61 protein-coding genes and 2 tRNA genes (1 of these 63 cut by a window edge) are annotated in these 53,785 nt (G+C 68.0%); 26 read left to right on the top strand and 37 right to left on the bottom strand.

What is annotated here, in order from left to right; genetic code table 11:
- On the top strand, positions 1 to 227 hold the final stretch of the coding sequence (urtD, locus tag Q8R27_RS01180; protein ID WP_305597482.1) for an urea ABC transporter ATP-binding protein UrtD. It extends 535 nt beyond the left edge of the window; 227 of the gene's 762 nt are visible here — the last part of the coding sequence; its start codon lies off the left edge, out of view; it ends in the stop codon at positions 225 to 227.
- The gene (gene urtE / locus Q8R27_RS01175) at positions 224 to 940 is read left to right on the top strand and encodes an urea ABC transporter ATP-binding subunit UrtE (RefSeq protein ID WP_305697285.1); all 717 of its coding nucleotides are present in this window, start codon (positions 224 to 226) and stop codon (positions 938 to 940) included. Before urtD ends, urtE begins: the two co-directional genes overlap by 4 nt.
- A gap of 6 nt (positions 941 to 946) precedes the next feature.
- Here urtE and Q8R27_RS01170 read toward each other — a convergent pair whose 3' ends face one another.
- From Q8R27_RS01170 to Q8R27_RS01160, 3 genes are all read right to left on the bottom strand, one after another.
- Positions 947 to 1,720, bottom strand: a complete 774-nt coding sequence (locus Q8R27_RS01170; protein ID WP_305697284.1) for an enoyl-CoA hydratase/isomerase family protein — start codon at positions 1,718 to 1,720, stop codon at positions 947 to 949.
- Positions 1,721 to 1,790: 70 nt separating this feature from the next.
- Positions 1,791 to 1,994, bottom strand: a complete 204-nt coding sequence (locus Q8R27_RS01165; protein ID WP_305697283.1) for a hypothetical protein — start codon at positions 1,992 to 1,994, stop codon at positions 1,791 to 1,793.
- Positions 1,995 to 2,060: 66 nt separating this feature from the next.
- The gene (locus Q8R27_RS01160) at positions 2,061 to 3,053 is read right to left on the bottom strand and encodes a YafY family protein (RefSeq protein ID WP_305697282.1); all 993 of its coding nucleotides are present in this window, start codon (positions 3,051 to 3,053) and stop codon (positions 2,061 to 2,063) included.
- A gap of 76 nt (positions 3,054 to 3,129) precedes the next feature.
- On the opposite strand from Q8R27_RS01160, the gene Q8R27_RS01155 reads away from it, so the two are divergent.
- Positions 3,130 to 3,423 (top strand): hypothetical protein, encoded by a 294-nt coding sequence (locus tag Q8R27_RS01155; protein ID WP_305697281.1) that lies wholly within the window; start codon positions 3,130 to 3,132, stop codon positions 3,421 to 3,423.
- A 184-nt stretch (positions 3,424 to 3,607) separates the two neighbouring features.
- Here Q8R27_RS01155 and Q8R27_RS01150 read toward each other — a convergent pair whose 3' ends face one another.
- From Q8R27_RS01150 to Q8R27_RS01140, 3 genes are all read right to left on the bottom strand, one after another.
- Complete coding sequence (locus Q8R27_RS01150) at positions 3,608 to 4,831, bottom strand: MFS transporter (RefSeq protein WP_305697280.1); 1,224 nt, start codon at positions 4,829 to 4,831, stop codon at positions 3,608 to 3,610.
- Positions 4,832 to 4,986: 155 nt separating this feature from the next.
- Positions 4,987 to 5,631: a superoxide dismutase gene (locus Q8R27_RS01145; RefSeq protein ID WP_305697279.1), complete on the bottom strand. Its 645-nt coding sequence runs from the start codon at positions 5,629 to 5,631 to the stop codon at positions 4,987 to 4,989.
- A gap of 114 nt (positions 5,632 to 5,745) precedes the next feature.
- Positions 5,746 to 7,116, bottom strand: coding sequence for a PLP-dependent aminotransferase family protein (locus Q8R27_RS01140; RefSeq protein ID WP_305697278.1), 1,371 nt, complete (start codon positions 7,114 to 7,116; stop codon positions 5,746 to 5,748).
- Between the two features lie 121 nt (positions 7,117 to 7,237).
- Between Q8R27_RS01140 and Q8R27_RS01135 the strand changes: the two genes are divergently transcribed.
- Genes Q8R27_RS01135 through Q8R27_RS01120 form a run of 4 tightly spaced genes read left to right on the top strand, consistent with a single transcriptional unit; the run spans position 7,238 to position 10,200 of the window.
- Positions 7,238 to 7,633, top strand: a complete 396-nt coding sequence (locus Q8R27_RS01135) for a DUF983 domain-containing protein (protein WP_305697277.1) — start codon at positions 7,238 to 7,240, stop codon at positions 7,631 to 7,633.
- Positions 7,634 to 7,661: 28 nt separating this feature from the next.
- Positions 7,662 to 9,089, top strand: coding sequence for a cytochrome ubiquinol oxidase subunit I (locus Q8R27_RS01130; RefSeq protein WP_305697276.1), 1,428 nt, complete (start codon positions 7,662 to 7,664; stop codon positions 9,087 to 9,089).
- Positions 9,086 to 10,090, top strand: coding sequence for a cytochrome d ubiquinol oxidase subunit II (gene cydB / locus Q8R27_RS01125; protein WP_305697275.1), 1,005 nt, complete (start codon positions 9,086 to 9,088; stop codon positions 10,088 to 10,090). The genes Q8R27_RS01130 and cydB overlap by 4 nt, the downstream gene beginning before the upstream one ends.
- Positions 10,090 to 10,200 (top strand): DUF2474 family protein, encoded by a 111-nt coding sequence (locus Q8R27_RS01120; protein WP_305697274.1) that lies wholly within the window; start codon positions 10,090 to 10,092, stop codon positions 10,198 to 10,200. Before cydB ends, Q8R27_RS01120 begins: the two co-directional genes overlap by 1 nt.
- Before the next feature lie 7 nt (positions 10,201 to 10,207).
- Here Q8R27_RS01120 and Q8R27_RS01115 read toward each other — a convergent pair whose 3' ends face one another.
- The 5 genes from Q8R27_RS01115 to Q8R27_RS01095 form a co-directional block, all read right to left on the bottom strand.
- A complete protein-coding gene (locus Q8R27_RS01115) occupies positions 10,208 to 12,286 on the bottom strand; it encodes a TonB-dependent receptor (protein WP_305697273.1) in 2,079 nt (692 codons plus the stop codon).
- 72 nt (positions 12,287 to 12,358) lie between these two features.
- Complete coding sequence (locus Q8R27_RS01110) at positions 12,359 to 13,093, bottom strand: SDR family NAD(P)-dependent oxidoreductase (protein ID WP_305697272.1); 735 nt, start codon at positions 13,091 to 13,093, stop codon at positions 12,359 to 12,361.
- Positions 13,094 to 13,177: 84 nt separating this feature from the next.
- Positions 13,178 to 13,918: a TetR/AcrR family transcriptional regulator gene (locus Q8R27_RS01105; RefSeq protein ID WP_305697271.1), complete on the bottom strand. Its 741-nt coding sequence runs from the start codon at positions 13,916 to 13,918 to the stop codon at positions 13,178 to 13,180.
- 149 nt (positions 13,919 to 14,067) lie between these two features.
- Positions 14,068 to 15,192 carry an acyl-CoA dehydrogenase family protein gene (locus Q8R27_RS01100; protein ID WP_305697270.1) on the bottom strand — a complete coding sequence of 375 codons (1,125 nt, stop codon included), beginning with the start codon at positions 15,190 to 15,192 and terminating at the stop codon, positions 14,068 to 14,070.
- 26 nt (positions 15,193 to 15,218) lie between these two features.
- Complete coding sequence (locus Q8R27_RS01095) at positions 15,219 to 16,421, bottom strand: acyl-CoA dehydrogenase family protein (protein ID WP_305697269.1); 1,203 nt, start codon at positions 16,419 to 16,421, stop codon at positions 15,219 to 15,221.
- Positions 16,422 to 16,726: 305 nt separating this feature from the next.
- Between Q8R27_RS01095 and Q8R27_RS01090 the strand changes: the two genes are divergently transcribed.
- Complete coding sequence (locus Q8R27_RS01090; protein WP_305697268.1) at positions 16,727 to 17,485, top strand: FadR/GntR family transcriptional regulator; 759 nt, start codon at positions 16,727 to 16,729, stop codon at positions 17,483 to 17,485.
- A gap of 64 nt (positions 17,486 to 17,549) precedes the next feature.
- Here the strand turns inward: Q8R27_RS01090 and Q8R27_RS01085 are convergent, their stop codons facing one another.
- Genes Q8R27_RS01085 through Q8R27_RS01070 form a run of 4 tightly spaced genes read right to left on the bottom strand, consistent with a single transcriptional unit; the run spans position 17,550 to position 21,349 of the window.
- The gene (locus Q8R27_RS01085) at positions 17,550 to 18,569 is read right to left on the bottom strand and encodes an amidohydrolase family protein (protein ID WP_305697267.1); all 1,020 of its coding nucleotides are present in this window, start codon (positions 18,567 to 18,569) and stop codon (positions 17,550 to 17,552) included.
- Positions 18,570 to 18,594: 25 nt separating this feature from the next.
- Positions 18,595 to 19,629 (bottom strand): 4-hydroxy-2-oxovalerate aldolase, encoded by a 1,035-nt coding sequence (gene dmpG / locus Q8R27_RS01080; protein ID WP_305697266.1) that lies wholly within the window; start codon positions 19,627 to 19,629, stop codon positions 18,595 to 18,597.
- Positions 19,629 to 20,561 carry an acetaldehyde dehydrogenase (acetylating) gene (locus Q8R27_RS01075; RefSeq protein WP_305697295.1) on the bottom strand — a complete coding sequence of 311 codons (933 nt, stop codon included), beginning with the start codon at positions 20,559 to 20,561 and terminating at the stop codon, positions 19,629 to 19,631. The genes dmpG and Q8R27_RS01075 overlap by 1 nt, the downstream gene beginning before the upstream one ends.
- A 2-nt stretch (positions 20,562 to 20,563) precedes the next feature.
- Positions 20,564 to 21,349: a 2-keto-4-pentenoate hydratase gene (locus Q8R27_RS01070; protein ID WP_305697265.1), complete on the bottom strand. Its 786-nt coding sequence runs from the start codon at positions 21,347 to 21,349 to the stop codon at positions 20,564 to 20,566.
- A 569-nt stretch (positions 21,350 to 21,918) separates the two neighbouring features.
- On the opposite strand from Q8R27_RS01070, the gene Q8R27_RS01065 reads away from it, so the two are divergent.
- Entirely contained in the window at positions 21,919 to 23,433 is a 1,515-nt protein-coding gene (locus tag Q8R27_RS01065) for an MFS transporter (protein WP_305697264.1), read from the top strand.
- On the opposite strand, the gene Q8R27_RS01060 is transcribed toward Q8R27_RS01065, so the two are convergent.
- A complete protein-coding gene (locus tag Q8R27_RS01060; protein ID WP_305697263.1) occupies positions 23,423 to 24,763 on the bottom strand; it encodes a nucleotide sugar dehydrogenase in 1,341 nt (446 codons plus the stop codon). The genes Q8R27_RS01065 and Q8R27_RS01060 overlap by 11 nt on opposite strands.
- A gap of 165 nt (positions 24,764 to 24,928) precedes the next feature.
- Here Q8R27_RS01060 and Q8R27_RS01055 point away from each other — a divergent pair, with 165 nt between their 5' ends.
- Complete coding sequence (locus Q8R27_RS01055; RefSeq protein WP_305697262.1) at positions 24,929 to 25,114, top strand: DUF3606 domain-containing protein; 186 nt, start codon at positions 24,929 to 24,931, stop codon at positions 25,112 to 25,114.
- A gap of 68 nt (positions 25,115 to 25,182) precedes the next feature.
- Here Q8R27_RS01055 and Q8R27_RS01050 read toward each other — a convergent pair whose 3' ends face one another.
- Positions 25,183 to 25,449, bottom strand: a complete 267-nt coding sequence (locus Q8R27_RS01050) for an SWIB/MDM2 domain-containing protein (RefSeq protein ID WP_305598003.1) — start codon at positions 25,447 to 25,449, stop codon at positions 25,183 to 25,185.
- Positions 25,450 to 25,783: 334 nt separating this feature from the next.
- Between Q8R27_RS01050 and Q8R27_RS01045 the strand changes: the two genes are divergently transcribed.
- Entirely contained in the window at positions 25,784 to 25,951 is a 168-nt protein-coding gene (locus Q8R27_RS01045) for a hypothetical protein (RefSeq protein ID WP_305598004.1), read from the top strand.
- Between the two features lie 16 nt (positions 25,952 to 25,967).
- On the opposite strand, the gene Q8R27_RS01040 is transcribed toward Q8R27_RS01045, so the two are convergent.
- From Q8R27_RS01040 to Q8R27_RS01005, 8 genes are all read right to left on the bottom strand, one after another.
- A complete protein-coding gene (locus Q8R27_RS01040; RefSeq protein WP_305697261.1) occupies positions 25,968 to 26,543 on the bottom strand; it encodes a hypothetical protein in 576 nt (191 codons plus the stop codon).
- Positions 26,544 to 26,682: 139 nt separating this feature from the next.
- A complete protein-coding gene (locus Q8R27_RS01035) occupies positions 26,683 to 27,579 on the bottom strand; it encodes an alpha/beta fold hydrolase (protein WP_305697260.1) in 897 nt (298 codons plus the stop codon).
- A 67-nt stretch (positions 27,580 to 27,646) separates the two neighbouring features.
- A complete protein-coding gene (locus tag Q8R27_RS01030; protein ID WP_305697259.1) occupies positions 27,647 to 28,216 on the bottom strand; it encodes a DUF4304 domain-containing protein in 570 nt (189 codons plus the stop codon).
- Positions 28,217 to 28,221: 5 nt separating this feature from the next.
- Positions 28,222 to 28,908, bottom strand: a complete 687-nt coding sequence (locus Q8R27_RS01025; RefSeq protein WP_305697258.1) for a hypothetical protein — start codon at positions 28,906 to 28,908, stop codon at positions 28,222 to 28,224.
- 171 nt (positions 28,909 to 29,079) lie between these two features.
- Positions 29,080 to 29,164 (bottom strand) — tRNA-Leu (locus tag Q8R27_RS01020).
- A gap of 46 nt (positions 29,165 to 29,210) precedes the next feature.
- A complete protein-coding gene (locus Q8R27_RS01015) occupies positions 29,211 to 29,651 on the bottom strand; it encodes a DUF805 domain-containing protein (protein ID WP_305697257.1) in 441 nt (146 codons plus the stop codon).
- 22 nt (positions 29,652 to 29,673) lie between these two features.
- Entirely contained in the window at positions 29,674 to 30,351 is a 678-nt protein-coding gene (locus Q8R27_RS01010; protein WP_305697256.1) for a hypothetical protein, read from the bottom strand.
- A 75-nt stretch (positions 30,352 to 30,426) separates the two neighbouring features.
- Positions 30,427 to 30,511, bottom strand: a tRNA-Leu gene (locus tag Q8R27_RS01005).
- Positions 30,512 to 30,657: 146 nt separating this feature from the next.
- Between Q8R27_RS01005 and Q8R27_RS01000 the strand changes: the two genes are divergently transcribed.
- The 3 genes from Q8R27_RS01000 (at position 30,658) to Q8R27_RS00990 (ending at position 33,335) form a co-directional block, all read left to right on the top strand.
- Positions 30,658 to 30,987: a FeoA family protein gene (locus Q8R27_RS01000; RefSeq protein WP_305598008.1), complete on the top strand. Its 330-nt coding sequence runs from the start codon at positions 30,658 to 30,660 to the stop codon at positions 30,985 to 30,987.
- On the top strand, positions 30,984 to 32,885 hold the full coding sequence (locus Q8R27_RS00995; RefSeq protein WP_305697255.1) for a ferrous iron transporter B: 1,902 nt from the start codon (positions 30,984 to 30,986) through the stop codon (positions 32,883 to 32,885). The genes Q8R27_RS01000 and Q8R27_RS00995 overlap by 4 nt, the downstream gene beginning before the upstream one ends.
- A gap of 117 nt (positions 32,886 to 33,002) precedes the next feature.
- The gene (locus tag Q8R27_RS00990) at positions 33,003 to 33,335 is read left to right on the top strand and encodes a hypothetical protein (protein WP_305697254.1); all 333 of its coding nucleotides are present in this window, start codon (positions 33,003 to 33,005) and stop codon (positions 33,333 to 33,335) included.
- Here the strand turns inward: Q8R27_RS00990 and Q8R27_RS00985 are convergent.
- From Q8R27_RS00985 to Q8R27_RS00975, 3 genes are all read right to left on the bottom strand, one after another.
- Complete coding sequence (locus tag Q8R27_RS00985) at positions 33,301 to 33,822, bottom strand: MarR family winged helix-turn-helix transcriptional regulator (RefSeq protein ID WP_305697253.1); 522 nt, start codon at positions 33,820 to 33,822, stop codon at positions 33,301 to 33,303. The two genes, Q8R27_RS00990 and Q8R27_RS00985, sit on opposite strands and share 35 nt — an antisense overlap.
- Complete coding sequence (locus tag Q8R27_RS00980; protein ID WP_305697252.1) at positions 33,819 to 34,727, bottom strand: fumarylacetoacetate hydrolase family protein; 909 nt, start codon at positions 34,725 to 34,727, stop codon at positions 33,819 to 33,821. Before Q8R27_RS00980 ends, Q8R27_RS00985 begins: the two co-directional genes overlap by 4 nt.
- A gap of 76 nt (positions 34,728 to 34,803) precedes the next feature.
- Positions 34,804 to 35,187 carry a hypothetical protein gene (locus Q8R27_RS00975; RefSeq protein WP_305697251.1) on the bottom strand — a complete coding sequence of 128 codons (384 nt, stop codon included), beginning with the start codon at positions 35,185 to 35,187 and terminating at the stop codon, positions 34,804 to 34,806.
- A gap of 169 nt (positions 35,188 to 35,356) precedes the next feature.
- On the opposite strand from Q8R27_RS00975, the gene Q8R27_RS00970 reads away from it, so the two are divergent.
- From Q8R27_RS00970 to Q8R27_RS00950, 5 genes are all read left to right on the top strand, one after another.
- Entirely contained in the window at positions 35,357 to 35,935 is a 579-nt protein-coding gene (locus tag Q8R27_RS00970) for a YqaA family protein (protein WP_305697250.1), read from the top strand.
- A gap of 40 nt (positions 35,936 to 35,975) precedes the next feature.
- Positions 35,976 to 36,491 (top strand): disulfide bond formation protein B, encoded by a 516-nt coding sequence (locus tag Q8R27_RS00965; RefSeq protein WP_305697249.1) that lies wholly within the window; start codon positions 35,976 to 35,978, stop codon positions 36,489 to 36,491.
- On the top strand, positions 36,488 to 37,066 hold the full coding sequence (locus tag Q8R27_RS00960) for a demethoxyubiquinone hydroxylase family protein (protein WP_305697248.1): 579 nt from the start codon (positions 36,488 to 36,490) through the stop codon (positions 37,064 to 37,066). The genes Q8R27_RS00965 and Q8R27_RS00960 overlap by 4 nt, the downstream gene beginning before the upstream one ends.
- Positions 37,067 to 37,127: 61 nt before the next feature.
- Positions 37,128 to 37,652: a hypothetical protein gene (locus Q8R27_RS00955; protein ID WP_305697247.1), complete on the top strand. Its 525-nt coding sequence runs from the start codon at positions 37,128 to 37,130 to the stop codon at positions 37,650 to 37,652.
- A gap of 86 nt (positions 37,653 to 37,738) precedes the next feature.
- Entirely contained in the window at positions 37,739 to 38,473 is a 735-nt protein-coding gene (locus Q8R27_RS00950; protein ID WP_305697246.1) for a dienelactone hydrolase family protein, read from the top strand.
- Between the two features lie 9 nt (positions 38,474 to 38,482).
- On the opposite strand, the gene Q8R27_RS00945 is transcribed toward Q8R27_RS00950, so the two are convergent.
- A complete protein-coding gene (locus Q8R27_RS00945; RefSeq protein WP_305697245.1) occupies positions 38,483 to 39,460 on the bottom strand; it encodes a zinc-binding dehydrogenase in 978 nt (325 codons plus the stop codon).
- Between the two features lie 188 nt (positions 39,461 to 39,648).
- On the opposite strand from Q8R27_RS00945, the gene Q8R27_RS00940 reads away from it, so the two are divergent.
- Positions 39,649 to 40,017: a hypothetical protein gene (locus tag Q8R27_RS00940; RefSeq protein ID WP_305697244.1), complete on the top strand. Its 369-nt coding sequence runs from the start codon at positions 39,649 to 39,651 to the stop codon at positions 40,015 to 40,017.
- Here the strand turns inward: Q8R27_RS00940 and Q8R27_RS00935 are convergent.
- From Q8R27_RS00935 to Q8R27_RS00920, 4 genes are all read right to left on the bottom strand, one after another.
- On the bottom strand, positions 40,014 to 40,877 hold the full coding sequence (locus Q8R27_RS00935) for a fumarylacetoacetate hydrolase family protein (protein ID WP_305697243.1): 864 nt from the start codon (positions 40,875 to 40,877) through the stop codon (positions 40,014 to 40,016). The two genes, Q8R27_RS00940 and Q8R27_RS00935, sit on opposite strands and share 4 nt — an antisense overlap.
- Positions 40,878 to 41,062: 185 nt before the next feature.
- Positions 41,063 to 41,191, bottom strand: a complete 129-nt coding sequence (locus tag Q8R27_RS00930; protein ID WP_305697242.1) for a hypothetical protein — start codon at positions 41,189 to 41,191, stop codon at positions 41,063 to 41,065.
- Between the two features lie 49 nt (positions 41,192 to 41,240).
- Entirely contained in the window at positions 41,241 to 41,432 is a 192-nt protein-coding gene (locus Q8R27_RS00925; RefSeq protein ID WP_305697241.1) for a hypothetical protein, read from the bottom strand.
- A gap of 90 nt (positions 41,433 to 41,522) precedes the next feature.
- Positions 41,523 to 42,083: an HNH endonuclease gene (locus Q8R27_RS00920; RefSeq protein WP_305697240.1), complete on the bottom strand. Its 561-nt coding sequence runs from the start codon at positions 42,081 to 42,083 to the stop codon at positions 41,523 to 41,525.
- Positions 42,084 to 42,787: 704 nt separating this feature from the next.
- Between Q8R27_RS00920 and Q8R27_RS00915 the strand changes: the two genes are divergently transcribed.
- From Q8R27_RS00915 to Q8R27_RS00905, 3 genes are read left to right on the top strand one after another with little or no spacing between them, the layout of a single operon-like run.
- Entirely contained in the window at positions 42,788 to 43,411 is a 624-nt protein-coding gene (locus tag Q8R27_RS00915; protein ID WP_305697239.1) for a TetR/AcrR family transcriptional regulator, read from the top strand.
- Positions 43,412 to 43,420: 9 nt separating this feature from the next.
- Complete coding sequence (gluQRS, locus tag Q8R27_RS00910) at positions 43,421 to 44,275, top strand: tRNA glutamyl-Q(34) synthetase GluQRS (protein WP_305697238.1); 855 nt, start codon at positions 43,421 to 43,423, stop codon at positions 44,273 to 44,275.
- Positions 44,268 to 45,185 carry a DMT family transporter gene (locus Q8R27_RS00905; RefSeq protein ID WP_305697237.1) on the top strand — a complete coding sequence of 306 codons (918 nt, stop codon included), beginning with the start codon at positions 44,268 to 44,270 and terminating at the stop codon, positions 45,183 to 45,185. Before gluQRS ends, Q8R27_RS00905 begins: the two co-directional genes overlap by 8 nt.
- Before the next feature lie 9 nt (positions 45,186 to 45,194).
- Here the strand turns inward: Q8R27_RS00905 and Q8R27_RS00900 are convergent, their stop codons facing one another.
- Positions 45,195 to 46,613: a protein adenylyltransferase SelO gene (locus Q8R27_RS00900; protein ID WP_305697236.1), complete on the bottom strand. Its 1,419-nt coding sequence runs from the start codon at positions 46,611 to 46,613 to the stop codon at positions 45,195 to 45,197.
- Between the two features lie 50 nt (positions 46,614 to 46,663).
- Here Q8R27_RS00900 and nhaA point away from each other — a divergent pair, with 50 nt between their 5' ends.
- Both nhaA and Q8R27_RS00890 read left to right on the top strand, forming a co-directional pair.
- The gene (nhaA, locus tag Q8R27_RS00895) at positions 46,664 to 47,848 is read left to right on the top strand and encodes a Na+/H+ antiporter NhaA (protein ID WP_305697235.1); all 1,185 of its coding nucleotides are present in this window, start codon (positions 46,664 to 46,666) and stop codon (positions 47,846 to 47,848) included.
- Between the two features lie 180 nt (positions 47,849 to 48,028).
- Positions 48,029 to 50,500 (top strand): TonB-dependent receptor, encoded by a 2,472-nt coding sequence (locus Q8R27_RS00890; RefSeq protein WP_305697234.1) that lies wholly within the window; start codon positions 48,029 to 48,031, stop codon positions 50,498 to 50,500.
- On the opposite strand, the gene bioD is transcribed toward Q8R27_RS00890, so the two are convergent.
- Complete coding sequence (gene bioD, locus Q8R27_RS00885; protein ID WP_305697233.1) at positions 50,478 to 51,164, bottom strand: dethiobiotin synthase; 687 nt, start codon at positions 51,162 to 51,164, stop codon at positions 50,478 to 50,480. The two genes, Q8R27_RS00890 and bioD, sit on opposite strands and share 23 nt — an antisense overlap.
- A 4-nt stretch (positions 51,165 to 51,168) precedes the next feature.
- The gene (gene bioF / locus Q8R27_RS00880; RefSeq protein ID WP_305697294.1) at positions 51,169 to 52,323 is read right to left on the bottom strand and encodes an 8-amino-7-oxononanoate synthase; all 1,155 of its coding nucleotides are present in this window, start codon (positions 52,321 to 52,323) and stop codon (positions 51,169 to 51,171) included.
- A gap of 64 nt (positions 52,324 to 52,387) precedes the next feature.
- Here bioF and Q8R27_RS00875 point away from each other — a divergent pair, with 64 nt between their 5' ends.
- Entirely contained in the window at positions 52,388 to 53,656 is a 1,269-nt protein-coding gene (locus tag Q8R27_RS00875; protein ID WP_305697232.1) for an adenosylmethionine--8-amino-7-oxononanoate transaminase, read from the top strand.
- Between the two features lie 7 nt (positions 53,657 to 53,663).
- On the opposite strand, the gene Q8R27_RS00870 is transcribed toward Q8R27_RS00875, so the two are convergent.
- A partial coding sequence (locus Q8R27_RS00870; protein WP_305697293.1) for an aldehyde dehydrogenase family protein occupies positions 53,664 to 53,785 on the bottom strand: 122 nt, incomplete at its 5' end.

Genomic DNA, 53,785 nt, shown 5'->3' with positions numbered 1-53,785 from the left:
CCGCCGGCATGGGCGCGGCGGAATCCACCCGCACCGCCGAGATCGTCCGCAGCCTGGTGGGCCGTCACGCGGTGCTGGTCATCGACCACGACATCGATTTCGTCGAGCAACTGGGCGGGCACGTGGCCGTGCTCCATCAGGGCTCGCTGTTCAAGGAAGGCTCGCTCGCCGAAGTGCGCAGCGATCCCGACGTGGCCTCGATCTACCTGGGACGGCCCAAGACATGAGCGACCTGCTGAACCTGCGCGCCATTGACACCGCCTATGGCAAGAGCCAGGTGCTGTGGAACGTGGCCCTGGACCTGAAGGCCGGTTCGTCCGGCGCGATCCTGGGGCGCAACGGCGTCGGCAAGACGACCCTGCTGAAGGCCATCGTCGGCCAGCTTCGGCTCACCAAGGGCCAGATCTTCCTGAACAGCGAGGATCTCACGGGCCTCGCGGCGCACGAGCGCGCGCGGGCCGGCATCGGCTTCGTGCCGCAGGGCCGGCATGTGTTTCCGCATCTGACCGTCGAAGAGAACCTGAGCGTCGGCCTGTCGGCGCTGGCCGGACGCAAGGACAAACCGGACAAGGTCGTCCCCGACTACATCTTCGACCTGTTCCCCAAGTTGAAGGACATCTCCCAGCGCAAGGCCGGCGTGCTCAGCGGCGGCGAACAGCAGCAGTTGGCCATCGGCCGCGCCCTGGCCGGGCGCCCGCAACTGTTGCTGCTGGACGAACCCACCGAGGGCATCCAGCCCAACATCGTTCAGCAGATCGAGCAGGCGCTCGCCACCATCCGGCGTGAGCTGGGCGTGGCCATCCTGATCGTCGAACAGAACCTGGACTTCGCCTGGGCCTTCGCCGAGCACTACTTCGTCATGCAGCGCGGGAGGCTGGTGCGCGAGGGGCGGACCGCCGACGAGACCCCCGCCGACGTCGCCCATCTGATCCACGTCTGATGCGGTTCAGCGGCCGCTGAACACCGCCTTGCGCTTTTCCAGGAAAGCCGCGACCCCTTCACGGGCGTCGTCGCTGACGCCGACACGGCGCACTTCCTGGCTCTCCAGCTTCAGGCCCGCCTCCTCGACCGTCGAGCCGGAGGCCTCCACACAATGGCGGATGCCGTCGATGGCCACCGGGCTGAACTGGGTGATGGTGCGCGCGTAGTCGAGCGCCTGGTCGACCAGCGGCGTGGCGGCGTCGGCGATCTTGTTGACCAGACCCCAAGCCAAGCCCTCTTCGGCGCCGATCGGCCGGCCGCTGAGCATCAGGTCCAGCGCTCGCGCGCGCCCCACCAGGGCGGGCAGGAACTGCGTCCCGCCATAGGCCGGCAGCACCCCCAGCTTCACCTCTGGCAGCGACAGCCGCACGTGCGGCGCAGCGATGCGGAAGGTGCAAGCCATGGCGATCTCCAGCCCGCCGCCGTAGGCCAGGCCGTTGATCGCCGCAACGCTGATCAGCTTCGAGCGGGACAGGCGCACCAGTAGCGCGCGAACCCGATCGCCCTTGGCGAAGCTGGCGTCGCGGGTCATCGCCGCCGATTCCGCAAGGTCGGTGCCGGCGCAGAACGCCTTGTCGCCCTCGCCGGTGAGGATCAGCAGCCGCGCGCCGCGCGCCTCCAGCGCATTCATGCACGCCTCAAGGCCGTTCCAGATCTCCAGCGTGCCGGCGTTCAGCTTCTGCGGCCGCGTGAGGGTGAACACCGCTCCATCAGCGAGTTCGTCGATCCTGTAGTCCATCTGGGCACCCTCTCGACGTTCGGTCCGTCCCAACATCCGGCCCCAGTCATGCGGGATGGGCCGGGCCGTTTCAACCGTGCGTGCGGGTCCGCCTGCGCAACGGCGAGTCGGGACGGCGCTCGCGGAAGATCGACCAGGCCAGCTTAGGCCGCACCAGCGCCAGGCCGGCCCAGACGGCGAGCACCAGGGCGTAGCGGGACGCCGCTACGACGGTTTCTCCCGCGCCCATTCCCAATCGCGCCGGCGCTTCGACTTCCACAGTTGCGGCCCACATCGTCTGCCCTCCTCGTCTGAACGTTGGGCAGACCGTGAAGCGCGGGTGCGACAGGTTCGGTCGTAGTCAGATCACGGCCGGCCTTTCGTGGACGCCGCGCGCCAGCTCCAGTTGCTCGACCATCACCGCGCGCAGGGTCTCAGGCTGCAGGATCTCCAGCTTGTCGCCCCAGGTGAACAGGTGCCAGGCCAGCTCCAGCATGCCGCTGGCGCGGAACGACACGCGGACCGAGCCGTCCGCCAGCGGTTCGACCATCTGATTGGCGTGGAAGCGCCACCCCAGCGCATCCTCCGCCCCGTGCGGGCGGACGTGCAGCACCACATCCTCGACCGCGTCATGATAGATGCCGAAGCTCTCGTCGGCGAAGTCCTGCAGCGAGAAGCCGGCGGGTCGCGCGCCCGGACGCTCCAGCACCTCGATGTCGTGCAGCCGGTCAAGCCGCCAGGTGCGCGGCTCGTCCTCGCCGGCCTCCGCGGCGACCAGGTAGTTGCTGCGGCCGAACAGCAGGCCCAGCGGCGTCACCTCGCGCGTCCGCCCTGGCGTCGAGCCCCCTTCGTAGCGGAAGGCGATCATCCGCATCGACTTCACCGCCTCACGGATCGCGGCCAGGGCCAGTTCGTCCTCGAACGGGCGGGGGCCGGCCTGTACGGCGATAGTCTCCGCCTGCAGCAGGGCCTCCAGATCCGGAGCCAGACGGCGGCGCGCGGGCGCGCGGGTCGCCGACAGGATCTTCTGCTCGAGCACCCGTAGGCTGGCCGCGCGAGCCTGGGCGCCGGAGGCCGCAAGCGCGTCGGCGGCAGTGCGCAACGCCACCAGCTCGTCGGCGCTGGGCGCCTGGTAGAGGCCGTCCAGGCCGGCGGCGATACGGAAGCGGCGCGTCGGCGGATCCTCGATCTCCTCGAGCTGCGGGAACAGCTCTCGCACAGCGTCACGCATGCGCTCCGCCGTGCGCCGCCCGACGCCCATCCGCTCGGCCATCTCGTCGAGGGTCAGGCCCTCGGCGGTGCCGGACAGCAGGCGCGCCAGTTCCAGAACCTGGGTCGCCTTTTCATGTCGCATGGGAGCTTGCGTCCGATTCTGTCGTGGAGGTCGATCAAACCTGAGGGCTAGGTCAACCGCAACCGGGAACCAGCCCATGTTCAAGCCCGCCCGCCGCCGCACCAAGGCCCCCGCCGCCCGCCCGCCGGTGCGCCTCCGCCCGCTGTCCGGCGCGGTGATCGACGCCGTACTGCGCTACTCCGACGTCCAGCAGGATTTGGGTGGCGGACGCACGCTGATGCGCATCAGCGACGCGCGTCTGCACGAGGCGGAAGTGCGCGACAGCCTCGGCGAGACGGCCGCTCGGGCGGCCACGGTCAGCATTCTGTGGAATGAGCGCGAAGGACAGATTATTCAGGTGCTCGACTCCGCGCGCCGACTCGCGGCTTAAGGTCGACGTTAGGAGCTTCCCAGATGCGACGCAGACGCGCGCCCATGGCTGTCGACCTCGCAGGCATGCGACCCCCGACGGCCGATTCTCCCCGTGAAGCGATCCGGCTGCGGCCGTGGATGGCGCCGGCCGCCCTCGCGGGCCTGGTGGCGCTATGGCTGCTTGGTCGCGTCCTGCATTTGGCCTAGAGGCGCGGCTCCGGCATCGAATTCGTCTTCGCGCGCCAGATCAGCCACAGCGCCGGCAACATGCCGGCTGAGGCGAACATGATCGGCGCGTGCGATCCGATGGTGGAGAACAGCACGCCGGCGGCGACCGGGCCGATCACCCTGGCGAAGGCGCCGGCCGCATTGATCGCTCCCAGCGTCGCGCCTTGTCCTTCCTGGGGCGCCGCGTGCGACACCAGCGAGGTCAGCGCCGGCATCGCCACAGCATGGCACATCACCGCCGCGACGACGCAGGCGACGGCCAGGGCGACGGGGCCAGCCACCGACTGCAGCGCCATGACGACAGAACAGGCGCCCAGCCCCAGCACCACCGTCACCCGCGCGCCGATCCGCCGCACCAGATAGCCGGAGAGGAATCCCTGGCACAGCGCGCCGCCCACGCCGGTCATCGCCATCACCACACCGATGTCGCGCGGCTCCCAGTCGAAGCGGTCGCGGCCCCAAAGCCCTACGGTCGACCACATGGCCGAGAAGGCGGCGAACAGCACGAAGGTGGCCATCACCAGACGCCGCAGCACCGGATCGCCAAGGGCGTGCTTCAGCGCACTCGCCGGCCCGACACTGCGCTGACGGTGCGCGCCTTCGCGCAGGCTTTCCGGCACGAACATCATGATGAAGATGCCGGCCAGCACGCAGAGCACGCCTGCCACCAGCAGCGGAGGACGCAGGCCCGCGGCCCCCAGGTCCGGGTTCGCCAGCAGGCCGCCCAGCGAAGGGCCGACGACGAAGCCCACGCTGAACGCTGCGCCGATCATGCCGAGTCGCCCGGCCAGGCGCTCCTCGGGCGTCACATCGACGATGTAGCCCTGGATGACCGAGATGTTACCGCTAAAGAAGCCGGCGACGGCGCGCGCCAGGACCGCCAGCCAGATGTTCGGCGCGAACGCCAGGCCCAGATATCCCAACGCCGAGACGAAGATGGTGATCAGCAGCACGGGCCGCCGGCCGACGCGGTCCGACAGCGGGCCCCAGGTCAACTCGCCCAGGAACTGGCCCAGCGAGAAGGTCGCGAACATCAGCGTCACCTGCCAGGGCGGGGCGTCGAAGACGATCACGTAGAACGGCAGCAGCGGGATCACTACGCCGAAGCCGATCAGGCTCAGGAACACGATCAGCAGCAGCACCGGGCCGGCCCACTGCGAATGCGGCGGGGCCGGCGGGTCCGCAGGCGCGCTGGTCATGAGCGGCGTTGTCCGGCTGGCGCGACGGCGTGCACCGAAACGCGGCGCGCCTTCGTGTGGGAATGGAGTTCCGGCGTCCCCGTCAGCGACGCCGGCCCTATTGTGCAGCCGGAGGCTCGGCGGGCGCAAGCGCCCGCCGTATCAGTTAAACTGTATCAGGCTGCAGCTTTGGCGGCTTCGGGATAGCGGTAGGCCTCGCCCTGGCCGTCGGCCGCCGCGAACTGCGCCTCGGCGAATCGCCAGTTGATCAGCTTGGCCCACCACTGCTCGAGGAACGCCTTCCGGTCGTTCTTGTAGTCGAGGTAATAGGCGTTCTCCCACACGTCACAGACCAGGATCGGTGTGACGCCGTCGCGGGTCAACGCGGTGTCGGCGTCGTGGGTCGAGATCACCGACAGTTCGCCCTTCTCCGCGACCAGCCAGGCCCAGCCCGAGGCGAAGTGGTTGAAGCCCTCGTCGACGAACTTGGCCTTCAGCCCGTCCATGCCGCCGAAGGACTTTTCGATGGCCTGCGCCAGCCCGCCTGACGGCGCGACGAAGGTCGGCGTCATGCACTCCCAGAAGAAGGCATGGTTCCAGGCCTGGGCCGCGTTGTTGAACAGCTTGCGCTCGCCCTTGGCCGCGGCGTCGCGGATCACCTGCTCCAGGCTCCGCGGCTTGGCGCCGGCTTCGGTCAGCAGGGTGTTGGTGACCTCGACGTAGCGGGCGTGATGCTTGTCATGGTGGGTGCGCAGCGTCGGCTCCCCGAGGATGGGGGCGAGCGCGTCATAGGCGTACGGCAGGGGAGGCAGAACGAACATGCTGGAACTCCGGTTGGGAAGGGCGGAAAACGGGCGCGCTAGGCGCTCGACCACCGCCAACTCTCAACGGACCGTGCCCGCCGATGTTCCGCCGCGGCGCACCATGCGCCCCGCTCAGACGACGGAGGCGGTGACCTGGGGGGCCGCCTCCAGCAGGGCGGCGACGAGGCCTAGGGCACGTTCGACGTCAGCGCGGCTGGCGGGCCCGCCCAGGCCGATCCGGACCGCCTCCGGCGCCGCGCCGAGGCTGAAGGCGTCGCTGGGCACCACGCCGACGCCCGCCGCTCCCAGCCGGCCGACGAATTCGCCCCGCGTCCATCCCTCGGGCAGGGTCAGCCAGAGATGGAAGGCGTCGGGGGCGGACTGCACCAGCTCCGAGGGCAGCCGGCGTAGGGCGATCGCGTGTCGAGCCTTGGCCTCAGCGCGCAGGGCCGCGGTGACGGCGGCCGCCGCGCCGGTCTCGATCCAGCGGGTGGCGATGGCGGCGGTGAGCGGCGAGGCCATCGCCGCGGAAGCCCTGACGGCGGCGCGCACCCGGCCGGCTGCGCGGACGCTGGGCGACGCCACATAGGCGATCCGCAGGGCCGGCGAGACCGACTTGGCCAGGCCCGCCACGTGATAGGCGGTCTCCGGCGCCAATGCGGTCATCGGCGGCGGAGCGGATGGCGCGAGGCCCGCATAGGCGTCATCCTCGACGATGGTCACGCCGTGGCGCCGCGCGATCTCGACGATCGCCTGGCGTCGCTCCAGCGGCAGGGTGGCGGTCGTCGGGTTGTGCAGGGTCGGCGTGCAGTAGAGCGCCTTGGGCGCATGCTCGCGGCAGGCGCGCGCGAAAGCGTCGGGGTCCATGCCCTGAGCATCCATCAAGACCGGAACCAGCCGCAGCCCCGCCTGGGCGGCGAGCGCCCGGAACCCGGGAAAGGTCAGCGCTTCAGCGCACACCGCATCGCCCGGCTGCGCGAGGCCGGCCATCACCGCCAGCAGCCCGCCCTGGGCGCCCGGCGTGACGACCAGCGTTTCCGGGTCAAGCTTCGGCAGGCGCGCCGCCAGCCACGCCGCGCCCGCGGCCCGGTCGCGCAATGCGCCCGCCGGGTCCTGATAGCGCAGCAGCAGGTCGAGGCCGCCTTCGCGCAGGGTCGCCACCTCGTCCCACAGGCGCGCGGTCAGCGCCGGATCGTCGAAGTGCGGCGGCAGGTTCATGCTGAGGTCCACCGGCGCGCGTGGCGGCGGCGCGGCGGCGCGCACATAGGTTCCCTGCCCGACCCGGCCCTCGACGAGGCCGCGGCGCGCGGCCTCCGCATAGCCGCGGCTGACGGTAGTGAAGTCGATGCCCAGCTGCGCGGCGAGGCTGCGCTGCGGAGGAAGTCGGGTCCCCACCGATAAGCGCCCGCTGCGCATGTCCTCTTCGATCGCGTCGGCGATGGCTAGGTAGTGGGGTCCCGCCGCGCGCGCCAGGCGCGGCGACCAGTCCGCTTCGGTAGACATGCCGTCATTCATCGTCGGTCCCTACAACAGCCTGATTGTATGCATACGAACGAGTTATGTCGCAACATAAACCCATACAATGCCGTTGATCGATCTTTGTATGTGCGCTACAGAAACGTTCATGCAGTCAATTGTGGATGAGATGATCGAGATGACCGGCGCACCACGTTCCGCCGCCCTGGGCCTGAAGCGCGGTCTCGCCCGCCGCTGCCCCAACTGCGGCGAGGGCCAACTGTTTCGCGGCTACCTCAAGGTCGAGCCGTCCTGCGAGGCTTGCGGTCACGACACCGCCTCGTACCGCGCCGACGACGGTCCGGCCTATTTCACCATCCTGCTGGTCGGCCACCTGGTGGTCGCGCCGCTACTCTGTTTCAGCTTCATCTGGACTTGGCCCGTCGGCCTGGTGATCGCACTGACCTTCTCGTTGATCACCGCCGTGACCCTGACGCTGCTGCCCCTGGTCAAGGGCGGCTTCATCGGCGTTCAGTGGGCGACACGGGCGCCGGCGGCGGCGTAGACTTCACGCCGTAGGAGGCCGGAGGCGAATGCTCGATCCGCTCGACGCTGTGACCCTGGCGCGGATGCAGTTCGCCTTCACGGTCTCGTTCCACTTCCTGTTCCCCGCCTTCTCGATCGGGCTCGCCAGCTATCTGGCGGTGCTGGAGGCGCTGTGGCTGGCGACGCGGCGCGAGGTGTTCCTTGTGCTGTTCAAGTACTGGATCAAGATCTTCGCCCTGACCTTCGCCATGGGGGTCGTCTCCGGCATCGTCATGTCCTACCAGTTCGGGACCAATTGGTCGGTGTTCTCCGACAAGGCCGGGCCGGTGATCGGCCCACTGATGGCGTACGAAGTGCTGACGGCCTTCTTCCTGGAGGCCGGTTTCCTGGGGGTGATGCTGTTCGGGCTGAAGCGGGTCGGCCCTGGCCTACACTTCACCGCGACGCTGGCGGTGGCGATCGGCACCTTCATCTCCGCCTTCTGGATCCTGGCGGCCAACAGCTGGATGCACACCCCGCAGGGCTTCGGGATCAACGCCGCCGGCCAGTTCACGCCGCTGGACTGGTGGGCGATCGTCTTCAACCCGTCCTTCCCCTACCGCCTCGTCCATACGGTAATGGCGGCCTATCTGACCACGGCCCTGGCGGTGGGCGCAGTCGGCGCCTGGCACCTCCTGCGCGACAACACCAACCCAGGCTCGCGGGTGATGTTCACCATGGCCACCGGCATGATCGCCGTGGTCGCGCCGTTGCAGATCCTCGCCGGCGACATGCACGGGCTGAACACGCTGGAGCACCAGCCGGCCAAGGTGATGGCCATGGAGGGTCACTACCAGAGCCACCCGCACGGCGCGCCGCTGATCCTGTTCGGCCTGCCCGACCAGGACGCCGGCGTGGTGCGCTATGCGGTTGAGATCCCCAAGGCCTCGTCGCTGATCCTAAAGCATGATCCGAACGCGCCCCTGGCCGGCCTCGACACCATCCCGCGCACTGACTGGCCGCCGACGCCGATCGTCTTCTGGTCGTTCAGGGTCATGGTGGGCCTGGGCATGCTGATGCTGGCCCTCGGCGCCGCCGGCGTGCTGGCCCGTCTGCGGGGCCGGCTGTACGACTGGCGCTGGCTGCACCGTTTCGCCCTGGCCATGGGACCGGCGGGTTTTGTCGCCGTGCTGGCCGGCTGGGTGACCACCGAGGTGGGACGTCAGCCGTTCACCGTCTACGGGCTGCTGCGCACCGCCCACTCCGCAGCCCCCCTGGACGCACCCGCCGTCGCCGCCTCGCTGCTCGCGTTCGTCGTCGTCTACTTCGTCGTGTTCGGCGCTGGGACCGGCTACATCCTCAAGCTGATGGCCCACGCGCCCCAGGCCGACGAGCCGGATTTGGCGTCTGCGCCCGGCGCGCCGATCCGCTCGGCCGGCATCACGCCCGCACCCGCCATCGACCCCGACCGCACCCTGGACGAGGGTCGGCGATGAGCTTTTTCGACCTGCCGACCGCCTGGGCCTTTGTGATCGCGTTCGCGGTGTTCGCCTATGTGGTGATGGACGGCTTCGACCTCGGCATCGGCGTGCTGTTCCCGATCTTCAAGCCGGGGAATGAACGCGATACGGCGATGAATTCCGTGGCCCCGGTGTGGGACGGCAACGAGACCTGGCTGGTGCTGGGCGGCGGCGGACTGATGGCCGCCTTCCCGCTGGCCTATGCGGTGGTGATGCCGGCGGTCTACGCCCCGCTGATCGCCATGCTGCTGGCGCTGATCTTCCGCGGCGTGGCCTTCGAGTTCCGCTGGCGCGACCCCGCGCACCGGGCGTTCTGGGATGTGGCCTTCACCGGCGGCTCGGTCCTGGCGGCCTTCGCCCAGGGCGTGGTCCTGGGCGCCTTGCTGCAGGGGATCAAGGTCGAGGGCCGCGGCTATGCCGGCGGTTGGTGGGACTGGCTGACGCCGTTCAGCCTGCTGGCCGGCGTCAGCGTGGTGATCGGCTACGCCCTGCTCGGCGCCTGCTGGCTGATCATGAAGGCCGAAGGATCTCTGCAGGACCATGCCTGGCGCTGGGCCGGCCGGCTGGGGATCGCCACACTGAGCTGCGTCGGCTTGGTCAGCGCTGCGACGCCTTTCCTGGAGCATGTCTATTTCGAGCGCTGGTTCGCCTTCCCGCGCGTGCTGTTCACCGCCCAGGTGCCGGTGCTGGTCGCAGTGGTCGGGGTGCTGTTCTTCCTGGCCCTGAAGAAGCGCCGCGAGCGTGCGCCGTTCCTGCTGGCGCTGACCCTGTTCGGGCTCTGCTTCGCGGGACTGGGCGTCAGCATCTTCCCCCACATCGTGCCCGGGGCTTTGACCATCCATCAGGCCGCCGCGCCTAGCGCCAGCCAGGCCTTCACCCTGGTCGGCGCGGCGGTGATGATCCCGATCATCATCGCCTACACGGCCTATTCCTACTGGGTGTTTCGCGGAAAGTCGGGGACAGAGGGCTATCACTGATGGCCTTGCCCCAAGCTGCGCGGCGCCTCGCCTGGTTCGTCGGCCTCTGGGTCGCGGGCGTCGCCGCGGTCGGCGCGGTCTCCCTGCTGCTGCGCCTTTGGATCGGCTGAGCGGCCGTCAGAAGTTGACCGCCACACCGGCGCGGAATGATCGCCCAGGCTGCGGAGCGATGTCCTTCAGGAACGACACGTGCTCGCGCACCACCTGGTCGGTCAGGTTGCGGCCTTCGACATAGAGCCGCAGGTCGCGCGCCGGCGAGGGACGGAACGACAGCTTCGCGTCCAGCGTCGTGTAGGCCTCGGTGGGAGTCTCGAACGCCGCCAGGCGATCCTGCCGCGCCGCATGACGCACCTCGGAGGAAGCTTCGATCTTCGGGCCGTCCCAGATCAGGCGCGCCGTCGCCGACCAAGGCGGGATCCGCGCCAGACGCCCGACGCCGGCCGTCGCCCGCACCGTGTCGAAGTCCCCTTCCAGGTTCAGGCTGCGGGCGTCGTCGCTCCACAGCCGGTAGGCCGCCTCGACCTCGGCGCCCGTGAACCGCGCATCGGTCTGGGTGAAGCGGAAGACCGGCAGTTCGCCATCCACGTCCAACCCGCCGTCTTCGCCGACCCGGTCGCCGTTGGGAGCCTGCTCGATATAGCCGTCGTACCGGGCGTGGTAGACGTGCGCCTCCAGTCGCCCGCGCGCCGGCGTCCAGCGCCAGGTGGCCTCGATCGACGTCGCCTGTTCGGACGTCAGCGAAGGATCGCCGATCTCGTAGGCGCCCGTCCCCGCGTGCGGCCCGTCGGCGAACAGCTCGAACTCGGTTGGCGCGCGGCGGTTGCGTGCGACGCTGAGCCCCACGAACAGGTCCGGCCGAGGCCGCCAGAACGCCGCGGCCGAGGCCGAGACGTCGTTGAAGACGGGTTGGCGGCTGACGCTGGACCAGTCGAGGCCGTTGGCCGCGGCCGCCTCGCTGGTCGGCCGCCCCTGCAGCCCGGCGCGCAGGTCCCGGCGCTCGATCCTCAGCCCGCCCTCGACACCCCAGCCGCCGCGGTCCAGCCGCTGCAGCACGAACGCCGCCGCCTCACTTATCCTCGTCGGCGGGATGAACGCTTCGTCGCCGATCGCCTGCAGTTCGCGTTGCAGACCCTGGACGCCCACCGCGCCCTGCCAGCCGCCGCGCTGTCGCTGCACCAACTCGAGCCGGCCCTCCGTCCCGTTCGACAGGAACCGCGTCCCCACCGCGCCGCTCGCCCGCTCGATTTCCGCATGCTCGTAGTCGGCATGGCCCAGCGACAATCGCATGCGGTCGAACGGGCCCAGATCCGTCGCGGCCTCGCCGCGCAGATCGAGTCGCGTCTGCTTCAGGTCGATGTAGACCGGTCCCTCCTGCGGCGGCGGTCCGGCCGCCTGAGGATACGGAAGTCCGTAACGTGTGGCGGTCCGCTTCGCCGAGACGCCCAGGTAGCCCTGGCCGCCCACGTAAGAGAGGCCGCCGCCCCAATCCTGGAGCCTCACGTCGCTGTTGCGGACGCGCCGGTCGCGTAGCGGGGCCAAAGCGTTCGCCGTCGCATAGGCCCGTGACACGGGATCGACCGGCACGGCGTAGTCGCCGCTCGCGCGCCGCGCCGCATCCAGCGTCGCCACCCAGGGTCCAAGGCCGATTTTCACGCCCAGGGCGGCCGCGTCGCTGTCGTCCACCGATCCGGCGGAAAGCGAGGCGCGTCCCGACGGTCCGTCCGCCACGCGCGAGGCGATCCGGTCGTCGAGCACGTTGACCACGCCGCCGATCGCCGAGCCGCCGTAGGCCAGCGTCGCCGGTCCGCGCAGCACCTCGATCCGCGTGGCCTGAGCGGGCTCCGACGCCACGGCGTGGTCTGGCGAGAGCGTGCTGGCGTCGATCAGGCCGACGCCGTTCTGCAGGATCATCACCCGGGGGCCGGAAAGGCCGCGGATGATCGGCCGGCTCGCCCCCGGTCCGAAGGCGCTGGACCGCACGCCGGGGATCGCCTCCAGCATGTCGCCGAGGCCAGCCGGCGACGCGGTCTCAAGCGCCTCGCGTGTCAAAACCTCGACGCTGGTGGTCACGGAGTCCAGCGACACCGCGTAGGGCGCGCCGGTGACGACGATCTCAGAAACCTCGCCGCAAGCCGCGGCGGCCCCTGAGGGCGCCGCGGCGGCGAGCGCGCAGAACAGAAATGATGTCAGGCGCATGGAGACTCTTCCGCAGTGGAAGAAGTCTCGTATGTTATATCATAACATCTATCAAGCTACGCTGCGTAGCGGCTAGAGGATGCCGCCACCGTCAACGGGAATGGTCTGGCCCAGGATGTAGGAGGCCATCGGCGAGGCCAGGAACAACGCTACCGTACCCATCTCCTCGGGCCGTCCGAGCCGGCGCATCGGGATGCCCTGCAGCGTACCGGCCAGGCGTTCCGGGTTGTCGGTGGTGACCTTGGTCATCTTGGTATCCACCATGCCCGGCGCGATGCCGTTGACCCGGATGCCGTCGCGCGCCCAGGCGTCCCCCAGGACGCGCGTCAGTCCCATCGCCCCGGTCTTGGATGCGTTGTAGGCCGGATTGCCGCGGGTCGAATGGAAGGCCGCCGTCGAGCTCACCAGGATCACCGAGCCCTTGGCGGCGGCGAGCATGTCGTGGAATTTCTCGGCGCAGGCCATCAGGCTGTTGAGGTTCACGTCGACTACCTTGCGGAAGGTCTCGGTCTTGAACTCCGCGCGATTGTAGATCACCAGCCCCTGGCAGCAGACCAGCACGTCGAGACTGTCGAACGGCGGCTTGTAGGCCTCGATGGCGGCGAAGTCGCTGACGTCCATCCGGTCATAGCTCAAGCCGGTCAGGTCGGACCCCTCATCGCCGGCATAGTCCGCGGCGCTGGCGCGCGTCCCCCACACATGCACCTTGGCGCCGGCGTCCAGGAAGGCGTGCGAAATGGCGTTGCCGATGCCGCTCGAACCGCCGACCACCAGCACCGTCTTGCCGGAGAAATTCAGATAATCCACGTCATGCCTCGTCGCTGCAGCCCCGTTCCGAGGCGCTCAAGTGGTTGGATCAATTCAAGGACGCTGTAAACCGGCGTCGTAGCGTCAAGCGGGCTTGCGAATCAGGCCTTCGCGCAACAGCGCCATGACCTGGTCGATGATCTGATCAAGCGTCAGAGGACCCTTCGGGTTGTACCAGGTGCCGACCCAGATCAACGAACCCAGCACCAGGTAGCGGACCACCTTAAGGTCGAACTCGGGCCGCCACAGGCCCTGCGCCTCGCCCTCGTCGAACAGGCGGCCGAAGATCGCCGCGTACTGACGCTCCTGTTCGAGTTGTTCCTCACGCAGCGGCTTCGGCAGTTGGCGCAGCGCGAAGACCCGTTGGGCGAACGGCTCCCGCGTCGACATGTGCAGGTGGATGCGGAGCGCCGCCTCCAGCCGGTCCAGCGGCGAACTGTGGGAGCCCAGCGCCTCAATGCCCTTGTTCAGCGCGGCCATGCCGCGGCCGACGCCATCCTTGAGCGCGGCGCGGATCAGATCATCCTTGGATTCGAAGTGGTAGTAGATGCTGCCGGCCTTCATCCCCGACGCGGTGGCGATGTCGCGCAGGGTGATCGCGGTCAGGCCCTTGGTCTTGCTCAGGCGCAAGGCGGTCTTGATGATGTTGGCCCGCGTGATGTCGGCCTTTGTCGGGTCTTCGCCGGGTTCCTCGCCCTTGGGGCGGCGGGTCTGCGAGGCGGCGGCGGCGCGGGCCGTCGGCTTGCGGGTGAATTCGCGGTTGGCCGGCTCGGGCACAATGTCCTGCCGCTCGTCCGATCGGGCGCTCGCCTTGGCTTTGGCCATCAACCTGCCTCCTGTCGTCAGGCGCTCGAATCACCGCCGTCGCTCGTTCGCGCGCCTCCCCACGCTCGCGGGAGACGGCGCTGCGGTGAAGTACAGCTCGAACGTCCGCTCCCTGCCCCGGTGTCTGGGCGGGGAGCGGACGGTGTGGCTTAGGCTGCGGCCTTGCGGGTCACGGCCATGTCGAGGACGCGGCTACGCTGGGCGCTGGCGCCGCCGAACAGCTCCGCATTCGACCGCGCACGCTTGAAGTAGAGATGGTTCTTCATCTCCCAGGTGAAGCCGATCGCACCGAAGATCTGGATGCTCTGGTGCGTGGCCGCGCTGTAGGCGTCGCTGGTGTAGGCTTTGGCCATCGCCGCTGCGATCGGGCCTTCCTCGTTGTCGTCCGACAGCGCCCAGCCGGCGTAGAGCACGCCGACGCTCGCCGCTTCGCTGGTCCCGAAAGTGTCGGCCAGGCCGTGCTTGATCGACTGGTAGGCGCCGATCGGCTTGCCGAACGCCACCCGCTCCTTGGCGTACTCGGTGCTCATCTCCAGGATCCGCTGCAGTCCGCCCGCGCTGTCGGCCGCCAGCGTCAGCAGCAGCCGGTCGCGCACCCACGGCCAGATGTCCGCGTCGTCAGCCGCCAGCAGCTCGGCGTCGGCGTCCTTGAAGCTGATGTTGACCACTTCACGGGTCACGTCCTTCCACGGCAGGACCTTGACGTCCACGCCGGCCTGCTTCGCGTCGACCAGGAACAGGCCACGCTTGCCGCCGTTCTCCGCCGCCACCACCAGGGTGTCGGCCGAGCCGCCGTCGACCACGAACGACTTCGAGCCGTTGATCTTGTAGCCGGAACCCGCCTGGGTCGCCTTGGCGTCCGAGGACGGACCGTCGTACTCGCCGTTGGCGTCGCTCACCGCCAGCGCCATCTTGGTCTCGCCCGCCGCCAGCGCGGCCAGGTATTTCTGCTTCTGGCTCTCGGAGCCCGCTTTCATCAGCGACCAGGCGCCGGCCAGCGCCCCCAGCAGCGGCGTCGGAGCCACTGTGCGGCCGATCTCCTGGACGATCATCACCAGGTCCAGCGGCGTCATGCCCGAGCCGCCGTATTCCTCCGGGATCACCAGGCCAGGCCAACCCAGCTCGGCGATCTTCTGCCAGTTCGCCTCGTAGCCGGAGTCAGCCACCGTGGACTTCGGGTTCTTCAGGATCGGATCAAGATTGATCTCTTTCTCCAAAAACACCCGCGCCGTGTCGCGAAGCATCCGATGGTCGTCATCAAGTGAGAAGTTCATCGTCTTTTCCCTAATTGACCCGCGACTTAAGCCGCGGCGCGGCTCAACGCCTTTTGGTTTTCTGTCCAATCGCCCTTGGCGGACGGATCGAGTTCGCGCGGCAGGCCAAGCAGACGCTCACCGACCACGTTCTTCAGCACCTCCTGGGTGCCGACGCCGAGCGTGATGGCGGGGCTGAACCAGAAGCCCACGTCCCAGGTGCCACGGCCGCCGAACTCGGTGCTCTCCGGGGTCGGGAACACCTTCTCGCCGGCGATCAGGCCGGCCTGCCCCTGCACCAGCTTGGCGAGCGCCAGCATCTTCTGTCCATGCGGCGCGGCGATCATCTTGGCGACCGCCGATTCCGGACCTGGGCGCTTGGCGTTCACGTGGTCGCTGAGCCGGCGGTAGTTCAGAAGCCGGACCATCTCGCCTTCGATATAGAGCTTGGCCGCCTCGTCGCGGACCGCGCCGTCGTTGAGCTTGCCGATCGCGTGCAGACCGGTGATCAGGTCACGGGCTGTCGGGCCGTAGCCCCAAACCGCACCGGGCTTGCCCATGTGGACCCGCTCGCTGCCCAACATCTGCATGGTCAGGCGCCAGCCGTCGCCTTCCTCGCCCAGGCGATTGCTCGCCGGCACACGGACATCGTCGAAGAACACTTCGTTGAACTCATTCTCGTGGCCGGTCATGTCCTCGATCGGGCGGATTGTGACGCCCGGATTGTTCTTCAGCTCGACGAGTAAGCAGGTGAGGCCCGCATGCTTGGCGGCGTGCGGATCGGTGCGCACGACGATGCAGCCGACGTGGGCGTGGTTGGCGTTCGAGGTCCAGATCTTCTGACCGCGGATGATGTAGTCGTCGCCGTCACGGGTCGCGGTGGTGCGAAGCGCGCCGAGGTCGGAGCCGCCCGAGGGCTCGCTGAACAGCTGGCACCAGTGCTCTTCGCCCATCAGGCCCTTTTCGAGATAGCGGGCCTTGGCTTCCGGCGTGCCGTGGGTCAGCAGCGAAGGACCGCAGTTGTTCTGCGCCACTAGGTCGCCCGACCGCTTGATGCCGGCGCGCTTGAGTTCATCGTCGACGATGAGTTGTAGCTCCGCGCTGGCGCTGAGGCCGTAAGGCGCCGGCCAGTGGGGCACCTCGTAGCCCGAATCCAGCATCTCGCGCGGCGTCGGATTAGGATGTTTCTTGACCCACTCTCGAATCTCGAGCCGTCTCGGGTCGTCTTCGCCTGCAATATCGAAATCCATCTGGGCTCTCCCACTTTCACTGAAAATTCTGGTCAAATAGCGTGGCCCGCTGCATATGGCGCGGACGCGTTTTTCATTGAGGTCAAATCTAACAACCGCTTGTTAGCCAACGCAAGGTCGCCGTCAAGCCGGTTGAGGATTCCCGCCGGCGACTGCGTATCCCACGAGCCTGCCGGCCGGCTGGAACCTGGGTCGCCGCCACGCCAACCAATGGTTTGACCAATTGCGCCACCTTGCGGATTGATGTGATAGCCTAGTTCGAACATGCGATTGAATCATCGGTCGGCCCTTACGGACAGGTGCGTATGAGCGACGAACAAAGCAGCGCTGTGATCGAACGCGCGCCTGCGCGCGCAACGCGCCCGCAGAGCCGCCGAGTGTTCGAGGACGTCTGCAAGCAGATCCGTCAGGATGTGACGCTCGGCAAGCTGCGCTCCGGCGACAAACTCCCCTCCGAGCGCGACATGGCCGAACAGCTCGGCGTCAGCCGCGCAGCGGTGCGCGAGGCGCTGCGCGCGCTGGAAGCCTCAGGCGTGCTGGAATTCCGCAAGGGCGTCTACGGCGGCGCGTTCATCCGCGACATGAGCTCCACCGGCGTGACCATGTCGATCAGCGACATGCTTTCGCTAGGCAACCTGTCGCTCGACAATCTGACCGAGACGCGCACTTGCCTGTTGAGCTTCGCAGTGCGGATGGCCTGCGAACGTGCGACCGAAGAAGACCTGGCCGCCATCGAGGCCAGTCTCGAACAGGTCGACAGGGCCACCGACATGAACAGCCGCATCGCCGGCATCGGGGCCTTCTACACTCTGATCGCCGCGGCCGCGCACAACGGGGTGCTGCAGATCCTGATCGAGGCCGTCACCCTGATTGCGACCGACCTGCTGACCAAGCTGAAGCCGCAGAGCGTCGGCGAGGGTCTATCGGAGCGCCGTCGGCCAATCGTCAACGCCATCCGCGCCCGCGACACCGATACGGCCGTGCATCTGATGGAGGTTCACCTGGGCCAACTGCACGCCTACGTCGATGCGCACGGCGGAGCCAAGGTCCTGCAGTCCAAGTAGAGCGGTCCAAACAGGACGCGGACGGACGAGCGCGCGCCGCTAAGGCGCTCGCTCGTCCATCGTCTTAATGATGGTGGCGCAGGAACTTGTGCGCCGCGCCGAACAGCAGCGAGTCGAGCTGGTCATTGTTGAGGTTCGCACGCTTGGCGTAGCCGACCGGATCGGTCTGCTCGATCACGTAGGGATAGTCGGTGCCGAGAAAAATGTGGCCCGGCGCCAGGTGTTCGCACAGGTGCTTCAGGTAGGTCGTGTCATAGACATTGCTGTCGAAGTACATCTTCGCGGCCATGTCGCGCGGCCGGTTTGGCATCGATCCCGCCATGTCGCCGCCCAGATTCCAGAGCCAGTCCAGCCGATAAACGATCGGCGCCACCGCACCACCGCCATGGCTGAAGCCGATACGCAGGTTCGGGAAACGGCCGATGGTGTCGTTGGCCAGCATCGAGGCCACGGTCATCGCGGTGTCGATCGGGAAGCCGGCGGTGTTGGTCAACACCATCGGCAGATCAAGGCCCTGGGTGACCAGCGGGTGCAGGGCGTGGGCGTAGACCGCCAGACCCAGGGACTCGGCGGCCTCCCAGACGGGGTCGAAACTCCGGTCGCCGAGGTACTTGCCGTTGACGTTGCTGCCGACCTCGATCCCGGAAAGGCCGTAGACGTTCTTCACCCGCTCCAGATGCTTCACCGCCAAGGCGGGATCCTGCATCGGCACCATGCCCAGGCCCGCGAAACGGCTGGGTTCGGCCGCGCAATGGTCGGCGATGTCCTGGTTCATCAGGTCGCACATCGCGGTCGCTGCGTCCGGACCGAACCAATAGGACAGCAGTTCCGGCATCGGCGACAGCGCGTGCACCGAGACGCCGTCGCGATCCATGTCCTCGATCCGCTTGCGTCGGTCCCAGGAGCGGTTGTCGAGCTGGCGGAAAGGCTTGTCCCCCATCATCACCGTGGCGGTGGTCGCCGAGGTGTGCTGCATGCAGGGCCACCGCGCCTCCCCCGCCGGCCCCGCCGGGAAGTCGTGCGGGGTCATGTGCGAGTGCATGTCGACGGGGCCCGCCTTGAGGCGAGCGGATGGGTTGTTCATGGCTGGGCCTCCCCTGGGCCTAAGCTCAGGCCGGTTGTTTTTGTTCGCGCGCCTTGACCAGATCGAGGGCGACGTCGACGATCATGTCCTCCTGACCGCCCACCATCCGGCGACGGCCCAACTCCACCAGGATGTCGCGAACATCGACGCCGAAAGCGTCGCGAGCGTTCTCCGCATGGCGCAGGAAGCTCGAATAGACCCCAGCATAACCCAAGGTCAACGTCTCGCGGTCGACTCGCACCGGGCGATCCTGCAACGGGCGCACCACGTCGTCGGCGGCGTCCATCAGCTTGTAGAGGTCGCAGCCGTGATCCCAACCCATCTTGTCGGCGGCGGCGACGAAAACCTCCAGCGGAGCGTTGCCCGCCCCGGCCCCTTGAGCGGCGAGGGAGGCGTCGACACGGGTGGCCCCGGCCTCGACGGCGACGATCGAATTGGCCACGCCCAGCGCCAGGTTGTGGTGGGCATGGATGCCGATCTCGGTTTCAGGCTTCAAGCCGTCGCGATAGGCGCGCACGCGGTCACGGGTGCCGTTCATGTTCAGAGCGCCGCCGGAATCCACCACGTAGATGCAGTGGGCGCCGTAGCTCTCCATCAGCTTGCCCTGGACGACCAGGTCCTTGGGTTCGCTCATGTGCGACATCATCAGGAAGCCCGAGACGTCCATGCCCAGGTGACGGGCGGTCTCGATGTGCTGCTTGGAGATGTCGGCCTCCGTGCAGTGGGTCGCCACGCGCACCGAACGCACGCCGCGCTTGTAGGCCTCTTCGAGGTCTTCAATCGTACCGATCCCGGGGATCAGCAGCGTGGTCAGCTTGGCGGTCTTGACCGCGGCTGCGGCGGCGGAGATCCAGTCGTTGTCGGTCTCGCGACCGAACCCGTAGTTGACGCTGGAGCCGGACAAGCCATCGCCGTGCGCCACTTCAATGGCGGCGACGCCGGCGGAGTCCAGCAGGCCGGCGATCTCGCCGACCTGGGCCGCGGTCAGGCTGTGACGGACGGCGTGCATGCCGTCCCGCAGGGTGACGTCCTGGATGTACAGCTTCACAGGATCGCTCATTACGCGGTCACCTTCTTTTCAGCCCACTGCTCGGCGATGCTCAGCGCCGCCGAAGTCATGATGTCGAGATTGCCGGCATACTTCGGCAGGAAGTCGCCGGCCCCCTCGACTTCGAGGAACACCGAGGTCTTCAGGCCGGTGAATTCGCCGTAGCCCGGGATGTGCAGCGGGATGTTCGAGCCGACGTGTTCGACCAAGACCTCCTGCTTCAGCCGATAGCCGGGAACATATTTCGCCACCGCAGCCACCATCTCCTCGACCGATTTGCGGATCTCGTCCGGATCGGCCTCGTCGCTCAAACAATAGACCGTGTCGCGCATCAGCAGCGGCGGCTCGGCCGGGTTGAGGATGATGATCGCCTTGCCCCGCTGGGCGCCGCCGACTTCCTCGATCGCCCGCGACGTCGTCTGGGTGAACTCGTCGATGTTGGCGCGGGTGCCGGGACCGGCCGACTTCGACGAGATCGAAGCGACGATCTCGCCGTAGCGGACCCGGGCGACGCGGTTGACCGCAGCCACGATCGGCACGGTCGCCTGGCCGCCGCACGTCACCATGTTGAGGTTGATCTCGTCCTGGTGCTGGGCGGCGTTGACCACCGGGATGCAGAACGGCCCGATGGCCGCCGGCGTCAGGTCGAGGATCCGCTTGCCGTGCGCGCGCAGCACCGCATCGTGGTGCTTGTGGGCGCCGGCGGAGGTGGCGTCAAAGACGATCTCGATGTCCTTGAACTCGGGAAGCTTGACCAGCCCCTCGACGCCCTCGGCGGTTATCGCCACGCCGCTCTCGCGGGCCATGCGCAGGCCCTCGGAGTTGGCGTCGATGCCGACCATCGCCGCCACTTCGACATTGCGGCCGATCCGCTGGATTTTCCGCATCAGGTCCGTGCCGATATTGCCGGAGCCGATGATCGCAACCTTGGTTTTCGACATGATTCCTAACCGAAAGCGACACGAACAGGGGAGAAGCCGCCGATACGCGCCTCGATGCGCTGGCCGCCTTGAACAGTATACATAGGACCGAGCGCGCCGGTCATGATCACGTCGCCCGCGGCGAGCGGCGATCCGGCCTGCGCCATTGTGCGCACCAGCCAGTGGGCCGCCTTCAGCGGATGGCCCAGGCAGGCCGCGCCAGATCCGAGCGACACTGGAGCGCCGTCGGCGGTCATGATCATGCCGCAGGTCTCGAGATCCAGGTCGGTCAGCCGCTTGGGCTCCAGGCCCAGGCAGTAGCGCGCGCTGGAGCCGTTGTCGGCGATGGTGTCGAGGATGCTGATCTTCCACTCCGAGATGCGGCTATCGACGATCTCGAGGGCCGGCACGGCGTAGTCCACGGCGGCGATCAGTTCGGCCATGGTGCAGTCGGCGTGCGGCAGGCCCTTCTTCAGGATCACCGCGATCTCCGCCTCGATGCGGGGCATGATCATGGTGTTCGCCGCGATGGTGCTGTCGTGCAACACCTCCATGTCGGCGAACAGCGCGCCGTAGTCGGGCTGGTTGACTCCCAGCTGCTTCTGCACGGCCTCAGACGTCAGGCCGACCTTGCGGCCCACAAGGCGGCGGCCCTTGGCCAGCGAGCGCCGGGTGAGTTCCGCCTGGATGGCGTAAGCCGACCCCAGGTCGCCGGCGGTGAGCTCGGGTGCGATTGGCGGAATGCCCTTGACGTCGGCCTCGGCTTTTTCCAGGCGGGTCGCGATTTCGGAGATGAGCGTGGCGTCAGTCATGGTCGGTCGAGTCATCCTTTGACGAGGGCGAAAAGTCGGGACGGCCGGCCGCTCGCCTGGGCTGGAGCGCCGCGTCGCCGCCGTGGACAGATGACCGACGTCTGCAACGTCCTCCCATCGCATCCTACCGGCGTTTGTCGTCACGCTCTCAATGACATCGGGTAAGCCACGAGGCCGCACCCTAGTCAACCACGGCGTAGCGCGCGCCCTCTTGGCGGTCCAACGCGGCGGCCAGTCTCATTGTCCGAGCCGTAAATTCCTTCGTGAACGTCTCGATAGCCAGGGATGTTGGCGTCGCGCCGGAATTTGCGCACGGCTCATCTTGATTGAATCAATCTTATTGGCGTCAGGTCGAGAACAGCAGACGTCCTGCCAAATAGCGTCACAAAGCCGAACCGTCCAAGCCGACGGTCTTGCCGCCGCCGTCAGTCAAGCCGCCCGCTCAGGTCTTCGCAAACCGGCTGATCCGAATTTCGGGGCTGAAACCTATCTGTCGTTGACATAGCCGTAGCGTCAACACTGATTGGAAGGACGACCGGGGTCAACTCGGCGCAAGGGAGGAGAACGAGATGGTCGCTCTACCGGCCGCATCGGCGCGCGTGCCGCTGTTCACCAAAATCACGTTCGCCGTCGGCACCACAGCGGAGAACATCGCGCTCTTCGCCGTCTCCAGCTACGCCTTCTTCTTCTACAATCAGGTGCGTGGCCTGGATCCCACCTGGACCGGTCTTGCGCTCGGCGCGAGCCTTCTGCTGGACGGCTTCTCCGACCCCATCATCGGCTCGATCTCCGACCGAACGCGCAGCAAATGGGGAAGACGCCACCCCTTCATGTTCGCCGCGCCGATCCCCGTGGTGCTCAGCCTGATCGCCGTGTTCAATCCTCCGGAGATGCTTTCCGGCTTCTGGCTGTTCCTGTGGTTTACGGCGTTCGTCTCCTCCATGCGGGTCTGCATGGCCGTCTACCACACGCCGCACCTGGCGCTGGCCGCCGAGATGACCAAGGACTTCACCGAGCGTAGTCGGGTGCTCAGCTGGAACACGCTGTTCGGCCAGTTCGGCACGGCCGGCGTGGTCTTCGTCGCGCTCACCTTCTTCTTCCACAAGACCGAGGAATACCCGCGCGGCCTGCTGAACCCGGACGCCTACGCGCCGTTCGGGTATGCCGCCGGCGCGGCGGTGCTGCTGTTGCTGTTCGTGTCGGCGTGGTTCACCCGCGACCGCATCGCGTTGATGGCCAAACTGCCCGACGACCTGGCGCCGTTCTCGCCGTTCGCGTTCATGAAGGACATCGGGGCGGTCTTCACCAATCGGAACTACGTGTTCATGCTGATTGGGATGTTCTTCATCGCCATGACGACCGGCATTCGCTCGGGCCTGGCGCTGTACATCAACACTTTCTACTGGGAGCTGACGTCCGAGCACATCCGTTGGTTCGTGCTGGCGAATGTGGCCGGCTTCTTCATCGGCTTTGCGGTCACATCCTGGATCCACACCCGCTTCGGCAAGCGGTTCGGCATGACTCTGGGTTGCGCGGTCGTGGCCGTCGCCCACGCCATCCCGGTGACGCTCGGCATCGCCGGCGTATTGGACGCTGACCATCCGTGGCTGATGCACGTCCTGCTGGCCGCTTACGTCCTGCAGTCGACGTTCGGCTGCATCATGACGATCTCGACTCTCTCGGCGATGGGCGACATCGCCGATGAGAACGAGTTGCGCATCGGCCACCGCCAGGAGGGCGTGCTCTATTCGACCCGCACGCTGTTCTCCAAGCTCGACACCGCCATCGGCCAAGTGATCGCGGGCCTGGTCCTGACCGCCATCGCCTTCCCGGAGAAGGCCGTCCCCGGCCAGGTCGACGCCGACACCCTGTATCGCCTTGCCTGGGTGGACGGCCCGATCGCCAGCACCCCGGCCGTCATCGCGGCGTTCTTCTACGCGCGCTACCGGATCAGCAGATCGAAGTTCGACGAGACGCGCCGCCTGTTGAACGAACGCCATGCGGCGACGCCGACCGCTGCGGTGGTCGCCGAGGAGAGCGACGTGGGGATCCTGGGCGCGCCGCCGGCCGGCGCTAGGCCTTGACCACCCGCTCAGGGTCGAGGCCCAGCCGCGCCACCACGTTTCGCGTGTCGACCACCAGCTTGGCGTGGCGCACGACCAGAGCGTAGTCGACCATGTCGTGGTCGGTGGCGATCAGCACGGCGTCGAAGCCGGCTAGCGCGCCCGCGTCCAAGGCCACGGACTTGCGCCCGGCGAGATGGCCCCATTCGCGGGTCGGCGGAATCTCGGCGATGTGCGGATCGTGGAAGCTGACCTCGCCGCCGCGGGCCTCCAGCAGTTCGATCAGCTTCAGCGACGGGCTCTCGCGCAGGTCGCTGACGTTCTTCTTGTAGGCCAGCCCCAACACCAGCACGCGGGAGGCGCTGAGCGCCAGCCGAAGGCGCCGGTCCAGCGCCTCGGCCAGCTTGTCGACCACATAGCGCGGCATCGACAGGTTGACCTCGCCGGCCAGCTCGATGAAGCGGGTCGGCAACTCGAACTCGCGCGACTTCCAGGTCAGGTAGAACGGATCAATGGGGATGCAGTGGCCGCCGAGGCCCGGCCCCGGATAGAACGGCATGTAGCCAAACGGCTTGGTCTTGGCCGCCTCGATGACCTCCCAGACGTCGATGTCCATGGCGCTGAAGATTACCTTCAGCTCGTTGACCAGGGCGATGTTCACGGCGCGGAAGATGTTCTCGGTGATCTTCACCGCCTCGGCCACGTCCAGCGACGAGACCGGCACCACCTTGTCGACGATCGCGCCATAAAGCGCGACGACCAGGGCCTGAGCCTCGGGGCCGTCGCCGGCCACCACCTTCGGGATGGTCACTGTGCTGAACGCCGCGTTGCCGGGGTCCTCCCGCTCCGGGGAGAAGGCCAGGAAGGCGTCGCGGCCCGACACGTGGCCAGCAGCCTCCAGGATCGGCTTCAGCACCTCACGCGTGGTGCCGGGGTAGGTGGTGGATTCCAGCACCACGAGCTGGGGCGCACGCAGGTGTTGCGCAATCGCCCGCGTGGTAGCCTCCACATAGGACAGATCGGGATCGCGATGTCGGGTCAGCGGCGTCGGCACGCAGATCACCACCACGTCGCAGCCGGCGAGGCCCGACAGGTCGTCGGTGGCGCTGATCCGCCCGCGCGCCACCAGATCGGCCAGCACGCGACCGTCCACCGCATCGATGTAGGAACGCCCGGCGTTGATCTGCGCGGGTTTGGCGGGGTCGGTGTCGAAGCCCACCACAGGGAAACCCGCACGCGCGGCGGCGGCGGCCAGCGGCAGGCCCACGTAGCCCAGGCCGATCACGCCGACCACGGCGGTGCGCTGCTCAATGGCGTCGCGAAGCTGTGTGAAGCCCCCGGTGTCGCTCAAGGCCAGTCCCTCCAACGCGACCGCGGTCGACGGCGCGCGCCCTGCATCCCACTTTTCGCGAAGGCTTTCATCCGCCGAAAGCGCGGCGTGCGCCAACGCCGCCTGGGAACATCGATCGCGTGGTGTGAGTTACCTTCCCCTAAGCCGCCTCACGGGAGAGCGCCCATGCGACCCGCCGAACCTCGCAGCTTCGAGACCCAGCCTCTCATCGACCGGCAAGACGCGTTGCAGGTCGACTACTGGTGCAAACGTCTGGCGGTGAGTGCTGAGGATATCGACGAGGCGGTGCGCGCAGTGGGCCCGAACCGCACCGCTGTCGCCATTTGGCTGGGTCGGCCCGAAGCGCTCTAGCGCCGCCGCCCGCCTGTCCACGGCCACGGACGGCCCGCCGGCGGCGGACCGTCCAGCCGTGATGTGACCTACTTCAGGTGTTGCGCCAGGTGCTTGTTCATCTCGAACATGGTCACCCGGTCCTTGCCGTGGAACACCGCGCGCAGCTTGTCGTCAGCGACGATCTCGCGCTTGTTGGCGGGGTTCTGCAGGTTGTTCTTCTTGATGTATTCCCAGGTCTTGGAGACCACCTCGCCACGCGAGAGCTTGGCCGATCCGACCACGGCAGCGAGCTCGGCGGAGGGTTGCAGCGGCTTCTGGAGGGCGTTCGGTTTTTTCGCGGCGGCTTCGGCCATCTTGGTTCTACAGCTCCCAATCGTTTATGCGGTCGCCCGACGTTCGCGGAAAGCCCGCAGCAGCGTTCGGTTCCGAAAGGCCGGCTGCCCGCGAGCGTGCGAACTGCCTCGCCGCCGAATCGTTCTAAGTCGGCGAAACAGCAACGACAACGCGAAAACTGCGAAGTGATCCAAGGCGTGCGCCCGAGAGGCGAGTCGTCGCGACCAACGGCTATGCAAATCACGAAAGAGTCGGCTCCCAGGATTTGCGATCGCGATGTAACCCTAGCATCGTTCGTGCGTTCATGCTGCAGTGCAGCGGCATTTAGGGTGCAGTAGCGATATGGTTCCGCATATGAACGGCTCGACACGCTTCGCCTATTCCCTCGCCCAGGCCGAGGACGGTTGGACCTGGTCAGTCTATGACGAGGACGGCGAAACCGTCGCCAGCGGCATGGACCCCGATCGCCAAGCCTGCGAGGCCGCGGTCAATGCACGGCTGGCCAGCTCCGAATTCAGCTGACGCCAGGGCGTCTTCGTCAACTCAAGGGCGCCGGGACCATGCGGCGCTGAACCTTGAATCTCAACAGTTGTTCTTTCGGCAATTCCCAGAGGGGATTGAATTCGAGCGCCTTCTGGTAGTCCAGATACGCTGACTTCGCGTCTTCCAGGCCCTCATGCGCCAGGGCGCGGTTGTAATAGGCCTTCGCAGGCTCCTCGACACCCAGCTCCAGGCCACGGTTGATCTCGACGAGACTTTCCGGGTAGCGCCTCATTCCAAGAAACGCCGCGCCACGATTGACGTAGGCTTCACCCAGGTCGGGTTGGATGCGCGACGCCTTATCGAAATCCCGCTTGGCCGAGTCCCAGTTGGCGCGGCGCAGACGCATCACCCCGCGGTTCACCAGGGTGCCCGCCATGTCGCGGCCGCTCAGCGCCTCGTCGTCCATCGAGGCGGTGCACATCTGCTCGTATCTGAGGTCGGATTCGCCCTGGATCGCCGCCTGGGCGCAGGCCTCCGCCAGCCCGCCGCCCAACACCATGATCGCCGCTGTAGCGCTTCCCGCGCCGCACAACGCCAACCCGCCGACACACGCTGCAAGAGCCTTGCGCATGACGTCCTCCTGGCCGTCGACCGGAGTTGCGGCGCGCCTTTTTCCGGCCTTTCCGGCCGTCCGGGCGCGCTCGCCCCGGCTCGCCCGCAGAATCCTCGCGGAACGAAGGTATGTCAACGAATCGCTCGCGCGCCGCCCCTCACGCCGCCGCGAGCGCCAGCACCGCCTCGGCGAAGGCGCGCGGCGCCTCCTGCGGAATGTTGTGGCCGACGCCGTCCAGCAGGCGGCGCTCGTAGGGGCCGGTGAAGCGCTTGAGCGCCGCGTCCACCGCCGCCGGCGGCCCCACCCCGTCGCCGGCGCCGTGCAGGTTGATCGTGGGAACGCCGATCGAAGGTCTCGCCGCCAGTCGCCGCTCGACGTCGGCCGCCGCCGGATCCCCGGCGACCAGGCCGAAGCGGTGCCGGTAGGAATGCACCACCACCTCGACGAAGTCCGGATTGTCGAACGAGGCCGCGGTGCGCGCGAAGGTCGCCTCGTCGAACGCCCAGTCCGGCGACCACATCCGCCATAGCAGCCGCGCGAACGCCCCGCGATTCTGCGTCAGCCCCTCGCGACCTCGCTCGCCATGCAAGTAGTACTGGTACCAGTAGCGCGCCTCGGCCTCAGGCGGCTCCGGCCGCACGGAGGCGGCGATGTCCTGGATGTTGTAGCCGGTCCCGCTGACCAGGCCCGCCACCCTTTCCGGCCACAGGGCCGCGACCACGCAGGCCGCGCGCCCGCCCCAGTCGTAGCCGGCCAGCACGGCCCGGCCGATCCCCAGCGCGTTCAGCAGCGCCAGCAGATCCATCCCCAGCACCGCCTGTTCGCCGGAGCGCGGCGTCGAAGCCTCCACGAACCGCGTCGCCCCATAGCCGCGCAGGTAGGGCGTGATCACCCGCATCCCCTGCGCCGCCAGCAGGGGCGCCACCGCATCGTAGCACCGCACGTCATAGGGAAAGCCGTGCAGCAGCACCGCGGCCTGGCCGTCCGCCGGCCCGTGCGTCTCGTAGGCCACGTCCAGCACGCCAGCGCCGATGATGTTCAGGGGGTTGGGCATGGGGTGAGACAGCGCAGGGGCGACGGACTGTCAACGCGCGCCGAGCCCTAGAGGCGGACGCGGCGTTTCAAACGCTGCGCTTGTGGCCTTCCAGCCAACGCTGCACGCATCTCCCCGTGGCCACAGTGTGTGGATTTGCCGTCTTTGGCACCGGCGCATCGAAAAACGACAACGCTTCGTCGATAGCGCCCAACCTGAAAAGCGTTATCGCGAGCTCTCCAAGATGCTGCCTTCCCCACGGCCGTCCGGTGGCGGTTCGCGAGTACCAGATCGACGCCTGGTCCTCGAGCGTCTGGATCCGGTCGAACCAAGGGATCGCATGCTCCCGCACTGCTTCGGAAAGTTCGAGTGGCCCATTCGGATCGTTCTTCCACCACCGGTCGTAGCCATCGATCAAAATACCGATCCGCTCAGCGACCGGGATCACGCCGAGCACGACACCGCATTCGATCGATCTGAGGACCCTGTCTGTCTCGAGATCCTTGCCGTACAGGCTTACGGTCACGGCTCCGTCGATCCAGCTCTTCTGCAGATTGACGCAATCCCAGATGTCGCCACGGATGCGGACCCAATCCTTCTTATCGCGAACGAAACCGAGCGGCCCAAGGACGCGATCGAGCGCCTTGGTATAGGACAAGCGAGTCATATGAACGGCGTCGGGTCGTAGAAGATGGGGCGCGTTTTCACTTGGGTCCCCTCATACTTCCTCATCGCCTTCGCCGCCGCGCGGCGGCCCGACTCCGTGTTCGGCTTGAGCTCCATTTGGTAGGGCTTCGCAGCCTTTCCGGCGACGCGAACTCGGAACGGTGTCAGAACATCAGGCCTGACCAAACGGCCATCTGGCAACCGCACGCCCTGTTCAGACTCCCATCCTGGCTTCCGCGCCACCTTCTCGCGCAACGCCGCATGCGCGCGCCGACCCGCGCGGGTCGCCCAATTGTCGCCCACACTCAGGTAGGGGTCGCGCTGCGCAAACTGATGAGGCCCCCTCGGAAGGATAGCCGGCGCCATGCGCGCAGCGATCATCGCCGCTGTCTCCAGCCCCAGGATCGCCGCGGCCGGCGCAAGCGCGGGCACAGCCATCCACGCATTATCCCGACTGATTGCGTGTTCCGTCTTCTTGAACGCCGCCTGCTGTCGCCGAAGCTCTTCGACGCTGTCCGCCGAGGGGCGATACATTCCGTCGTCATGCCTGTGGCGCTCGGCGTATTCTTCTTGCCGAGCGTTGTAGGCGCTCTGCGCCCCAGCCATCTTCGCGTAAGGCCCCTTCAAAGGATCGGCCACACTACGCGGCTGGTCGCCGCGGGCATATGAACCAGACTCAGCCACGATTTCTCTCCAATGGCGCGTTGGACCAATGGCGAAGCCGCATACCGCTCGTCCCCCACGAGGCTGCCACCGACACACTGTCACAGCCAAGCTAGGAAATTAAGAACAAATCAGGAACATTTTCGCTCCAACACTCAGGCGATCGCCTTTGTCGTCAATTGAGAGAGCAGCTGGTGCGGGCGGTCGGGCTCGAACCGACACTCCTTGCGGAACCGGATTTTGAGTCCGGCGCGTCTACCAATTCCACCACGCCCGCGCGCGGCCCGGCCAGCGGGGCAAGGCAATTTAGAGGCGGCGGTGCGTCAAGGCTCGCCGGAACGCTCGCGCTTGGGCGGGCGGTGTTCATTTTCAGCCTGCTGTCCCTTGAGCAACCCCAGGGTGAGGAGACCGGCGGCGTAGAAGGCGAATTGTAATGAGACAAGAAGTATCTTCAGCCAACCAGCCTCCATGTCCTCGTCGAACGAGTGTACAATCAGGACAACGGGCATGATCGCCGACACCAGAAGGATGCTGTGTCCAAGGTCATGCAAGCGTCGCGCGACAATTGAAATCAGAAACGGAAACGCCACAAAAAAGCGAAAGAGAAACCCTGCAAAGCCCTGCTCTCCGTCTGCTGGACCTTCCGGCCATCGAGTCTCCAAGTAGATGGCGTGGGATGTGATCCAGACGACAAGAGGGGCGGCTACGAGCCAGTACTCCCGGCGATCGGCCCGCCCCTCTGCAAACAGGAAGCGGTTCAGCAACCGCCAGATAGCCCGCCTCAAATCATCGCCGGCGTTCCGCCGCCTCCCTGGCGCTCACGACAGGATGCCCCACGGCGGACGCGCTGCCTGCCTTCACCCATGCGGGCGTACCGTAATAATAGCGCTCCGGAATACTGTACTGCAGCTTGCTTTTGTAGGAACCATGAATTCGGCCGTGGACCTCTCGGTTCGGCATGCCCTTGATGTTCAGTGGGTGATTCTTGATTGCGTCCGGAATTGCCTTTCCCCATCCATTGTTGGGGATCAATGCATGGTGTCCATGCTGATAAGGTTGCAAGTAACCTTCCTTGCCCATGCGGCCACGAACCGCCTTCCAGGAAGTCGAAACGCCAGGCCTGAGCACCTTCGCGCCCCGGACCACGCCCTTTACGATCAATCCCCCGGCTAGCAGGTCGGTACCGGCAAGCAACGCATTGCCTACGGCGCCAGGGACATCGCCGTCGGAGGCGTCCGCAATCGCCTCACGCGCTGAGCCCCACACGGGAATTATCGATTCGATGGCGCCGGGATGCGTCTTTGCAAAAGCCCGCACCTTCTGTCCGGCGTCAGTCAGCGATTTCTCCAAGTTCGACTGTCGCTGTTGATGACCGGCGATCATTTGGCGATATGGCTCGCCATCAACATCCTGAACTGTCCTCGGCTGACTCGTCGACATACGCGCCATATGTTTCTCGCTCAATTGCCGGACGCCTTCCCTCGCCCACTGTCTCACAGCGCAGCTTGAAGTCAAGAACAAAATAGGAACATTCAGGCGTGGTGCGGGCGGTCGGGCTCGAACCGACACTCCTTGCGGAACCGGATTTTGAGTCCGGCGCGTCTACCAATTCCACCACGCCCGCGCGCGGCCCGGCGGCGCATAGCGACCAGCCGGAGGCGGCCGGCACTCTAGCCATCGAACGGCGAGCGTCAACGCGCCGCCCTTGCACCCCCGACGGCGATGACATAGTTGATAATCAGTCGCATTTTGCGGCCGTCGGGACGCTCCATGACTGAAACCCTCGCCCAGCCCGATGACGGCGCGGCCGTCGCCGACGGCCAGGTGCTGCGCCTGAGCGCGGCGCGGGTCGGCGACCGCGGGGTGATCGTCGAGGTTCGCGCCGAGAGCCATGCCGACGGCCACGGGGTCGACGTGCACGAGCTGGAGCGCCGGCTGCTGGAGTTCGGCTTCGTCGAGGGCGCTCAGATCGAGGTGATGCACCAGGGCGCGATCGGCGCCGATCCGCTGGCCGTGCGGCTGGACGACATGCGCGTGGCCTTGCGGCGGCGCGACGCCGAAGACGTCTACATCCGGCTGGACGCGCGGCGCGCCCGATGAGCGAGGCCGTCCTTACCGCCCCGCCGCGCGCGGCGGGCCTGGCGCCCGCCCGCATCGCCCTGGTGGGCAATCCCAATTCCGGCAAGACGGCGCTGTTCAACGCGCTCACCGGCGCGCGCCAGAAGGTCGCGAACTACGCCGGCGTCACTGTCGAGCGCAAGGAAGGCCACGTCGAAACGGCCAGCGGCCGGCGCCTGTCGATCCTCGACCTGCCCGGCACCTACTCCCTGCGCGCGCGCAGCCCCGACGAGGCGGTGACCCGCGACGCGGTGCTGGGCCGCCTGGCCGGCGAGGAGACGCCCGAAGTCATCGTCTGCGTCGCCGACGCCACCAACCTGCGGCTGGTGCTGCGGCTGATCCTGGAACTGCGCGACGTCGGCCGCCCCATGGTGCTGGCGATGAACATGTACGACATCGCCCAGCGTCAGGGCCTGCGCATCGACCTGGACGGGCTGTCGCGCGAACTGGGCTGCCCGATCGTCACCACGGTCGCCACCCGCAAGCGCGGGATCGACGAGCTGGTCGCCAAGATCGATGAGGTGGTCCAGGCCGCGGCCCCCGCCCTCGACAACACCTGGCGCGAGCCGGCGGCCGCCGAGATCCGCCGCGCCCACCGGGAAGCCCAGCGCATCCTCAAGGCCTATGTCCGCCCGCCGGAACGCCCCGACACCTTCACTGCGCGCGCCGACGCCGTGCTGCTGCACCCGGTCGCCGGCCTGGCGATCCTGCTGACCCTGCTGTTCGTCATGTTCCAAGCGGTGTTCACCTGGGCCGGGCCGGCGCAGGACGGCATCGAGGCGGCGTTCCTGTGGCTGGGCCAACTGGTCGCCGCCGTGCTGCCCGATGGGCTGGCGCGCAGCTTCATCGTCGACGGCCTGATCTCCGGCGTCGGCAGCGTGCTGGTGTTCATCCCCCAGATCCTGGTGCTGTTCTTCTTCATCCTGGTTCTGGAGGACTTCGGCTACATGGCCCGGGCCGCGTTTCTGATGGACCGCATCATGGGCGGGGCGGGCCTGCACGGGCGCGCCTTCATCCCGCTGCTCTCCAGCTTCGCCTGCGCGATCCCCGGCATCATGGCGACGCGGACGATCGACAACAAACGCGACCGGCTGACCACCATCCTGGTCGCGCCGCTGATGACCTGTTCGGCGCGGATCCCGGTCTATACCCTGATCATCTCGGCCTTCATTCCGCAGCGCACGGTGGGCGGCATGTTCGCCCTGCAAGGCCTGGTGATGTTCGGCCTCTACGCCGCCGGCATCCTCAGCGCGCTCGCGATCTCGTTCCTGGCGCGCAAGGTGTTCTGGCGCGGCGCGGTCGAGCCGTTCCTGATGGAGCTGCCGACCTACAAGGCGCCAGACCCGGCCAACGTGCTGCGCAACCTGTGGCAACGGGCGATGATCTTCATCAGCCGCGCCGGGCGCCTGATCCTGCCGCTGATGGTGCTGGTCTGGGTGCTGTCGACCTTCCCCGGACCGCCCCCCGGCGCGACGCAGCCGGCCATCGACTACAGCTTCGCCGGCATGATCGGCCATGCGGTCCAACCGCTGCTGGCCCCGATCGGCTTCAACTGGCAGATGACCGTAGCCCTGGTGCCGGGCTTCGCCGCACGGGAAGTTGCGGTTGCGGCGCTGGGCACCGTGTACGCCGTGGCCGACGCGGATGCGGCCCCCGGCGCGCTGGCCACCACGCTGTCAAACCACTGGTCGATGGCCACCGGCCTGTCGTTCCTGGCCTGGTACGTGTTCGCCCCGCAGTGCGCCGCGACGCTGGGCGTGGTGAAGCGCGAGACCAACAGCTGGATGTGGGCCGCGGTGATGTTCTTCTACATGACAGCGCTGGCGTACCTGTCTTCCTTGCTGGTGTACCGCGTCGCCGTCGCCATGGGGGCCGGCTGAGGGATTCGCCTGCCAGGCGAGATCGGTTGCAGGCTGCGCGCTCGCGCTCCAGGTGACAGGCGAAGAGAGGTTCCGGCTTTAACGCCCTGCTAAACCGGGACGATCTAGGCTTGCGCCATGGGCATGATCGCCATCAAGGAAATCGCCGTTGAACGGCGCGGCAAGCGTCCGCCACGGCGCCGCCATGACATGGCCAAGTGCATCCGCGAGACCCTGCTGGCGCTGGGCGGCCAGGCCCACCGGCGCACGGTCATCGAACAACTGGCGCGCGAGTTCGGCGTCGACGTGCTGCACATCCCGGAAGACCTCGAGACCGCGGTGATCAACTGCTTCGAGGACATCTGGCGCGATCAGGAAAAGCGCGCGGCGTTCGGCTTTCACCTGCCGTTCGGCGAAGGCTCCCACCGCTGGAGCGTCAAGCTTCCCGACGCCGGGGCGCTTCCGCAGTAGGATTCTCGCCGGCCAGGGCGGCGGCCGCCGACTGCAGCCGGAGCAACAGCCGCTTCATCATCGCCACCTCGTCCGGCGCCAGGCCGGCGATCAGCGCCGCCTCGTAGGCCAGCGCCAATGGCGCGATCTCCACATAGAGCGCCCGCCCCTCCGTGCTCAGGGCCAGCAGGTGGGATCGCGCATCGGCGTGGTTGTCGGCGCGCTCCACCAGCCGGCGTTGCAGCAAGCCGTGCGCCGCGCGGCTCAGGGTCACCTTGTCCATGCCGGTGCGCCCGACGATCGCCGCCGGGCTCGACGCCCCGCCCTCGGCCAGCACGCACATCAGCCGCCACTGCGGGATCGTCAGGCCGAAGCGGTCCTCATAGGCCCGCGCGATCAACCGGCTGACCGCGTTGGAGGCCACCGACAGCCGATATGGCAGGTAGGCGTCCAGCGTCAGGCCGGCGACCGGGTCGTCAACCTGAAGTGGCGGCGTACGCAGATTCATAGGCCGACGACCTCCTGCTCGATGGCGCCGAAGACCGAGTGGCGGCGGGCGTCGCGCATTTCAATCCGCACCCGGTCGCCAGGTTGCAGGAACGGCGTCCTGGGCGCCCCGTAGGCAAGAGCCTCGACGCTGCGCAACTCTGCGAGGCAGGAATAGCCGACGCCGCCTTCGCTGATCGCGCGGCCTTGCGCGCCGCTGTCGTCGCGATTCGACACCGCGCCGGAGCCGATGATCGCGCCGGCCGCCAGGCTGCGGGTCGCGGCCGCGTGGCAGATCAGGTCGGCGAAGTCGAAAGCCATGTCGACGCCGGCGTCGGGGCGGCCGAACAGGGCGCCGTTCAGCTCCACCTCCAGCGCGCCGTGCAGCTTGCCGTCCCTCCAGCCGGGCAGTTCGTCCGGGGTGACGGCGACCGGCGAGAAGGCGAGGCCCCGCGGCGAAGCGTCATTGGCCAGCATCACCAGGCGCACGGCGGCCAACGCGGTGGCCCGGTCTGCGCCGCGCGGCACATCGCCGACCACCACCGCGACCTCGGCTTCCAGGTCGAGATCCCAGGCCGGATCGGCGATGGCGAGCGCGTCGCGCGGACCGAGGAAGCCGTCGGAGGCGCCCTGCTGGATCAGCGGGTCGCCGGTCGTCGGAGAGGTCAGGTAGGCCGAGCCGTCGGACCACTGGAGAGCGCGCGGCAGGGGGCTTGCGGCGTCATGCTCGCGGAAGCGTTCCCGAGGCGCGGAGCCGTGTTCGAGACTTTCCGACAGGCCCATCAGCAGCGGCGCGCAACGCTCCCAGTCGTCGAGGGCGGCCTGCAGCGTGGGCGCCACCGTGCTTGCGTCCGCGAACCACGCCAGGTCCCGGGAGACCACCACCAGCCGCCCGTCGCGACCGCCCTTCAATGACGCCAGCTTCACGCTTCATCTCCCTTGCCGGACGCCTGGGCGGCGTCTCTGTGGTCGTTCGCGCGCCCGCCTCAGCTGGCGTCGCGCGTCATGTCGGCTTCACGCTCGGGATGACCACCGTCACCTTCACGCCGTGCTCGTAATCCTTGGGCTCGTAAACGCTGACCTCAAGTCGGATGTCGCCGCCCATGTTGGAATCCCACATGTAGGCGCGCTCGAAGCACACCGTGCGGCCGGCCGGCGTGAACCCCTCGTAGGTGTCGCCCCAGGGCATGGACTCGGCGAGTTGCGACCATTCTATCTGGGTCGCGCGCTCGAGTTCCTCGTCGGCGGCGACCTGCAGGTCCGTGGCCAGATCCGAATCCATACTCAGAACGTCCTTGGTGATCCGCGGCGGGTTGCGCCAGCGGTCCGTATTCCGCCCATCCTCCACCGCCCGGGCCGCCTCGTCCACATCAAGCGGCGCACGCATCGAACATGATCGCGTATTCACCTTTGGCGGGCCTTGGGCGTCGCAACATGGGGAGGGCGCACAGCGCCAGGAGCCGGAGGTCGATTGCGCGGGTCTCCGCAACGGCGTTGCGGGACAATTAACTCGACGCCTGCTAGCAGAACACGCAACCGCCGCCCCGGGATCGCCGATGCTCCGCAAAGCCTACGACTGGGTCATGGGCCTGGCCGCTTCCCGCCACGCCCCCAGCGCCCTGTTCGCCGTATCGTTCGCCGAAAGCTCGTTCTTCCCGGTGCCGCCCGACGTGATGCTGGCCCCGATGGTGCTGGCCAATCCCAAGAGAGCCTACGTCTACGCCGCACTCTGCACCTTGGCCTCGGTCCTGGGCGGATGCCTGGGCTACGCCATCGGGTACTACCTGGAGCCGCTGGGTCACTGGCTGCTGGCGCTGATGGGTCATGCCGAAGGCCAGGCCGCGTTCCAGGCCTGGTTCGAGAAGTACGGCCTGGCCGTCATCCTGGTGAAGGGGCTGACGCCGATCCCCTACAAGCTGGTGACCATCGCCTCGGGCCTCGCCCAGTTCAGCTTCTTCACTTTCGTCTGGGCCTCGGTGCTGACCCGTGGCGCACGCTTCTTCCTCACCGCGACGCTGCTCAAGTACTTCGGACCGGCGATCCGCGCCGAGGTCGAGCGGCGCATGACGCTCTACACGATCATCGGCGTCGTGGTGCTGGTCGCGGGCGCGTTCGCCTGGAAGCTGCTGCACTGATCCGTTGCCGCCGCGGTGACTTGCGGCGATACCAGCGGCGATGAACGACCTCCTGCGCCCTGTCCTGACCCGTTGGCGGTTCTTCGCGCTGCTCGCGGCTGCGGCCATGCTGGGCGCAGCTCATGCCTTCCAGCACTTCGGCGGTCTCGCCCCCTGCACCCTGTGTCTTCGCCAGCGCGAGGTCTATTGGGTGGCGGGGACGCTGGCCGCGGTGTCGATGGCGGTGGTGCGACTGCCCGGAGGACCGCGCTGGCGCGCGCCGAGCGATCTGCTGCTGGGGGCGATCTTCCTGGCCGGCGTCGCGCTCGCGGTGTGGCATGCCGGCGCCGAATGGAAGTTCTGGCCCGGCCCCGCGGCGTGCGCCAGCAGCGGCGCCTCGGTCAGCCCAGCCGCCATGGATTCACTCTTGCTGGGCGCCAAGGCCAAGGCGCCGAGCTGCGATCAGGCGGCCTGGGTGTTCGGCGGACTTTCCATGGCCGGATGGAACGCGCTTATCTCCTTGGGCCTGGCCGCGTTGAGCCTGCAGGCGGCCCTGTACGAGAGGTCGAGGCGATGAGCGACAAGCCGGTTCCGCCCAGACCTGTTCCTCCAAGGCCAGGGACGGGCGCCCGCGCCGACCGGCTGGCGGAGATCCTGCGTGTCGATCACGCGGGCGAACTCGGCGCCGTTTCGATCTACCGCGGTCAGCGCGCGGTGCTCGGCGAGGCCGCGTCGCAGGTGCGGATCGCCGGCCAGCTCCAGGAGATGGAAGCTCACGAGGCCCGCCATCTCGCCCGCTTCGAGACCTTGCTCAGCGAGCGGCGCGTGCGGCCCACCGCGCTGGCTCCGATCTGGCGACTGGCGGGCTTCGCACTGGGCGCCGGGACCGCGCTGATGGGCCCCAAGGCCGCCCACGCCTGCACCGAAGCGGTGGAGACCGTCATCGAGGCGCACTACGCCGACCAGATCGCCGAGATCGCCGAGCGCGAACCGGAACTGGCCAAGGAACTCGCCGCGTTCCGCGAGGAGGAACTGGCGCACCGGGACCTCGCCGTGGAAGAAGGCGCACTCGAGGCCCCCGGCCATCGCCTGTTGTCCGGGCTGATCCGCGCCGGCTGCCGCGTGGCGATCCGGGTCAGCGAAAAGCTGTGAAGCGCGCGACGCGCTCCGATCTGAAACCTTCGCCAGAATCGGCGCAACATGCGGATCGTCCATGACGGTCTCCTTCGAAGGCTTTCCCCGCACTCTGGACCGGGCCGCGCTTCGGCCCGGACGCTGGTTCGTGGCCGCCGAGGGACTTCGCGCGGTGCTTTGCCTGGCCACCGACGTGGTCGACGGGCCCGATCAGTTGGCGCTCACCTTCAGCGCCACCGGCGTCGAAGCCATCGAATTCACCGCCACGCCGCTGTCGGCGCTCGCCGGGCCCTTCGGCACGCTTGAGGACGAGATCGTCTTCGCGCCCGGGCTCGCAGACGGCCGCCCGGTGCTGATCGCGCCCACCCGTCGCGCGTTCCGCAGCGGCTCGCTGCTGCGGCTGCGCAGCGGCGACCTTGGCGTCGGCTTCGCCGCGCCAGCCGGCGGCGACTTGGTGATCGTCTCGCTGAGCACAGGCCTGCGCGCTGACGGCTTCGAGCTGGTGTTCGAGCGCTGGTCGCTGAGCCTGCGGCGCGGCGCCGCCGAATCGCTGATTGGCTACTTCAAGCCGGTGGCCAACTTCGCCGATCGCCGACGCATCTAGCTGGAGTTGACGCAGCGGCGCCGGCTTGGCCTATAGGCGGCGGGCCAGGCGACGCTGAGGATCGCCGGCGCAAGGGGAGGCGTTCCATGATCGAGGAAACCGTCGACATCGCGACCCGCGACGGGGCGATGACCACCTTCATCTGCCACCCCGAGCGCGGTGGTCCGCACCCGGTGATCATCATCTACATGGATGCGCCGGGCATCCGCGAGGAGCTGCGCGACATGGCGCGCCGGCTGGGGACTGCCGGCTACTATGTGGTGCTGCCCAACATGTACTACCGTTCCGGCGCGATGGAACTGGGCCCGATCGGTGCGGAAGGCTCGCCCGAGCGGGCGCGGATGTTCTCGCTGATGAACAGCCTGACCATCCCTCTGGTGATGGACGACACCGCCGCCATCCTGGACCTGGTCGCTGGCCGCGCCGCGGCCAGCCCCGGCCCGATCGGCTGCATGGGCTATTGCATGAGCGGAACCTACGCGGTGAACGCCGCCGCCCGCTTCCCCGACCGGGTCGCGGCCGCCGCGTCCATCTACGGCGCCAACCTGGTCACCGAGGCCGACGACAGCCCACACAAGGTCGCCGGCCGCGCCAAGGCCGAGCTCTACTTCGCCTGCGCCGAGATCGACATCTGGGCGCCGCCGGAGACCGTGGCCGCCCTGCAGATCGCGCTGGACGCCAGCGGCGCGGACGTGGAGCTGGAGATCTACCCCGGCGTCCACCACGGCTTCGCCTTCCCGCTTCGGCCGATCTACGACAAGCCGGCGGCGGAGCGGCACTGGGAGCGTCTGCTGGCCCTGTTCCGCCGCCGCCTGACCTGACGGCCGCCCTCAGCTCGTAAGGATCAGCTTGCCGCCGCTCGCATGCGATTCCATCAGGCGGTGCGCCTCGGCGGCGTCTGACAGCGGCATGATCTTGTCCTTGACCAGCTTGATCTTGCCGTCGGCGGCGAGCCGCAGCATGCCGATCAGGTCGCCTTCGCGTTCCGCCTCGATCTGGGCGGGATCGCCCCCTTGGACGCCCATCACCTTCACGCCCTTGAAGAACGTGTTGCGCACGTTGAACGTCAGCTCGGGCGAAGCCATGTTGCCGTAGATCGCCAGGCGGCCGCCGGGCCGCAGGCCTTCGATCACCGCGTTGACCAGCGGAGCGCTGCAGGTGGCGTCGATGGCCGCGTCGATGCCGCGGCCGTCGGTGATCTCCTTGATGCGGGCGGCGACGTCCTCTTCGTAGTGGTCGATCACCGCGTCGGCGCCCACCGACCTGACCACGTCGAGCTTGCGCTGACCGCCAGCGGTTCCAATTACGAAGGCCCCGGCGGCCTTTGCGATCTGCACCATCACGCTGCCTGTGCCGCTGGCCGCCGCGGTGATCAGAACCGCTTCGCCTGCCCGCACCTGGGCCACGCGCACCACGGCGCGCCACGCGATCGGGCCGGTGGTGCCAAGGCCGGCGCCGTCCTCGAAAGATACGGTGTCGGGAAGCTTCACGACGTCGCTCACATCAGCGACCGCCAGCTCCGCATAGGCGCCGGTCTTCGGTCGCCCGACCACCCGGTCGCCGATCTTGAAGCTGGTGACGCCCTCGCCCAGGCCGGCGATCTCGCCCGCCAATTCGATACCCAGCACGTGCGGGGCGACGATCTTGAAATACGGACGGATGCCCGAGCGCCAGATCGTGTCGACGTGGTTGACGGTGGTGGCCCGCATCCGCACCAGCACCTGGCCGGGACCCGGGACCGGATCAGGCAGATCGCCATAGACGATGACTTCCGGCCCGCCAGGGCTGTTCAGATAGGCAGCTTTCATGGAATTTCCTCTTGGCGCCGAACGCTCGCACAGCGGCGTTCGCTTCGCGCCCAATGAAACAGACGTTAGTTATATGCCCCAGCATAGGCGAAGGCGGCGGCGGGAAAGGCCCAGAAATTCTGGATCGACCTTCAGTCCCGAGCGTTCTGAACGATCGTCACACCGCAACCACGAAAGCGAGCCTTCTTATGACCGTGCGCACCGGCCCCGTCACCCCGGACATTGACAACGCCCCGCATGACGACAGCCTGGATCGTGTGCGCCAGATGCTGGCCGCCGCGGGTCGGGATTTCGTCTCCAACCTCAGGGACGCCACGGCCGGCGCGCAGGACCGCACCCGCCAGGTTGTGGAGTCCGGCGGCCGTCGCGCCCGAACCTTAAGCGCCGCCGCGGCCTCGACCGCCCGGACCAGGCCCGCCGCGACCACCGCCGCCGTGGTCGGGGTGTTGGGCGTCGCCGCCGCAGCCGCCCTGCTGACCAACGCGCGCACCCGCAAGGCCAGCCTGGCCGCGGCGGAGAACCTGTGGCGCCGCTACGGCCATTACCTCAAGCGCTAGGCGCTCTCGGGCGTCATCACGCCCTCGATCGTGCCGAGCTTCGAAATCTCGCAAGTGACGGTGTCGCCCGGCTTCAGGAAGCTGGGCGGCTTCATCGCCAGCCCGACGCCGCCTGGCGTTCCGGTGTAGATCACGTCGCCGGGTTCCAGCGTCATCGCCTGACTGAGCTCGACCACCTGATCGAACACGTCGAAGATCAGGTGCTTGGTATTCGACGACTGTCGCGTCTCGCCATTGACCTTGCAGCTGATGTCTAGCGCGTGCGGGTCGCCCACTTCGTCGGCGGTGGTGATCCACGGCCCGAACGGACCGTGGGTGTCGAACGACTTGCCGATCATCCACTGCGCAGACTTGACCTGCCAGTCACGGGCGCTGACGTCATTGCCGACGCAGTAGCCGAACAACAGGTCGGCCGCCTTGTCCTTGGGCACGTGCCGCCCCTTCTTGCCGACGATCGCCACCATCTCGACCTCGTAATCGACGCGGCTGGACGCCTTAGGCAGGTCGATCGGCTCATAGGGGCCATGGGCCGCGGTCGTCTGCTTGCAGAACCAGATCTGGTTGGGCGGCGTTGCCTGGCCGGTCTCGGCCACGTGGTCGGCGTAATTCAGGCCCATGCACAGCATCTTGCCCGGCCTTGGGATCGGAGCCAGCAGACGAACGCTTGCGAGCGGCAGCGCCGCGCCCGCCTGCGACCAGCGCGCGACCTCGCCTTTCAGTTCGTCCCATCGCTCGATCAGGCCGATCATGTCGAGGCCCGCAAACGCTCCGCCGCTCGGCGCGGGGACCACGCCTGCGTCGGTGACCACGCCGATCTCAGCCTGCTGTGCGCCCGAACGGACGAAGGTCGCGAGTTTCATGATGGCCAGCCGTTTCCTGCGATAATGGAACGCGCGGACTTGAGCGCCGCGTCGATGCGATCTCCGACTGGTAGGACCGTTGCAGCGCTCGATCAAGCGTGCGACGGCGACCGCCCAGGCGCGCGTTCATCCGCTGCCGAAGACGACGCCGACGGGCGCGGTGGGCGTTCCTGCTGAAGCAACGCTTAGAACAGCTTGGCGAACACGAAAGCCAGTGCGACGCCGGCCGCGAGGCCGAACGCCATCGGCCACAGCGTGATTGTGCGGCGCGGCGGGGGCGCGTCTTCCGGCGGGGGCGTGGGGTCTGCGGTCATCTCGGCGCAAGCTTAAGGCGCTGGCGGATGAGACTCCAGCCTCGCGGGATCAGTCCGTCTGCGGGCGCCCTGTCGCGCGGTCGAGGGCTTCGCGATCGAGCCCATGGATCGCGATCAGCTCGCGCATCGTGTCCATGTCGACGCCGTAGATCAGCGCCAGCATGTGCAGTTCGACACTCTCGCCTTCGGTGGGAAGCGCGTGCGGATAAGCGCCGCCGGCATGGTGTTGGTTCTCGACCATCGTGGATCACCTGCTCTGTTGTCCAGAAGAACGCAGGACGCACCTTCGGTTCTGCTCTTGAACCTGCGCCTGCGCGAGGCGGCGCGCAACTCACGCCTCCAGCTCGACGTCCCAGTAGAGGTAATCCAGCCAGCTCTGGTGCAGGTGGTTCGGCGGGAACCGCCGGCCGCGGTCCTGCAGCTCGAAGGCGCTGGGGCGGCGCGGCGGGTAGTGCGGGTGCATGCCCGCTTCCCGCGGCGTGCGCCCACCCTTGGTCAGATTGCAGCGCGCGCAGGCGGTGACGATGTTCTCCCACGTGGTGCGGCCACCCCGCGAGCGCGGCAGCACATGGTCGAAGGTCAGGTCCTCTCCGGCGCTGCAGTACTGGCAGGTGAAGGCGTCGCGCAGGAACAGGTTGAACCGGGTGAAGGCCGGGGGGCGGTCCTGGGCCACATAGCGCTTTAGCGAGACCACGCTGGGCAGCTTCATCTCGAAGGCGGGCGAGCGGATCGTCTGGTCGTAGGTGGAGACCACGTCCACCCGCTCCAGGAACACCGCCTTGATCACGTCCTGCCAGGGCCAGAGCGACAATGGATAATAGCTGAGCGGCCGATAGTCGGCGTTCAGCACCAGGGCGGGCCACCCGGAGGGCGGGTGACTAACCACCTGCATGCGCGCGCCTCCGTAGGGGCGTGGCTGCGACTAACTCAGACGGACACGGACTGAAGACCGCACTCCTCTGTGAGGGGCGTCTGACGGCGAATCGTGGGGTACGACCGCCGCGACCCAATAACGATAGGTTAGATTTCGCGACAGCTCCATGACTCAGGCGGCGTAGCGACCACGAAAAAGGGGGCCGCTAGGGCCCCCTCCGTCTTGAGTTCGCTTCGATGGCCGGATCAGCCGCCGACCACCATCACCGCCGCAGCGATGGCGCCGCCAAGCGCCAGGAACATCGCTGGTCCGGCGCGGTCGAAGAAGCGCTCGAAATTCGCGAGAGACATCACACACACAACCTTTCAGGAAACCCTCCGAGGGAGCGGAGGGCGATCATTTGAACGATGCTAAGATAGTATGTATCTGAACATCGTCAAGATATATGTTGCACCGCAACATACTAAACTCTTACCGTTCGTTAGCCGCCGATCACCGCATAGGCGAAGGCGCCAGCGCCGGCCGGAATAAGCACGAGACCAGGCTGGCCGTCGAAGATCCGGTCGAAGCCGAAGAACTTTGCGAGAGACATTTGCGCCCACCTTTCGAATTGGACCCTCCGGGGGAGCGGAGGGATCATGTGAACGGTGCTAAGATAGTCATGATCTAATCGCTGTCAAGATACTTTACGGCGTCAAGATCGCCGCCTATGTTGAATCCCAATGAAAGAGGAAACGGTAGGAGGCAGGCCCTATCATCACGGCGATCTTCGCCGGGGTCTCATCGACGCCGCGCGTCGGCTGCTTGAATGCGAAGGTCCGAGCGCCTTGTCGCTACGCGCCGTCGCCCGCGAAGCCGGTGTCAGCCCGGCTGCGCCCTACCATCACTTCAAGGACAAGAACGAGCTGCTCGAGGCCATCGCCGAGCAGGGCTGGGACCTGCTGGGCGACATGCTCGCCAAGGCGCGGATCGAGTCCGGCTCCAACTACGGCCCCCTGGCTCTGGTCGGGGTGACCTATGTGCGCTTCGCCCGCGAACATCCGGCTCTGTATCGGGTGATGTACGACCGCTCGCGCGACCGCGAGGCGCTGCCTGATCGCCAGCACGGCCACAACGGCGCCTACGACAGGGTGCGCACCGCCCTCGTCCAGGCCGGACTCGACCCCACGGATCTCGTCGGCCTGGAACTCGCCGCCGTCGCCGCCTGGAGCGCCGCCCACGGCCTCGCCGAGATGGCCTGCTTCAAGCAGTTCCAACCGCTGAAGGACCAGCTAGGCGGCGAGGAGGCCTTCTTGCGCGGCGTGTTCGAGCACATGGGCATATTCGCCGAAGGTCCGAAGCGCTAAACGCGGCCGGTGGCCGATCGCTTCGTCACCCGTTTCGCCCCCTCCCCCACCGGCTGGCTGCATCGCGGCCACGCCTTCTCGGCGCTGAGCGCGTTCCGCGCCGCCCAGTCGCGGGCCGGGCGCTTCATCCTGCGCATCGAGGACATCGACGCGACCCGCAGCCGTCCGGCCTTCGAGGACGCGATCCTCGCGGACCTCGCCTGGCTGGGGCTCGCCTGGGAGCAGCCGGTGCGCCGCCAGTCCGAGCACATGGCCGACTACCGCGCGGCGCTGGATCGGCTGCAGACGCGCGGCCTGGTCTATCGATGTTTCCGCACGCGCCGCGAGATCGCCGAGGATATAGAGCGCGCGCCGCACGGCGCCATGGAGGCCTGGCGAGGCGGCCCGCTCGCCCCCGACGACGAAGCCCGTCGCCTCGCGGCGGGCGAGGCGTACGCCTGGCGTCTGTCGCTCGACGCCGCGGCGCGTGACCTCGGGGGCTTCGGCGCCTTAAGCTTCGTCGAGCGGGGTAACGGACCGAACCAAGAGACAGGCCTGATCTCCGCCCGGCCGGAGCTTGGGGGGGACGTCGTGCTTGCGCGCAAGGACGTCGGCGTCGCCTATCACCTCGCCGTGGTCGTCGACGATGCGCTGCAGGAGGTGACCCAGGTGATACGCGGCCAGGACCTGTTCGAGGCCACCCACGTGCAGCGGCTGCTGCAGGCGCTGCTTGGTCTTCCCACTCCGACCTACGCCCATCATCGCCTGCTGCTTGGCCCGGATGGCCGGCGGTTCGCCAAGCGCGACCGCGCCGAGACGCTGCGCGATCTGCGCGCGCGGGGCGTGACCCCCGCACAGTTGATCGCCGAGCTCGGCCTTGACTGACGCCCCCGCGCCCGCGGCCGGATCCCGCGGCAAGGCGCTGGCGGCGCTGCTTTTCGGCGCCGCGGTGATCGGTCTGGCGCCGATTCTGGCGCGCCTTACGGAAACCGGCCCGGCGGCGGCCGGCGCCTGGCGCTTGTCCTTCGCCCTGCCGATGCTGGCGGTGATCGCGCTGCGCACCGCGCCGGGGTCGAGCCTGCGGCCGCATCCCGCCGCCCTGCTGGCTGGCGTGATGTTCGCGCTCGACATGGGGTTCTGGCACTACAGCCTCGCCTACACCTCGGTCGCCAACGCCACCGTGCTGACCAACCTGACGCCGGTCGTGGTCACCGCCGTGGCCTGGTTCGCCTTCGGACAGCGTCCGCGGCCGGCCTTCCTTGCGGCGGTGGCGCTGGCGGTGGCGGGCGCCGCCCTGATGACCGTCGGGCGGGAGGGCGCTGCAGGGCGCGACCCGCCGCTGGGCGACGGCCTCGCGCTGACCACAGCGCTTTGGTACGCCTTCTACATGTTGGCCATCGGGGTCGCACGGCGCACCCAGGCCGCGACGATGGTGATGTTCTGGTCATCGCTCGTCGGCATGCCGCTGCTGTTCATCGCCGCGGCGGCGCTGGGGGAAGACATCATCCCGCGCGGCGGCGCCGGCTGGGCCGCCTGCGTCGGCCTGGGCGTCGTCCACGTCGCCGGCCAGGGCGCGATCGCCTGGGCGCTGGGTCGGCTGGAGACCGCCACCGCCTCGGTGGTGATCCTGGTTCAACCGGTCGTCGCCGCGATTTTCGGATGGCTGCTGTTCGCCGAGGCCGTCGGCCCGCGCCAGGCGGCGGGAGCGGCCCTGGCGCTAGGCGGCGTGATCCTCGCCCAGCGCGTCGCCGGAACCGTCAGCGCATCGCCCCGAAAAGCAAACCCGGCAGGCTGACAAGCACGCTCACGGCGTGAGCCCATAGCCCGTGCGCGCCGTCTCGATCGCCGCCAGCTTGGCCGAGAACGCGCCCCAGTCGTCGTCCTGCGCGATGCCAGCCCAGATGGCTTCGATCTCCTCGTAGATCAGCTCCTGCGGTTCGGGAGCGGCGAAGCACGGCGCGCTCAGACGCTCTGGCCGCTCGGGCGTGAAGTCTGCGAGCTTGGCGCGGAAATCCGCGAACTCCTCCTTCGCGTAGAGGGGCGCGCGGGGCCCGGCCAGGGCGCGGGCCTCGTCGCCGCAGAACCAGTCGAAGAACAACGGCTCCCAGCGCAGATCGGCCCCGCCCGCCGCCAACGCCCGAAACGCGGCGTTCGCCAGTTCGGCCTCCGCCTGCGGCTCGCCGGGCGCCAGCCCCAACCGCTCGCGCACCGCGCCGGCCAGCTCGCGCCGATAGGCCTCGGCGAACCCGTTCAGCGCTCCGACCAGGGCATCCTGACTGGTGACCAAGGTCAGGCAGCCGGCCAGTTGCTGCAGGTTCCAGAACACCGCCTCCGGCTGGCGGCCAAAGGCGTAGAGGCCGGCGCCGTCGAAATAGGCCGCGGTGAAGTTCGGGTCGCTTAGCGGCAGGAACCTGTACGGCCCGTAGTCGAAGCTCTCGCCATTGATGTTCATGTTGTCTGTGTTCAGCACGCCGTGCACGAAGCCCGCCGCCATCCATCGCGCCACCAGCCGGGCCGACTTCGCCACCACAGCGCCCAGCAGCGCCGTCGCCCGATCGGCCTCGCCCGCCAGCTCCGGATAGTAGAGCGTGATCACATGATCGATCAGCGCCTCGATTCGATCGGCGCGCTCGAAGAAGGCGTGGCGCTGAAAAGTGCCGAAGCGGATGTGACTGTGCGACAGCCGGGTCAGCACCGCAGACCGCGTCGGGCTGGGCTCGTCGCCGCGGGTCAGGTCCTCGCCGGTCTCAACCAGCGAGAACGAGCGCGAGGTCGGCACGCCCAACGCCTCCAGCAAAGCCGTGGCCAGCACCTCGCGCACGCCGCCCTTCAGAGTCAGCCGGCCGTCGGCGGTGCGCGACCATGGCGTCTGACCGGATCCCTTGGTGCCGAGGTCCAGCAAACGGCCGGCGCCCGCCTCGCGAAGCTGCGCGAACAGGAAACCGCGCCCGTCGCCGAGCTCCGGGTTGTAGTGGCGGAACTGGTGGCCGTGGTAGCGCATGGCCAGCGGAGGATCGATGTTGCCCGGCAGCGGCTCGAATCGCCCGAAATGGCCGACCCATTCGGCGTTTGTCAGGCTCTCCAGCCCGACGCTCGCCGCGGCCCTATCGTTGCGGAAGCGCAGGATCGTCTCCGGGAAATCCGCCGCAGCCACCGGGTCGGCGAACTCCGGGCCCAGCTCTGGCAGGCGCGGATCCGGGCGATACAGCGGGCCGGTCGGCATCTCGTTCTCCTGCGCCTGCGCACCCGCACGGCTTGTGTTAGGCAAGGCCAATGTCGACCCGCTCCACGCTCGAGTTCCTCAAGACCGAAACCGGTTCCGGCCTGATCCTGGTCGCCGCCGCGGGTCTGGCGATCGCCGCGGCCAATTCACCGGCATCGAGCGCCTACTTCGCCTTTGTCGACCACCAGGTCACCATCCAGATCGGCGCCTTCGACGAGACGATGAGCGTTCTGAAGTGGATCAAGAACGGTCTGATGGCGATCTTCTTCTTCGTCGTCGGTCTGGAGATCAAATACGAGGTGCTGCGCGGAGAACTGTCCAATCCGCGGCGTCTCGCCCTTCCCGTTCTGGCCGCGGTCGGCGGCGTCGTGATCCCGGCGCTGCTTTACTGGGCGATCAACGCGGGGCCTGGCGGACACCCCAACGGCTGGCCGATCCCGACCGCCACCGACATCGCGTTCGCCCTGGCCGCGCTCGCCATCGCCGGTCCGCGTCTGCCGCCATCGCTCAGGGTTTTCCTACTGACGCTGGCGATCGCCGACGACCTCGCCGCCGTGGTGCTGATCGGCGTGCTGTTCAGCACCCATATCGACTGGCGCACCCTGGCCGGCGCTGGCGCGACGCTCGCCGTGCTCGCGGCGATGTCGCAGTGGCGTCGCGCGCCTTACTTCTTTTACGTGGCCGCCTTCCTGCTGCTGTGGGCCTTCACGCTGAAGTCGGGCGTGAACACCTCGCTGGCGGGGGTCGCGGCGGCGCTCACCGTACCACTGGAGCCACGCCGGCCGGGCGGCGCCAGCGCCCTGCACGAGCTGATGACGGCCCTTCACCCCTATGTCGCATTCCTGATCCTGCCGCTGTTCGCCTTCGCGGCGGCGGGGTTCTCGCTCGCCGACGGCCCGCCGGGCGCGGCCTTCCAGCCCTTGCCGGTGGGAATCGCAGTGGGCCTGTTCATCGGCAAGGCGGTGGGTGTGTTCGGGGCCGCGGCGCTGGCAATCGGCCTGGGACTGGCGCGCCGGCCTACGGGTGCGCGCTGGACCGATCTGCTGGGCGTGTCGATCCTCTGCGGTGTCGGCTTCACCATGAGCCTGTTCATCGCGGGGCTGGCCTTCGCCGACCCGTTGGCCCAGGCGCAATCCCGACTGGGCGTGGTGGCGGGATCCCTCGCCTCGGCCCTTGTCGGCATGGCCGTGCTGGCCTGGTCGCAGTCGCGGCGGAATGACGCACCGCGCGCCTGACGCGCCTACGGCAGCGCTCCTTAACCGCTTCGTGGCAATAACAGCACATGCTGTCGCCAACTCAACACGGTCGCCGCAGGAACTTGCCGCGACCGCCCCTTGGCCTAAGTTGACCTGGGGGAGCGCCTGACTCGACGCGGCGAGACTACATCGCCGGCCACTTAGGGAGTCCTGACCGACATGCGCCGGATGCTTTGCACCTCCGCCTCGCTCGCCGTCCTCTCCACCTTCATCCTGGTTTCCGCCGCCCAGGCCCAAGACCCGGGCCAGGCGTCCGACGCCTCGGCCCGCGTGGTGGACGAGATCATCGTCACCGCCCAGAAGCGCGAGCAGCGCCTGCAGGACGTGCCGATCGTGGTCACGTCGCTGAGCGGCCAGACGCTGCAAGACAGCGGCGTACGCGACATCCGCGAGCTGACCATCCTGACGCCCGGCCTGACCGTCACCTCGACGACCAGCGAGACTGTGGTGACCGCGCGCATCCGCGGCGTCGGCACGGTGGGCGACAACCCCGGCCTTGAGTCCAGCGTCGGCGTGGTTATCGATGGCGTCTATCGTCCCCGCAACGGCGTCAGCTTCGGCGACCTGGGAGAGGTCCAGCGCATCGAGGTCCTCAAGGGTCCGCAAGGCACCCTGTTTGGGAAGAACACCTCGGCGGGCGTGATCAACATCATCACCGCGCCGCCGACCCGCGACGTCCAGGCGGAGTCCGAATTCAGCGTCGGCAACTACGGGGCGGTGGGTTTCTCCGGCTCGCTCAGCGGACCGATCACCGACGCGCTCAGCGGCCGCGTGTTCGCCGCAGCCCGCGCCCGCGACGGCTTCCAGGACGTGTTCACCGGCGCCGGCCCACGCGGCCAGACCGACGACAACGACCAGCACTTCTACACCGTCCGCGGCCAGCTCCTGTTCAGCCCGCTCGAGAGCTTCGACCTGCGGATCATCGGCGACTACACCAAGCGCGAGGAGTTCTGCTGCGTTGGCGTGCAGCTATCGGTCGGCGCCGGCCCGGGCAGCCGCGCGAGCTCGATCAACGCCGTGCGTGCCGGCTCGATCGACCCGACCAGCACGCCCTTCGACCGTCAGGGCTACGCCAACCGCGACACCAACCAGGACGTCGAGGACATGGGCCTGTCGGCGGAGGCCACATGGCAAGTCAACGACGCGGTGGCGTTGACCTCGATCACCGCCTGGCGGGACTGGAAGACCGCGACCGGCCAGGACACCGATTTCACCGCCGCCGACCTGCTCTATCGTCCGGGCGACGGCCGCAACAAGGTGGAGTTCGAGCAGGTCTCGCAGGAATTGCGTCTGGCGGGCGAAGCCGGGCCGCTGAACTGGCTGGTCGGTGGCTTCTACGCCAAGGAGAACCTGAAATCCCGCTCGCTGCTGTTCTACGGCAGCGACTTCTACGCCTACTGGGCAAGCCGCGTGCTCGGCGGCATCCCCACCGCGCTGGGTCTGGTCCCGGGCTCGATCTATCGCCAGGACGGCGGACAGGACGACACCTTCGACCAGGACGACACCACCTGGGCGCTGTTCACCAACAACAGCTACGCCGTCACCGACGCCCTCGAGCTGACCGTGGGCCTTCGCTACACCCGCGATGAAAAGGACATCGACTCCCGCTACACCACCACCTCCAGCTCCTGCGACCAAGGCGAGGCGGCGTTCGGGACCATCGCCGGCTTGGTCGGCCAACCGACGGCCCTCCAGTTGGTCGGCGGGATGTGCATCAACACCCTGAACAACGACTTCGACGACCTCGGCCTGCTGCGCCAATCGCGCAAGGAGGAAGAGGTCTCCGGCACGGCGAAACTAGCCTATCGCTGGACTTCGCGAATTATGACCTACGCTTCATATTCGCGAGGCTACAAGGCGGGCGGCTATAACCTGGACCGCGAGGGCCGCGTCCTGTTGACGCCGACCGGCCCCAACTTCGCCGCCAACCCGGACACCAGCTTCGCTCCCGAACTCGTCGACTCCTATGAGCTTGGGGCCAAGACCTCCTGGCTCGACGGTGCGCTGATCCTCAACGCCGCCGCCTTCCACCAGACCTTCACCGACTTCCAGCTCAACACCTTCGAGGGTGCTCAGTTCATCGTCGAGACCATCCCCGAGGTCGTCTCGCGCGGGGTCGACGCGGACTTCATCTATACCCCGCCGATCGACGGCCTGACCCTGCAGGGTGGCGTCACCTACGCCCAGACGGAGTATTCGCCGTTCACCGCGGCCGATCTCAAGGTCGCCACCCGCTACCCGAGCCTGCGGCGCCTGCCTGGCGCGCGCATCTCCTTCGCACCGCTCTGGTCGGCGACGCTGGCCGGGTCTTATGAGCGCGACCTGGGCGATGACCTGACCCTGCGCACCTCGATGTCGGGCAAGTACACATCCAGCTACAACACCGGATCGGACCTGCATCCGTCGAAGATCCAGGACGACCTGGTGCTGGTGAACGCCCGCATCGGCTTCGGATCACGCGACGAGCGCTGGGCGATCGAACTGTGGTCGCAAAACCTGTTCGACCAGGACTACCTGCAGGTCGGGTTCAATGGGCCCTACCAGTTCAACGACAGCGACGCGATCGCGGTCTACGACGCCTTCCTGGGGGCGCCGCGCACCTATGGCGTCACCCTGCGCCTGCGCCACTGATCCGCAGGTCGAGCACGTCGCCGGCCCATGCGGTCTGACCGCGTGGGGCGGCGACCACCGGCGCTGAAGCAAATTGCGACAGGCTGGCCAGGGTCTGGCGAAAATCCGGCGCTGAGGGATCGTCGCCCTCGCTGACCACGATGGCGCGGACCACGATCCCGCGCGCGACCAACACCGCGGCGGCGGTCAGGGTATGGCTGATCGAACCCAGGTAGGCGCCGCCGACCAGCACCGCCGGCGCGCCCAGGGCGTGGATCAGGTCCAGGCAGGTGGCGTCTTCGGCGACCGGCGACATCACCCCGCCAACGCCCTCGACCAGGGTCAGGCTCGCAGTCGAGGCCTCCAGGCTGGCGCGGCAGAAGGCGGCCACTTCGGCCAGCGTCACAAGCCGGCCTTCCAACGCGGCCGCCATTGGCGGCGCCAGCGGCGCGCGATACCGCCACGGCGAAATCGCCGTCAGCGTCGCCTGCGTCAGCGGCCGGCCAAGCGCCTTGAGCAACTGGCCCGGATCGCTGTCCGCCCAATCGTCCGGATCCAGGCCGCTGACCAGCGGCTTCAGCGCGTCGACGGACATACCCCGCGCCCGCGCAGCGCCGATCAGTGCGCAGGCAGCGTAGGTCTTACCGACGTCCGTATGCGAGCCTGCGACGAATATGCTGACCATGGCGTCAGGCCGGGATCAGTCGGCGCACGGCCTCGGCCAACCGATCAACCTCCGCGTCGGTATGGCCGGCGGTGAAGGCGATGCGCAGACGCGCGGTGCCGGCTGGCACGGTCGGCGGACGGATGGCGACGGCCAGGAGGCCCTGGTCCTCGAGCACCCTCGCGGCCGCCAGCGTCGTTTCGGCCTCGCCCAGCACGATCGGCACGATGCAGCTCTGGGCCAGCGGCAGGTTCAGCGCGCGGGTGAACCGCTGCGCCTTGGCCAGCGGCGCGGCCACCCGCTCGGGCTCGGCCGCCATCACCTCCAGCGCGGCGATCGCCGCCGCGGCGCTCGCCGGCGGCAGGCCGGTGGAATAGACCAGGGTGCGCGCGCGGGTCTTCAGCAGGTCGACCACCGGCTGGCTGGCGCAGACATAGGCGCCGTAGCCGCCGGCCGCCTTCGACAGGGTGCCCATCTGCAGGTCGACCCTTGCATTGGGGAACGCCCGCGCTGAGCCCGCCCCGCCGCCGACCACGCCCAGCCCATGCGCGTCGTCGACCAGCAGCCAGGCGTCGTGCGCAAGGCAGGCGGCGCTGATCGCGTCCAGCGGCGCCAGGTCCCCATCCATCGAGAACACCCCGTCAGTGGCCACCAGCGCCCGGCCCGCCCCAGGCCGGCGCTCCGCCAGCACCCGCTCAAGGTCGGCGACGTCGTTGTGGGCGAACGCGATGGTCTCAGCCCCCGACAATTTGGCGCCGGCCCAGATGCAGGAATGCGCCAGTTCGTCGACCACGATCAGGTCGCCGGGCCCGGCGAAGGTCGGGATGATGCCGGCGTTGGCCAGATAACCCGATCCGAACACGCAGGCAGCTTGCGTTCCCTTCAGCGCCGCCAGCCGGGCCTCGAGCGCGGTGAACAGCGGGTGGTCGCCGGTGATCAGCCGCGACGCGCCGGCGCCGACGCCATAGGTTTCCACCGCGCGGATCGCTGCGGCCTTCACCGCCGGGTGGTGCGACAGGTTCAGGTAGTCGTTGCACGAGAACGACAGCAGCCTGCGGCCTTCGCGCTCCACCCACAGGCCGTCCAGCCTGTGCGTGGGCTTCAGCGTGCGCTTCAGGCTCTTGGCGTCCAGCTCAGCCAGCTTGCCGGCGGCGAAGACGGTGAGGGTGTCGGTGGTCATCGGCGGCGTATGCACCAGCTTCGCATCCGGTAAAAGGCGCGCAACGCCTGAGGAGACCTAAGCCATGTCCGCGCCGCAACCCGCCTGGCTCACTGAAGGCGCGCCTCACGTCTGGCGCCCCTACTGCCAGATGAAGACCGCGCCAGCGCCGCTGGCGGTCGCCCGCACGCAGGGCGCGCGGCTGATCCTGGAAGATGGGCGCGAGCTGGTCGACGGCATCGCCTCGTGGTGGACGGCGTGCCACGGTTACAACCACCCGCATATCCGCGAGGCGGTGGAGCGTCAGCTGTCGCTGGCCCCGCACATCATGTTCGGTGGGCTGGCGCATGAGCCGGCCTACCGGCTGGCGGCGCGGCTGGCCGCCCTGCTGCCCGGCGATCTGGACCACGTGTTCTTCGCCGAGTCAGGATCGGTCTCGGTGGAGATCGCCATGAAGATGGCGCTCCAATACTGGATCAACCGCGGCGTCGCGGGGCGCACCCGGTTCCTCGCCTTCGCCGGCGGCTATCACGGCGACACCCTCGCCACCATGACCGTGTGTGATCCCGACGAGGGGATGCACAGCCTGTTCGCCGGCGTGCTGCCCGCCCAGCACATCGCCGCCCTGCCGGTAGACACCGCGTCCGAAGCGGCCCTCGACGCGCTCTTGGCGCGGAAGGGGTCGGAGATCGCCGCCATCGTGGTCGAGCCGCGCGTGCAGGGCGCTGGCGGCATGCTGTTCCACGATGACGTCGTGCTGGCGCGGCTGCGAAAGGCGGCCGACGCCCACGGGGTGCTGCTGATCTTCGACGAGATCTTCACCGGCTTCGGGCGAACCGGCGACCTGTTCGTCTGTCAGGGCTCAGGCGTGGTCCCCGACATCGTGACACTGTCGAAGTCGCTGACCGGCGGCACCCTGCCGCTGTCAGCGGCGATCGCCTCGCGGCGCGTGTTCGACGCCTTCTGGTCGGACGACGCCGGGGCGGCGCTGATGCATGGGCCGACCTACATGGGCAATCCGCTAGCCTGCGCGGCGGCCAACGCCTCGCTCGACCTGTTCGAAACCGGCGCCTGGCGGGCCGACGTCGCACGGCTGGAACGTGGCATGGCTGAGGGCCTCGCGCCCCTGCGCGATGCGCCGGGCGTCGTCGATGTCCGCACCTTGGGCGCCATCGGCGTCGTCGAGTTCGACACCCCCGTCGACATCGGCGGCCTCTGCGCCCGCTTCGTCGCTGAAGGCGTCTGGATCCGCCCCATGGGCAAGGTCGTCTACCTCACCCCGCCCTACATCACCTCCGACGTCGAGCTCGAGCGCCTGACCGGGGCCATGCGCAAGGTGCTCGGCGGCGGTTGAGCCGGCCCTACTCCGCCGCGGGTTTGGCCTGGTAGCCGAGGATCGCCTTGGTCTCGAGGAATTCGTGGAAGGCGAAGTCGCCCCACTCGCGCCCGTTGCCGCTCATCTTGAAGCCACCGAACGGAGCCA

This window comes from Phenylobacterium sp., assembly GCF_030697305.1.
Classification (GTDB): Bacteria; Pseudomonadota; Alphaproteobacteria; order Caulobacterales; family Caulobacteraceae; genus Phenylobacterium.
Note: the sequence above shows the minus strand (reverse complement) of the source record. Positions and strands in the feature narration are given on the sequence as shown.

Coding starts and splice junctions, on each gene's coding strand:
- Q8R27_RS00995 (WP_305697255.1), top strand. CDS start 30,984: ATGAGCGAGGCCGTCCTTACCGCCCCGCCGCGCGCGGCGGGCCTGGCG.
- cydB (WP_305697275.1), top strand. CDS start 9,086: ATGAGCTTTTTCGACCTGCCGACCGCCTGGGCCTTTGTGATCGCGTTC.
- bioD (WP_305697233.1), bottom strand. CDS start 51,164: ATGGTCAGCATATTCGTCGCAGGCTCGCATACGGACGTCGGTAAGACC.
- Q8R27_RS01170 (WP_305697284.1), bottom strand. CDS start 1,720: ATGGACTACAGGATCGACGAACTCGCTGATGGAGCGGTGTTCACCCTC.
- Q8R27_RS01165 (WP_305697283.1), bottom strand. CDS start 1,994: ATGTGGGCCGCAACTGTGGAAGTCGAAGCGCCGGCGCGATTGGGAATG.
- Q8R27_RS01100 (WP_305697270.1), bottom strand. CDS start 15,192: ATGAACTTCTCACTTGATGACGACCATCGGATGCTTCGCGACACGGCG.
- Q8R27_RS00985 (WP_305697253.1), bottom strand. CDS start 33,822: ATGAATCTGCGTACGCCGCCACTTCAGGTTGACGACCCGGTCGCCGGC.
- Q8R27_RS00955 (WP_305697247.1), top strand. CDS start 37,128: ATGACGGTCTCCTTCGAAGGCTTTCCCCGCACTCTGGACCGGGCCGCG.
- Q8R27_RS01090 (WP_305697268.1), top strand. CDS start 16,727: ATGAGCGACGAACAAAGCAGCGCTGTGATCGAACGCGCGCCTGCGCGC.
- dmpG (WP_305697266.1), bottom strand. CDS start 19,629: ATGAGCGATCCTGTGAAGCTGTACATCCAGGACGTCACCCTGCGGGAC.
- Q8R27_RS01000 (WP_305598008.1), top strand. CDS start 30,658: ATGACTGAAACCCTCGCCCAGCCCGATGACGGCGCGGCCGTCGCCGAC.
- Q8R27_RS01105 (WP_305697271.1), bottom strand. CDS start 13,918: ATGGCCAAAGCCAAGGCGAGCGCCCGATCGGACGAGCGGCAGGACATT.
- Q8R27_RS01135 (WP_305697277.1), top strand. CDS start 7,238: ATGCAGTCAATTGTGGATGAGATGATCGAGATGACCGGCGCACCACGT.
- Q8R27_RS01145 (WP_305697279.1), bottom strand. CDS start 5,631: ATGTTCGTTCTGCCTCCCCTGCCGTACGCCTATGACGCGCTCGCCCCC.
- Q8R27_RS00875 (WP_305697232.1), top strand. CDS start 52,388: ATGTCCGCGCCGCAACCCGCCTGGCTCACTGAAGGCGCGCCTCACGTC.
- Q8R27_RS00990 (WP_305697254.1), top strand. CDS start 33,003: ATGGGCATGATCGCCATCAAGGAAATCGCCGTTGAACGGCGCGGCAAG.
- Q8R27_RS01130 (WP_305697276.1), top strand. CDS start 7,662: ATGCTCGATCCGCTCGACGCTGTGACCCTGGCGCGGATGCAGTTCGCC.
- Q8R27_RS00940 (WP_305697244.1), top strand. CDS start 39,649: ATGACCGTGCGCACCGGCCCCGTCACCCCGGACATTGACAACGCCCCG.
- Q8R27_RS00925 (WP_305697241.1), bottom strand. CDS start 41,432: ATGGTCGAGAACCAACACCATGCCGGCGGCGCTTATCCGCACGCGCTT.
- Q8R27_RS00900 (WP_305697236.1), bottom strand. CDS start 46,613: ATGCCGACCGGCCCGCTGTATCGCCCGGATCCGCGCCTGCCAGAGCTG.
- Q8R27_RS01045 (WP_305598004.1), top strand. CDS start 25,784: ATGAACGGCTCGACACGCTTCGCCTATTCCCTCGCCCAGGCCGAGGAC.
- Q8R27_RS01095 (WP_305697269.1), bottom strand. CDS start 16,421: ATGGATTTCGATATTGCAGGCGAAGACGACCCGAGACGGCTCGAGATT.
- Q8R27_RS00930 (WP_305697242.1), bottom strand. CDS start 41,191: ATGACCGCAGACCCCACGCCCCCGCCGGAAGACGCGCCCCCGCCGCGC.
- Q8R27_RS01120 (WP_305697274.1), top strand. CDS start 10,090: ATGGCCTTGCCCCAAGCTGCGCGGCGCCTCGCCTGGTTCGTCGGCCTC.
- Q8R27_RS01050 (WP_305598003.1), bottom strand. CDS start 25,449: ATGGCCGAAGCCGCCGCGAAAAAACCGAACGCCCTCCAGAAGCCGCTG.
- Q8R27_RS00935 (WP_305697243.1), bottom strand. CDS start 40,877: ATGAAACTCGCGACCTTCGTCCGTTCGGGCGCACAGCAGGCTGAGATC.
- Q8R27_RS00915 (WP_305697239.1), top strand. CDS start 42,788: ATGAAAGAGGAAACGGTAGGAGGCAGGCCCTATCATCACGGCGATCTT.
- Q8R27_RS01040 (WP_305697261.1), bottom strand. CDS start 26,543: ATGCGCAAGGCTCTTGCAGCGTGTGTCGGCGGGTTGGCGTTGTGCGGC.
- Q8R27_RS01065 (WP_305697264.1), top strand. CDS start 21,919: ATGGTCGCTCTACCGGCCGCATCGGCGCGCGTGCCGCTGTTCACCAAA.
- nhaA (WP_305697235.1), top strand. CDS start 46,664: ATGTCGACCCGCTCCACGCTCGAGTTCCTCAAGACCGAAACCGGTTCC.
- Q8R27_RS01055 (WP_305697262.1), top strand. CDS start 24,929: ATGCGACCCGCCGAACCTCGCAGCTTCGAGACCCAGCCTCTCATCGAC.
- Q8R27_RS00965 (WP_305697249.1), top strand. CDS start 35,976: ATGAACGACCTCCTGCGCCCTGTCCTGACCCGTTGGCGGTTCTTCGCG.
- Q8R27_RS01070 (WP_305697265.1), bottom strand. CDS start 21,349: ATGACTGACGCCACGCTCATCTCCGAAATCGCGACCCGCCTGGAAAAA.
- Q8R27_RS01155 (WP_305697281.1), top strand. CDS start 3,130: ATGTTCAAGCCCGCCCGCCGCCGCACCAAGGCCCCCGCCGCCCGCCCG.
- Q8R27_RS01115 (WP_305697273.1), bottom strand. CDS start 12,286: ATGCGCCTGACATCATTTCTGTTCTGCGCGCTCGCCGCCGCGGCGCCC.
- Q8R27_RS00970 (WP_305697250.1), top strand. CDS start 35,357: ATGCTCCGCAAAGCCTACGACTGGGTCATGGGCCTGGCCGCTTCCCGC.
- Q8R27_RS00975 (WP_305697251.1), bottom strand. CDS start 35,187: ATGCGTGCGCCGCTTGATGTGGACGAGGCGGCCCGGGCGGTGGAGGAT.
- Q8R27_RS00890 (WP_305697234.1), top strand. CDS start 48,029: ATGCGCCGGATGCTTTGCACCTCCGCCTCGCTCGCCGTCCTCTCCACC.
- Q8R27_RS00945 (WP_305697245.1), bottom strand. CDS start 39,460: ATGAAAGCTGCCTATCTGAACAGCCCTGGCGGGCCGGAAGTCATCGTC.
- Q8R27_RS01150 (WP_305697280.1), bottom strand. CDS start 4,831: ATGACCAGCGCGCCTGCGGACCCGCCGGCCCCGCCGCATTCGCAGTGG.
- Q8R27_RS01140 (WP_305697278.1), bottom strand. CDS start 7,116: ATGTCTACCGAAGCGGACTGGTCGCCGCGCCTGGCGCGCGCGGCGGGA.
- Q8R27_RS00960 (WP_305697248.1), top strand. CDS start 36,488: ATGAGCGACAAGCCGGTTCCGCCCAGACCTGTTCCTCCAAGGCCAGGG.
- Q8R27_RS00920 (WP_305697240.1), bottom strand. CDS start 42,083: ATGCAGGTGGTTAGTCACCCGCCCTCCGGGTGGCCCGCCCTGGTGCTG.
- urtE (WP_305697285.1), top strand. CDS start 224: ATGAGCGACCTGCTGAACCTGCGCGCCATTGACACCGCCTATGGCAAG.
- Q8R27_RS00950 (WP_305697246.1), top strand. CDS start 37,739: ATGATCGAGGAAACCGTCGACATCGCGACCCGCGACGGGGCGATGACC.
- Q8R27_RS01085 (WP_305697267.1), bottom strand. CDS start 18,569: ATGAACAACCCATCCGCTCGCCTCAAGGCGGGCCCCGTCGACATGCAC.
- bioF (WP_305697294.1), bottom strand. CDS start 52,323: ATGACCACCGACACCCTCACCGTCTTCGCCGCCGGCAAGCTGGCTGAG.
- Q8R27_RS01035 (WP_305697260.1), bottom strand. CDS start 27,579: ATGCCCAACCCCCTGAACATCATCGGCGCTGGCGTGCTGGACGTGGCC.
- Q8R27_RS01160 (WP_305697282.1), bottom strand. CDS start 3,053: ATGCGACATGAAAAGGCGACCCAGGTTCTGGAACTGGCGCGCCTGCTG.